The organism is Methylobacterium sp. WL119, from assembly GCF_008039875.1.
Classification (GTDB): Bacteria; Pseudomonadota; Alphaproteobacteria; order Rhizobiales; family Beijerinckiaceae; genus Methylobacterium.
This window is the reverse complement of the sequence record NZ_VRUU01000025.1, coordinates 1-52,881: the sequence shown is the minus strand read 5'-3', so window position 1 is coordinate 52,881 and position 52,881 is coordinate 1. Positions and strand designations below refer to the sequence as shown.

40 protein-coding genes, 1 other RNA gene and 1 pseudogene are annotated in these 52,881 nt (G+C 71.7%); 11 read left to right on the top strand and 31 right to left on the bottom strand.

All coding sequences use genetic code 11. From position 1 onward, the window contains the following. The 9 genes from ftsZ to FV227_RS11810 all read right to left on the bottom strand — a co-directional run. Positions 1-1,262, bottom strand: a 1,262-nt coding sequence (gene ftsZ / locus FV227_RS11850) for a cell division protein FtsZ (protein ID WP_147858991.1), incomplete at its 3' end; no start/stop codon positions are given. A 103-nt stretch (positions 1,263-1,365) separates the two neighbouring features. Then, positions 1,366-2,688, bottom strand: a complete 1,323-nt coding sequence (gene ftsA / locus FV227_RS11845; RefSeq protein ID WP_147729212.1) for a cell division protein FtsA — start codon at positions 2,686-2,688, stop codon at positions 1,366-1,368. A 58-nt stretch (positions 2,689-2,746) separates the two neighbouring features. Further along, positions 2,747-3,703, bottom strand: coding sequence for a cell division protein FtsQ/DivIB (locus FV227_RS11840; RefSeq protein ID WP_147858990.1), 957 nt, complete (start codon positions 3,701-3,703; stop codon positions 2,747-2,749). Beyond that, positions 3,670-4,593, bottom strand: a complete 924-nt coding sequence (locus tag FV227_RS11835) for a D-alanine--D-alanine ligase (protein WP_147843728.1) — start codon at positions 4,591-4,593, stop codon at positions 3,670-3,672. Before FV227_RS11835 ends, FV227_RS11840 begins: the two co-directional genes overlap by 34 nt. A 104-nt stretch (positions 4,594-4,697) precedes the next feature. Then, on the bottom strand, positions 4,698-5,711 hold the full coding sequence (gene murB, locus FV227_RS11830; RefSeq protein ID WP_246686439.1) for a UDP-N-acetylmuramate dehydrogenase: 1,014 nt from the start codon (positions 5,709-5,711) through the stop codon (positions 4,698-4,700). Continuing rightward, on the bottom strand, positions 5,708-6,247 hold the full coding sequence (locus FV227_RS11825; RefSeq protein WP_147727667.1) for an endonuclease domain-containing protein: 540 nt from the start codon (positions 6,245-6,247) through the stop codon (positions 5,708-5,710). The genes murB and FV227_RS11825 overlap by 4 nt, the downstream gene beginning before the upstream one ends. A 6-nt stretch (positions 6,248-6,253) precedes the next feature. Further along, positions 6,254-7,660, bottom strand: a complete 1,407-nt coding sequence (gene murC, locus FV227_RS11820; RefSeq protein WP_147727666.1) for a UDP-N-acetylmuramate--L-alanine ligase — start codon at positions 7,658-7,660, stop codon at positions 6,254-6,256. 52 nt (positions 7,661-7,712) lie between these two features. Then, complete coding sequence (murG, locus tag FV227_RS11815; protein ID WP_147727665.1) at positions 7,713-8,822, bottom strand: undecaprenyldiphospho-muramoylpentapeptide beta-N-acetylglucosaminyltransferase; 1,110 nt, start codon at positions 8,820-8,822, stop codon at positions 7,713-7,715. Continuing rightward, positions 8,819-9,985, bottom strand: a complete 1,167-nt coding sequence (locus FV227_RS11810; protein ID WP_147727664.1) for a putative peptidoglycan glycosyltransferase FtsW — start codon at positions 9,983-9,985, stop codon at positions 8,819-8,821. Before FV227_RS11810 ends, murG begins: the two co-directional genes overlap by 4 nt. A 254-nt stretch (positions 9,986-10,239) precedes the next feature. Between FV227_RS11810 and FV227_RS11805 the strand changes: the two genes are divergently transcribed. Beyond that, positions 10,240-11,715, top strand: a complete 1,476-nt coding sequence (locus FV227_RS11805; protein ID WP_147858989.1) for a PAS domain-containing methyl-accepting chemotaxis protein — start codon at positions 10,240-10,242, stop codon at positions 11,713-11,715. Between the two features lie 48 nt (positions 11,716-11,763). On the opposite strand, the gene murD is transcribed toward FV227_RS11805, so the two are convergent. From murD to FV227_RS11745, 11 genes are all read right to left on the bottom strand, one after another. Continuing rightward, positions 11,764-13,140 carry a UDP-N-acetylmuramoyl-L-alanine--D-glutamate ligase gene (murD, locus tag FV227_RS11800; RefSeq protein ID WP_147858988.1) on the bottom strand — a complete coding sequence of 459 codons (1,377 nt, stop codon included), beginning with the start codon at positions 13,138-13,140 and terminating at the stop codon, positions 11,764-11,766. 204 nt (positions 13,141-13,344) lie between these two features. Then, positions 13,345-14,430 carry a phospho-N-acetylmuramoyl-pentapeptide-transferase gene (mraY, locus tag FV227_RS11795; RefSeq protein WP_147729392.1) on the bottom strand — a complete coding sequence of 362 codons (1,086 nt, stop codon included), beginning with the start codon at positions 14,428-14,430 and terminating at the stop codon, positions 13,345-13,347. Positions 14,431-14,519: 89 nt separating this feature from the next. Continuing rightward, entirely contained in the window at positions 14,520-15,986 is a 1,467-nt protein-coding gene (locus tag FV227_RS11790; protein ID WP_147858987.1) for a UDP-N-acetylmuramoylalanyl-D-glutamyl-2,6-diaminopimelate--D-alanyl-D-alanine ligase, read from the bottom strand. 208 nt (positions 15,987-16,194) lie between these two features. Further along, positions 16,195-17,658 carry a UDP-N-acetylmuramoyl-L-alanyl-D-glutamate--2,6-diaminopimelate ligase gene (locus FV227_RS11780; RefSeq protein WP_147858986.1) on the bottom strand — a complete coding sequence of 488 codons (1,464 nt, stop codon included), beginning with the start codon at positions 17,656-17,658 and terminating at the stop codon, positions 16,195-16,197. Beyond that, positions 17,655-19,418 carry a penicillin-binding protein 2 gene (locus FV227_RS11775; RefSeq protein WP_243933420.1) on the bottom strand — a complete coding sequence of 588 codons (1,764 nt, stop codon included), beginning with the start codon at positions 19,416-19,418 and terminating at the stop codon, positions 17,655-17,657. Before FV227_RS11775 ends, FV227_RS11780 begins: the two co-directional genes overlap by 4 nt. A 158-nt stretch (positions 19,419-19,576) precedes the next feature. Then, complete coding sequence (locus tag FV227_RS11770) at positions 19,577-19,993, bottom strand: hypothetical protein (RefSeq protein WP_147727345.1); 417 nt, start codon at positions 19,991-19,993, stop codon at positions 19,577-19,579. After that, a complete protein-coding gene (rsmH, locus tag FV227_RS11765; RefSeq protein ID WP_147727344.1) occupies positions 19,990-21,036 on the bottom strand; it encodes a 16S rRNA (cytosine(1402)-N(4))-methyltransferase RsmH in 1,047 nt (348 codons plus the stop codon). Before rsmH ends, FV227_RS11770 begins: the two co-directional genes overlap by 4 nt. A gap of 522 nt (positions 21,037-21,558) precedes the next feature. Further along, positions 21,559-21,967: RNase P RNA component class A (gene rnpB / locus FV227_RS11760), an RNA gene on the bottom strand. Positions 21,968-22,011: 44 nt separating this feature from the next. Further along, positions 22,012-22,452, bottom strand: a complete 441-nt coding sequence (locus tag FV227_RS11755; RefSeq protein WP_147727343.1) for a VOC family protein — start codon at positions 22,450-22,452, stop codon at positions 22,012-22,014. A gap of 352 nt (positions 22,453-22,804) precedes the next feature. Further along, positions 22,805-23,254, bottom strand: coding sequence for a YeeE/YedE family protein (locus FV227_RS11750; protein WP_147727348.1), 450 nt, complete (start codon positions 23,252-23,254; stop codon positions 22,805-22,807). Further along, complete coding sequence (locus FV227_RS11745; RefSeq protein WP_147727342.1) at positions 23,254-23,679, bottom strand: YeeE/YedE thiosulfate transporter family protein; 426 nt, start codon at positions 23,677-23,679, stop codon at positions 23,254-23,256. The genes FV227_RS11750 and FV227_RS11745 overlap by 1 nt, the downstream gene beginning before the upstream one ends. 257 nt (positions 23,680-23,936) lie before the next feature. Between FV227_RS11745 and FV227_RS11740 the strand changes: the two genes are divergently transcribed. From FV227_RS11740 to FV227_RS11715, 6 genes and pseudogenes are all read left to right on the top strand, one after another. Then, positions 23,937-24,134 carry a hypothetical protein gene (locus FV227_RS11740; RefSeq protein ID WP_147727347.1) on the top strand — a complete coding sequence of 66 codons (198 nt, stop codon included), beginning with the start codon at positions 23,937-23,939 and terminating at the stop codon, positions 24,132-24,134. Between the two features lie 28 nt (positions 24,135-24,162). Beyond that, positions 24,163-25,023: a serine O-acetyltransferase gene (gene cysE, locus FV227_RS11735; protein ID WP_187274774.1), complete on the top strand. Its 861-nt coding sequence runs from the start codon at positions 24,163-24,165 to the stop codon at positions 25,021-25,023. Positions 25,024-25,497: 474 nt separating this feature from the next. Continuing rightward, complete coding sequence (locus FV227_RS30315) at positions 25,498-26,889, top strand: family 2B encapsulin nanocompartment shell protein (RefSeq protein WP_147727341.1); 1,392 nt, start codon at positions 25,498-25,500, stop codon at positions 26,887-26,889. Further along, a pseudogene (locus tag FV227_RS11725) lies at positions 26,876-28,967 on the top strand (family 2A encapsulin nanocompartment cargo protein cysteine desulfurase). Before FV227_RS30315 ends, FV227_RS11725 begins: the two are co-directional and overlap by 14 nt. Before the next feature lie 160 nt (positions 28,968-29,127). After that, positions 29,128-31,743 carry an aminopeptidase N gene (pepN, locus tag FV227_RS11720; RefSeq protein WP_147858985.1) on the top strand — a complete coding sequence of 872 codons (2,616 nt, stop codon included), beginning with the start codon at positions 29,128-29,130 and terminating at the stop codon, positions 31,741-31,743. A 172-nt stretch (positions 31,744-31,915) separates the two neighbouring features. Next, positions 31,916-34,288, top strand: coding sequence for a PAS domain-containing sensor histidine kinase (locus FV227_RS11715; RefSeq protein WP_147858984.1), 2,373 nt, complete (start codon positions 31,916-31,918; stop codon positions 34,286-34,288). Between the two features lie 53 nt (positions 34,289-34,341). Here FV227_RS11715 and FV227_RS11710 read toward each other — a convergent pair whose 3' ends face one another. The 3 genes from FV227_RS11710 to FV227_RS11700 all read right to left on the bottom strand — a co-directional run bounded on the left by FV227_RS11710 (position 34,342) and on the right by FV227_RS11700 (position 36,140). Continuing rightward, positions 34,342-35,127, bottom strand: coding sequence for a creatininase family protein (locus FV227_RS11710; protein WP_147858983.1), 786 nt, complete (start codon positions 35,125-35,127; stop codon positions 34,342-34,344). Positions 35,128-35,193: 66 nt separating this feature from the next. Then, complete coding sequence (locus FV227_RS11705; protein ID WP_243933132.1) at positions 35,194-35,718, bottom strand: protein phosphatase CheZ; 525 nt, start codon at positions 35,716-35,718, stop codon at positions 35,194-35,196. Positions 35,719-35,756: 38 nt separating this feature from the next. Next, entirely contained in the window at positions 35,757-36,140 is a 384-nt protein-coding gene (locus tag FV227_RS11700; protein ID WP_147729619.1) for a response regulator, read from the bottom strand. Positions 36,141-36,437: 297 nt separating this feature from the next. Between FV227_RS11700 and FV227_RS11695 the strand changes: the two genes are divergently transcribed. Continuing rightward, complete coding sequence (locus tag FV227_RS11695; RefSeq protein WP_147858982.1) at positions 36,438-37,376, top strand: hydroxyacid dehydrogenase; 939 nt, start codon at positions 36,438-36,440, stop codon at positions 37,374-37,376. Between the two features lie 171 nt (positions 37,377-37,547). Further along, positions 37,548-38,288: a transcriptional repressor LexA gene (gene lexA, locus FV227_RS11690; protein ID WP_147858981.1), complete on the top strand. Its 741-nt coding sequence runs from the start codon at positions 37,548-37,550 to the stop codon at positions 38,286-38,288. Here the strand turns inward: lexA and FV227_RS11685 are convergent. Next, on the bottom strand, positions 38,282-40,627 hold the full coding sequence (locus FV227_RS11685) for a ComEC/Rec2 family competence protein (RefSeq protein ID WP_147858980.1): 2,346 nt from the start codon (positions 40,625-40,627) through the stop codon (positions 38,282-38,284). The genes lexA and FV227_RS11685 overlap by 7 nt on opposite strands. A gap of 249 nt (positions 40,628-40,876) precedes the next feature. Here FV227_RS11685 and gltX point away from each other — a divergent pair, with 249 nt between their 5' ends. Together gltX and gltA are read left to right on the top strand one after the other, a co-directional pair. Further along, positions 40,877-42,304, top strand: coding sequence for a glutamate--tRNA ligase (gene gltX / locus FV227_RS11680; protein WP_147858979.1), 1,428 nt, complete (start codon positions 40,877-40,879; stop codon positions 42,302-42,304). Positions 42,305-42,512: 208 nt separating this feature from the next. Further along, complete coding sequence (gltA, locus tag FV227_RS11675) at positions 42,513-43,802, top strand: citrate synthase (protein WP_147728523.1); 1,290 nt, start codon at positions 42,513-42,515, stop codon at positions 43,800-43,802. Between the two features lie 214 nt (positions 43,803-44,016). Here the strand turns inward: gltA and lpxB are convergent, their stop codons facing one another. The 7 genes from lpxB to FV227_RS11640 all read right to left on the bottom strand — a co-directional run bounded on the left by lpxB (position 44,017) and on the right by FV227_RS11640 (position 52,721). Beyond that, complete coding sequence (gene lpxB / locus FV227_RS11670; RefSeq protein ID WP_147728522.1) at positions 44,017-45,165, bottom strand: lipid-A-disaccharide synthase; 1,149 nt, start codon at positions 45,163-45,165, stop codon at positions 44,017-44,019. Beyond that, positions 45,162-46,043, bottom strand: coding sequence for a UDP-2,3-diacylglucosamine diphosphatase LpxI (lpxI, locus tag FV227_RS11665; protein WP_147858978.1), 882 nt, complete (start codon positions 46,041-46,043; stop codon positions 45,162-45,164). The genes lpxB and lpxI overlap by 4 nt, the downstream gene beginning before the upstream one ends. 8 nt (positions 46,044-46,051) lie before the next feature. Beyond that, entirely contained in the window at positions 46,052-46,870 is an 819-nt protein-coding gene (lpxA, locus tag FV227_RS11660) for an acyl-ACP--UDP-N-acetylglucosamine O-acyltransferase (RefSeq protein WP_147858977.1), read from the bottom strand. Beyond that, on the bottom strand, positions 46,867-47,331 hold the full coding sequence (fabZ, locus tag FV227_RS11655; RefSeq protein ID WP_147728017.1) for a 3-hydroxyacyl-ACP dehydratase FabZ: 465 nt from the start codon (positions 47,329-47,331) through the stop codon (positions 46,867-46,869). Before fabZ ends, lpxA begins: the two co-directional genes overlap by 4 nt. 134 nt (positions 47,332-47,465) lie before the next feature. Further along, positions 47,466-48,524, bottom strand: a complete 1,059-nt coding sequence (gene lpxD, locus FV227_RS11650; protein WP_147728016.1) for a UDP-3-O-(3-hydroxymyristoyl)glucosamine N-acyltransferase — start codon at positions 48,522-48,524, stop codon at positions 47,466-47,468. A 57-nt stretch (positions 48,525-48,581) separates the two neighbouring features. Next, positions 48,582-51,143 carry an outer membrane protein assembly factor BamA gene (bamA, locus tag FV227_RS11645; RefSeq protein WP_147728015.1) on the bottom strand — a complete coding sequence of 854 codons (2,562 nt, stop codon included), beginning with the start codon at positions 51,141-51,143 and terminating at the stop codon, positions 48,582-48,584. Positions 51,144-51,566: 423 nt separating this feature from the next. Then, positions 51,567-52,721 (bottom strand): RIP metalloprotease, encoded by a 1,155-nt coding sequence (locus tag FV227_RS11640; RefSeq protein WP_147858976.1) that lies wholly within the window; start codon positions 52,719-52,721, stop codon positions 51,567-51,569. Positions 52,722-52,881: the final 160 nt, after the last annotated feature.

Below are 52,881 nucleotides of genomic sequence, written 5' to 3'. Positions count from 1 at the left end.
GGCACGAACGGGGCGGCGGCGCGGGGCTGGGACTGGGTCAGCATGATATCGTCGCGCATCACCGGAGCCGCCTCGATGCGGGGCTCGGCGTGCTGCACCGGCTCGGGGGCCGGGCGCGCGGGCTGGACGGGGGCCGGCTGAGCCTGCGTCACGGCCGGCTCGGCCGCGGCGCGAAAGCTCGGGGCGTTCTGGGCGGCGCGCGAGCGGGCCTCGGAGCGCAGGCGCTCGGCGACCTCGGCGATGCGCTGCTCGGTCTCGGCGATCTCCTTGTTGTTCGGCGAGTTGGCCGAGATCAGCGCCGGCTCGATCCCGGTGGCGACGACCGAGACGCGGATGATGCCGTCGAGGCTCTCGTCGAAGGTCGCGCCGAGGATGATGTTGGCTTCCTGGTCGACCTCCTCGCGGATGCGGGTGGCGGCCTCGTCGAGCTCGTACAGCGTCAGGTCGGCGCCGCCGGTGATCGAGATCAGCAGGCCGCGGGCGCCCTTCATCGAGACGTCGTCGAGGAGCGGGTTGGCGATCGCGGCCTCGGCCGCGCGGCTGGCGCGCTTCTCGCCGGACGCCTCGCCGGTGCCCATCATCGCCTTACCCATGCCGCGCATGATCGCGCGCACGTCGGCGAAGTCGAGGTTGATCAGGCCTTCCTTGACCATCAGGTCGGTAATGCAGGCGACGCCCGAGTAGAGCACCTGGTCGGCCATCGCGAAGGCGTCGGCGAAGGTGGTCTTCTCGTTGGCGACCCGGAACAGGTTCTGGTTCGGGATCACGATCAGCGTGTCGACGGCCGCCTGCAGCTCCTGGATGCCGGCTTCCGCCGTGCGCATGCGGCGCAGGCCCTCGAACTGGAACGGCTTCGTCACGACGCCGACGGTGAGGATGCCCATGTCGCGGGCGGCGCGGGCGATGACGGGGGCCGCGCCGGTGCCGGTGCCGCCGCCCATGCCGGCGGTGATGAAGCACATGTGCGCGCCCGAGAGCTGGTCGCGGATCTCGTCGATCACCTCGTCGGCGGCGGCCGAGCCGACCTCGGGGTGGGAGCCGGCGCCGAGGCCCTGCGTCACGCCCAGCCCCATCTGGATCACGCGCTCGGCCTTCGACGAGGTCAGCGCCTGGGCGTCGGTGTTGGCCACGACGAACTCGCAGCCGAGCAGACCCGACTCGATCATGTTGTTGACGGCGTTGCCGCCGGCGCCGCCGACACCGAACACGGTGATGCGGGGCTTGAGTTCGCGGATGTCAGGCGCCTGGAGAGAGATGGCCATGGTGTCGAGCCCTTCGTGACCTTTAACGCGTTGTCCGGAGCGCCTCCGTGGAGGAAGCGCCGATTCGTCGAGGCCGGGCGCGAGAGGGCGCCCGGGAAAACGCCTAGAAACCCTGCTTCAGCCACTCGTAGACGCGGCCGATGTAACCGTCGGTCCCGGTGCCGGCGAAGGCGCGCTGCCCCCGCGGCTCGAAGTGCTCGGCATGCGCCACCTGCGGGTAGACCAGCAGGCCGACCGCGGCCGAGAAGGCCGGACCCTTGGCCGCCTCGGGCAGGCCGCGGATGCCGAGCGGGCGCCCGATCCGGACCTGGCCCTGCATCACCCGGCGGGTGACCTCGGGCAGGCCGACGAGCTGGCTCGCGCCGCCTGTGAGCACGACCCGGCGCCCCGCCTGGGCGGCGAAGCCGGCCGCGCGAAGGCGGTCGCGGACGAGCTCGACCACCTCCTCGACGCGCGGCTTGATGATCCGCACCAGCTGCGAGCGCGGAACGTGGTTCGGGGTCTCGCCCTCGTCCTCGCCGACGCCGTGGACGGCGATCATGTCGCGCTCGTCCGACGGGGTGGCGATGGCCGAGCCGTAGAGCGTCTTCAGCCGCTCGGCCGCCGCGACCCGGGTCGAGAGCCCGCGGGCGATGTCCATGGTGACGTGGTGGCCGCCGACCGCGATCGCGTCGGTGTGGACGAGATGCCCCCCGGAGAACACGCCGAAGCTCGTGGTGCCGCCGCCCATGTCGACGACGCAGACGCCCATCTCGGCCTCGTCGTCGACCAGCGCCGAGAGGCCGGCGGCGTAGGGGGTGGCGATCACCGCCTCGACGCCGAGATGGCAGTGCTCGATCGCGAGCATGACGTTGCGGGCGGCCGCGGCTTCCGCCGTGACGACGTGGAGGTCGACCCCGAGCGCCTCGCCGATCATCCCCGAGGGGTCGATCACCGCGCCCTGGCCGTCGAGGGCGTAGCCGGTCGGCAGCGCGTGCAGCACGGCGCGGCCGGGGCTGACGCCGTGGGCGCTCGCGGTCTCCAGCACGCGCTCCACGTCGGCGCCGGTGACGGTGCCGGTGCGGACGTTGACCCGCGCCTGGAAGTGCTGCGAGGCGAGGCGCCCGCCGCTCATGTTGACGATGACCGACTGGACCTCGACCTTGGCCATCCGCTCGGCGGCGTGCACCGCCTGGCGGATCGCGCCCTCGGCGGCCTCGAGGTCGACGATCGCGCCGCCCTTCAGCCCGTGCGAGCGCTGGTGGCCGATGCCGATGATGCGGGCGAGGTGCGTCCGGCCCTTCAGCGTGGTGAGGGCTTCGGCCGGCTGCAGCTCGGCGATGAGGCAGACGACCTTGCTGGTGCCGATGTCGAGCACCGACAGCGTGGTGCTGCGGCGCGCCGAGAGCGGCTTCAGGCGGGGCGTCAGGCCGTGTTGGGAATGCATCAGCGCTTACCGACGAAGGACGGGGAACGGGCGGGGCGGCGGGTGGACCGGACTGCGCTCACGTCGCGGTCCCCTTCTTCGTCTTCTTCTGCGCCTCGGCCCGGGCGGCCGCGGCCTCCTCGGTGAGGCGGACCACGACCCGGTCGGGCATCCGCAGATCGACCGCGATGATGTCCTTCTCCAGCAGGCGGTTGGCGCGCTCGAGCTCGACCAGCCGGGCCAGCGCGGCTCCGGGCTCGATTTCCGGCAGGCGGATGTCGACGCCGTCGAGCTTCAGGGTCCAGCGCCGGCCGGAGACGTAGGTGCCGGCGCGGATGCGGTCGGCGAGCGGGCCGGCCGCGGCGACCAGGGCGAGGTACTCGCCGAGCTTGGTGTTGGCGTCGTCGCCGACGACCAGCGGCAGGCTCGCGTAGCGGTCGTCGCGCATCGTATCGATGATCGTGCCGTCGGCGGCGATGACGCTGATCTCGCCGTTCATCTGCCACAGGGCGGCGGGCTCGCGCTCGACCTGGTTGATGACGATCTCGCGGGGATAGATCTTGCGCACCGAGACGGAGGCGATCAGCGGCACCCGGAGCAGGCGGGCACGCACCTCGGCGACGTCGAGGAAGGGCACGGACGAGCGCCAGTCGATGCCGGCGGCGGCGAGCACCTCGCGCTCGTACATCCGCGAGATGCCCGAGATGGTGACGCGCTCGACGCCGAAGCCGGCGACGCGGGCGAGGATGTCGAGGGGGCGGCCGTTCTCGATGACGAAGGCGTCGTAGCGGCCGCTGGCGACGAAGCCGGCGAGCGCCAGCGCCCCGAAGGCCGTGCTGAGGCCGAGGGCGCCGATGCCGCGCGGCAGGCGCTCGGCCATCGACGGCCCGGGCCGGCCGCGGCGCATCGAGTCGGACCGGCGCAGGAAGCGCGGAAGCCGGGCGAGGACGCCGCCGACGAGGCGCGCGGCTGGACCGGTCGCGCCGGGAAACCCAGCGGGGCTCAGCGGCCCAGAGACGCGTCCTCCACCATCCATCGCACGAACTCACCGAAACGATACCCAGCATGGGCGGCCATGTCCGGCACAAGGCTGGTCTGGGTCATGCCGGGTTGCGTGTTGACCTCCAGGACGACGAGGGCACCGGTTCCACCCGGTGTGTCGTCGTAGCGAAGGTCGGCACGGCTGACGCCCCGGCAGCCCAGTGCTTGATGCGCCGTTAACGACAACTCTTGGACACGCTGGTAAACATTTGGTTTAAGTTCGGCCGGCAGGACGTGGATCGAGCCTCCCGGCGCGTACTTCGCGTCGTAGTCGTACCACCCCCCCGAGGCGGCCTTGATCTCGATCACGCCGAGGGCCCGGTCGCCCATCACCGCGCAGGTGAGCTCGCGGCCCGCAACGTAAGTCTCCACAAGGACTTCCTCCCCGAACGCCCATTCGTCCGAGGCCAGGATCTGCGGCGGATGCGAGCGCCCGTCGCGGACGATGATCACGCCCATCGAGGAGCCTTCGGAGACCGGCTTGACGACGTAGGGCGGGGCGATCGGGTGTGACTTCGCGGCATCATGCCGGTTAACGACCAGCCCTTCCGGGACGCTGACGCCGGCCGCCCGCATCACCACCTTGGCCCGCTCCTTGTGCATGGCGAGCGCGGAAGCGAGCACGCCCGAATGCGTGTAGGGAATGCGCAGGATCTCGAGCAGGCCCTGGATCGTGCCGTCCTCGCCCGCCGGCCCGTGCAGCGCGTTGAAGGCTGCATCGGGCCGAAGCTCGGTCAGCACCGATGCGATGTCGGCCCCGACGTCGACGCGGGTGACGCGATAGCCCTCTCCCTCCAGCGCGTCGGCGCAGGCGGTACCCGAATTCAGCGAGACCTCGCGCTCGGAGGAGGTGCCGCCCATCAGGACGGCGACGTGCTTGGACATGGAGGGCTCCGGGGCGCGTGTCGAAGGGGGACGAACGGGCGGCCGGCGCCCGTGTTCAGATAGCCTCTGCCCAGCCCACGCTGTTTGCGAACGCGGACGAGGGGTCAGAGGTCACGATAGGCCTTCCCGTCTTCGGGACCTGCCCACTCGGAAAAGGTGCCGAACGGATCGCCGGTCAGCGTAGGCGTCGATCTGTCGACGGAGATTCCGATCCGCTTGATCTCCCAGTGCAGCTCGACCCCGCTGGTCTCGCGCACCCGCCGGCGCACCTCCTCGCCAAGCTCCTCGATGTCGGCGGCCGTGGCGCCGTCGCGATTGATCAGGAAGTTGCAGTGCATCTCGGAGACCTGCGCGCCGCCCCGCGTCAGGCCGCGGCAGCCGGCGGCGTCGACGAGCTGCCACGCCTTGCCGCCCGGCGGGTTCTTGAAGGTCGAGCCGCCGGTGCGCTCGCGGATCGGCTGCGCGGCTTCCCGCGCCGCGGTCACCCGCGCCATCTCCGCCTCGATCGCCGCGCGCTCGCCGGGGCGGCCGCGGAACAGGGCGCTCGTGAAGATCACGTCGTCGGGCGCCGCCGCATGACGGTAGGTGAAGCCCATCTCGGCATGGCCGAAGCGGCGGAGCGCGCCGCGCCGGTCGACCCCGCGCGCCTCGAGGAGCACGTCGGTGGTCTCGCCGCCATGGGCGCCGGCGTTCATGCGCAGGGCGCCGCCGACCGAGCCCGGGATGCCGCGGAAGAAGGCGAGCCCGTCGAGCGACGCTTCGGCCGCCGCCTTCGCCAGGCGCATGTCGGGCACGGCGGTGCCGGCCTGCAGGCGGTCGCCGTCGACCTCCACCGCTCCGAACGCCTTGCCGCCGAGCCGGATCGTCACGCCGGGAATGCCGCCGTCGCGCACGATCAGGTTCGAGCCGAGCCCGATCACCGTCACCGGGATCTCGGGATCGAGACCGGCCAGGAGGTGGGCGAGATCCTCCTCGTCGGCCGGCGTGAACAGCACCTGCGCCGGGCCGCCGACGCGGAACCAGGTCAGGTCGGACAACGCCGCGTTCACCAGCAGCCGCCCCCGCAGGGCCGGCGCGGCGGCGCGGATCGCCGGCGTGATGTCGGGGAAGGCGGTCATCGGTTCGCTCCCCCCCTCCCCGCACGCGGGGAGAGGGCTTCGTCGACCCCGTCGTCGACGAAGCGAGGCGGCAGCCGAGGGTGAGGGGGCGGGGTCAGGACGGGTGCGTCCGGCGACGTCCCCTCACCATCGCCCTTCGGGCTAGCCACGCCGACGACGAGGTCGTCGCGGCCCTCTCCCCGCGTGCGGGGAGAGGGGGGGAGCGCGCTGAAGATCGTATCGAGAACGACTGACGGGCTGCTCATGATCTCCGCGTTCCAAAACCGCAGGACGCGGTAGCCCAGATCGGCCAGCCATGCATCGCGAGCGCGGTCGTAGGCATTGTCGGCGTGCTGGCTGCCATCGATCTCGATGATCAGCTTCGCCTCACGGCAGCAGAAATCGGCCACGTAGCGGCCGATGCTCTCCTGCCGAACGAACTTGAACACGGCCAGCCGCCGATCGCGCAAGCGATACCACAGCGTCCGTTCGGCCTCGGTCTGCCCCTGCCGAAGGCGCCGCCGAAATGCCGTGCGCTCGCTGTCGGCCGGGCTCATTCGAGCTCACCCCTTGAACGCCGCCAGCTCCGCCGGCAGCGCGTAGGCCCATTGCGTGATGTTGCCGGCGCCGAGGCAGACGACGTAGTCGCCCTCGGTCGCGTGCGCGGCCACGATCCCGGCGAGGTCTTCCGGGCGCTCGAGCGCCTGCGCGTCGCGGTGGCCGCGGGAGCGCAGGCCGGCGACGAGGCCGTCGCGGTCGATGCCCTCGATCGGCGCCTCGCCCGCCGCGTAGACGGGGGCGACGATGACCGTGTCGGCATCGTTGAAGCAGGTGCAGAAATCGTCGAACAGCGAGGCGAGGCGCGAGTAGCGGTGCGGCTGCACGATCGCGATCACCTTCGCGTCGGTGGAGGCGCGGGCGGCCTTGAGCACCGCCTTGATCTCCACCGGATGGTGCCCGTAATCGTCGAAGATCTGGGCGCCGTTCCATTCGCCGGTGCGGGTGAAGCGGCGCTTGACGCCGCCGAACCCGGCCAGCGCCTTGCGGATCGCGTCCGCCGGCACGCCGAGCTCGTGCGCGACGGCCAGCGCCGCGGTGGCATTGAGCGCGTTGTGCTTGCCCGGCATCGGCAGGACGAGGTCCTCCATCTCCATGCGGAAGCCCGGACGCCGGTCGCGGATCATCACGCGGAAGCGGCTCTGACCGCCGCGCAGGTCCACGTCGATGAGGCGCACGTCGGCCTGCGGGTTCTCGCCGTAGGTGATGATGCGGCGGTCCTCGATGTGGCCGACGAGGTCCTGGACGACGGGATGGTCGATGCACATCACCGCGAAGCCGTAGAACGGGATGTTGTCGATGAAGCGCCGGAAGGCGTCCTTGACCGCGTCGAACGAGCCGAAATGGTCGAGATGCTCCGGGTCGATGTTGGTGACGATGGCGACGTCGGCCGGCAGCTTCAGGAAGGTGCCGTCAGATTCGTCGGCCTCCACCACCATCCATTCGCCCTCGCCCATGCGGGCGTTGGTGCCGTACGCGTTGATGATGCCGCCGTTGATCACCGTCGGGTCCATGTTGCCGGCGTCGAGCAGCGTCGCGACGAGGGAGGTCGTCGTGGTCTTGCCGTGGGTGCCGGCGATGGCGACGCAGGACTTGAAGCGCATCAGCTCGGCCAGCATCTCGGCCCGGCGCACCACCGGCAGCCGAGCCTCGCGCGCGGCCATCAACTCGGGGTTGTCGCGCTGGATCGCGGTCGAGACGACCACGAGGCCGGCATTCTCGACGTTGGCGGCGGCATGGCCGACGAAGGTCCTCATGCCCTTGTCGGCCAGCCGCCGCACGTTGGCGTTGTCCGAGGCGTCGGAGCCCTGCACCGTGTAGCCGAGGTTGTGCATCACCTCGGCGATGCCGGACATGCCGATGCCGCCGATGCCGATGAAGTGGATGGGACCGAGCTTGTCGGGCAGCTTCATGGGAGGAACCGTTCGATGACGGGACTGCGCGGAGGCATGCGTCCCGGAAGAATCAGGTGCGGGCGGCCGTGTCGACGACCACCGCGGCGAGCCGCTCGGCGGCGTCGTGGATGCCGGCGCTTTTCGCGGCTTGTGCCGCCGCGGTCAATTTCTCGGGATTCGCGAAGGCGTCGACCAGCTCCGCGGTGAGCCGGTCCGGCGTGAACGCGGTCTGCGCGACGGCCAGGGCCGCGCCGATCTTGGCCAGCGTCGCGGCGTTGGCGGCCTGGTCCTGGTCGAGCGCCCCGGGCAGCGGCACCAGGATCGACGGCCGGCCGATGGCGGCGAGCTCCGAGACCGTCGAGGCGCCCGAGCGGGCGACCACGAGGTGGCTCGCTGCCATCCGCCCCGGCAGGTCCTTGAAGAACGGCGCCGCCTCGATGCCGGCGAGCCCCATGGCGAGGTAGTCGTTCTGCACCGCCGTCAGGTCCTCGGGGCGGACCTGCTGCACGAGGTGGAGGCGGGCCCGCAGGTCGGCCGGAAGCTGCGCCAGGGCTTTTGGCACGACCTCGCCCATCACCCGCGCGCCCTGGCTTCCGCCGAAGACGAGGAGGTGCAGGGCGTCCGCCGGCCCGAGCCGCGGATAGGCGACCTTCGCGGCCTCGAACACCGCCGGGCGCAACGGGTTGCCGGTGTGGACGCGGGGGGCACGCGCCTTGTCGGGGACGCCGCGGACCTCCTTGAAGCCGGTGGCGATGGTGCGGGCGCCGCGCGCCAGGAAGGCGTTGGCCCGCCCCATCACCGCGTTCTGCTCGTGGATGATCGTCGGCACGCGCAGGATCTGGCCGGCGAGCATCGGCGGCACGGTCGGGTAGCCGCCGAAGCCGACGATCGCCGCCGGGTTGATGCGCTTGACCGCCTTGGCCGCCTCCGCGAAGCCGCGGCCCAGCGTCAGCACCGCGCCGGCCCGGCGCAGCATCGAGCGGCCGGACGGGGTCGCCGAGGTGATGGTGACGATCTCGGAGGCCGGGAAGCCGCCGCTGATCGAGTCGACCCGCGCGTCGGTGGCGAGCACCACGCGGATGCCCCGCGCCCGCAGCGCGTGGGCGAGGCTCTCGGCCGGGAACAGGTGGCCGCCGGTGCCGCCGGCGCAGAGCAGGATGGTCGGCGTGAACACCGTCACCGCATGACTCCGGCGACGGTGGCCGGCGCGGTGCCGGGCGGCTTCTGGCTCAGCATCGTGGTGCGCGGGCGCTTGCGGGTGAGCGCCACGAGGAAGCCCATGCCGAGCGCGAGCGAGATCAGCGACGAGCCGCCGTAGGAGACGAACGGCAGCGTCATGCCCTTGGCCGGCATGAGCTGGGTGTTCACCGCCATGTTGATGCAGGCCTGGAGGCCGAAGAGCGTGATCAGACCGGTGATGGCGAGCCTCGAGAAGGTGTCGTCGGTGCGGCGCGCGAGCTTGAGCCCGCGCAGCACGATGTAGGCGAACAAAGCGACGAGGCAGAGGCAGACCAGCACGCCGAACTCCTCGCCGGTCACCGAGAAGATGAAGTCGGTATGGGCGTCGGGCAGGTGGCGCTTGGCGATCCCCTCCCCCGGGCCGGTGCCGAACCAGCCGCCGGAGCGGAACGATTCCTGCGACCAGAAGGTCTGGAAGCTGTCGCCCGAATCCTTGTCGAGGAAGCGGTTGAAGCGCTCGCGGACGTGGTGGAAGAAGGTGTAGGCGGCGAACACCCCGGTCAGGCCGAGCACGCCGAGCACCGCCACCCAGATCAGGTGCAGGCCGGCGACGAAGAACAGCGCGCACCACACCAGCGTGATCAGCATCGTCTGCCCGAAATCGGGCTGCAGCAGCAGCGGCACGATGGTGATCGGCAGGAGCAGGATCGCAAGGAAGCCGCCCGGCATGTCGCGGCGCTGCGCGCCCTCCGAGAACGCCCAGGCGGCGACCACGACGAAGGCGGGCTTGACGAACTCCGAGGGCTGCAGGCCGAACGAGCCGAACTGGATCCAGCGGTGGGCGCCCTTGATCTCCGGCCCGAACTTGCCGGCGAGGAGGCACAGCGCGACGCCCGCGAGCCAGGTGCCGAGCGCCAGCCGGCGGATGCCGCGCAAGCTCAGGAACGAGACCGCGCAGATCAGCAGGATCGTCGGCGCGAGGTACATCGCCTGGCGGTTGAGAAAGTAGAAGGTCGGCAAGCCGATGCGCTCGGCTACCGGCGGCCCGCCGCCCATGAGGAAGACGAGGCCGGCGACCATCAGGGCGGCGAGCGCCGCGAGCAGGCCGCGGTCGACCGTCCACCACCAGTCGGTCAGGGGCGTGCGTTCCGCGCGGGAGATCATGGGCGTGCGACGGCCTTGCGAGCGGTCGCGCAGGGGCACGCGACGGTCGAGAGCGATCCTGTCCGCGAATGGTAAACGCATCCTTGCGAAACCGCGCCGGAGCCGCCGCCCGTCCCGTCAACCCCCGGCGCCTCCTCGCCGATCGGTCGCGCCACGGTCGACCGAATACGAAATCTTAACAGCAAAAACGCAATCTTGGATTGTGTTCACTTCGGCATCGCATTGCGAAGATGCCGCGCCGGGACGATCCGCCCATGTTCGCTGCACGCAAGACTGTCGAAGCCGCCGCCAAGCTTGCCGCCCTCGACCGGGTGCAGGGGGTGATCGAGTTCGACCTCTCGGGCCGCATCCTCCACGCCAACGCGAATTTTCTCGCAGCTGTGGGCTACAGCCTGCCCGAGCTGGTCGGGCAGCCGCATGCGATGCTGGTCGATCCGCAGTACCGGGACTCGGCGGAGTACAAGGCGTTCTGGGATCGTCTCCGCAGCGGCGCGTTCAGCGCGGGCCAGTTCCGGCGGATGGCGAAGGGCGGCCGCGACATCTGGATCGAGGCCTCCTACAACCCGATGATCGGGCGTGACGGCAAGCCCTACAAGGTGGTGAAGTTCGCCACCGACATCACGCAGCAGAAGGCCGAGGATGCCGACCGGGCCGGCCAGATCGCGGCGATCGACAAGGCGCAAGGGGTGATCGCCTTCGATCTGGACGGCACCATCCTCGAGGCCAACGCGAACTTCCTCGCCGTGGTGGGCTACGACCTCTCCGAGGTCCGCGGCCGCCCGCACAGCATGTTTGTCGAGCCGGCCTACGGGCAGAGCGCGGACTACGCGGCGTTCTGGGCGGCGCTGAAGCGCGGCGAGTACCAGGCGGCGCAGTACAAGCGCATCGCGAAGGGCGGCCGCGAGGTCTGGATCCAGGCGACCTACAACCCGATCTTCGACGCCTCGAACCGCCCCTACAAGGTCGTGAAGCTCGCCACCGACATCACCGATCAGGTCATGCTGCTGGCCAACCTCCGCAGGCTGATCGAGCGCAACTTCTCCGAGATCGACCAGGCGATCACCCGCTCGGCGGACGGGTCGGGCGCGGCATTCGCGGCCGCGGAGACGACGTCGGGCAACGTGGCGACGATGGCGGCGGCGGCGGAGGAACTGGCCGCCTCCGTCGCCGAGATCTCCCTGAGCATGGGATATTCGCGCGGGGCGACCGACGCCGCCTTCGAGCGGGTCCAGGCGGCCGGCGGGTTCACCCAGCGCCTCTCGGAGGCTGCCGGGTCGATGAGCGGCATCGTCGGGCTGATCCAGTCGATCGCCGCGCAGATCAACCTGCTCGCGCTCAACGCCACCATCGAGGCGGCGCGTGCCGGAGAAGCCGGACGCGGCTTCGCGGTCGTCGCGAGCGAGGTCAAGAACCTCGCCAACCAAGCCGCCCGTGCGACGGAGCAGATCGGCGCCGAGATCAACGGCCTGCAGGGCCTGTCGAGCGAGGTGGTCGGCGCCCTCGATGCGATCAGCGGCTCGGTCGACATCATGCGCGAGAACGTCGTCGCGACGGCGAGCGCGGTCGAGGAGCAGAGCATCGTCACGCGCGACCTGTCGCAGAGCATGCAGGCCGCGGCCCAGGCCGTCGCGGCGATCACGGCCAACATCAGCACGATCTCGGGCTCGGTGACGGAGGTCTCCGTCGCGGTGGCGACGACGCGCGAAGCGGCTCGCGTGCTCGCCCGGTAGGGCGACGTCCGGCGCGGGGCTCGCCCGCCGGCGGCGGCGTCCGGCCGTTCAGGGCAGCGCGCGCACCAGCTCGCGAAACACGTCGCCGCGCTGCTCGAAGCTGCGGAACTGGTCGTAGGAGGCGCAGGCCGGCGAGAGCAGCACCACCGGCTCGGGCGCGCCCGAGGCCGCCGCGCCCTCTGCCGCCGCCCGGACGGCGACGTCCAGGGTCTCGCAGCGGGTGTAGGGCACGGCGCCTTCCAGCGTCGCGGCGAAGGCGTCGGAGGCGGCGCCGATCAGGTAGGCGTGCGCGATGCGCTCAAAATACGGGACCAGCGGGAAGATGCCGCCGTCCTTCGCCTTGCCGCCGAGGATCCAGTGGATGTCGCGGAAGGCGGTGAGCGCCTTCTCGGTGGAATCGGCGTTGGTCGCCTTGGAATCGTTGACGAACAGCACGCCGCCGTGGACCCGGACCTCCTCCATCCGGTGCGGCAGGCCGGGAAAGCTCGCGAGCCCGGCCTGGATGTCGTCGGGCGGGAGCCCGAGCGCGCGGGCGACCGCGACCGCCACGGCCGCGTTCTGCCAGTTGTGCGCGCCGCGCAGCGACCGGATCGCAGACACGTCGGCGATCGGCGCACCATCACGGTCCGCGATCACCCCGTCACGGACGGTGACGGCGTCGGCGGTGAGCGCCGCGTCGCGGGGCACGTGGATGCGGGTCAGCCGGTCGCCGCCCCGTTCCGCGAACCGGTCCGCGATGGCGCGGCTCGGCCCGTCGTCGACGCCGACGACCGCGCGGTCCGAGCCCTGGATCAGCCGCTCCTTGATCGCGGCGTATTGCGCAAAGGTGCCGTGGCGGTCGAGGTGATCGGGGGTGATGTTGAGGAGCACGCCGACGCTCGGATCGAGCGAGGGCGTCAGGTCGATCTGGAACGAGGACAGCTCGACGACGTGGATGCGATCGGGCGCCGGGGGCGCCAGCGACAGGATCGCGGTGCCGATGTTGCCGCCCATCTGCACGTCGCGCCCGGCCGCGCGCAGGATGTGCGCGATCAGCGCCGTGGTGGTCGACTTGCCGTTGGTGCCGGTGATCGCGACGAACGGCGCGCCCGGCGCGATCGCACGCCGCTCCCGGCAGAACAGCTCGATGTCGCCGACGATCTCGATGCCGGCCGCCTTGGCGAGCGCGACCGTCCAGTGCGGCACCGGATGGGTCAGCGGCACGCCGGGCGAGAGGATCAGCGCCGCGAAGCCCGACCAGTCGGCCGCGCGCAGGTCCGCGGTCTCGATCCCCTGGGCGGCGGCCTTGGCGACGCCCTCGGCGTTGTCGTCCCAGGCGATCACGCGGGCGCCGCCTTCCTTCAGGGCGAGCGCGGTGGCGAGGCCGGAGGCGCCGAGCCCGAACAGGGCGACAGCGCGGCCGGCGTAGGTTGTGGCTGGGGTCATCGGAAACTCGGAACAGGTCGGCAATCGGGGTTGTCCCGCCCCTCCCCCCTCATCCTGGGGTGCCCGCGTCGGCGAGCCTCGAAGGCGACCTCCAGAACACATGGCGGTCGCTGGAGGACTCCTTCGAGGCGCCCGCTTCGCGGGCGCATCTCAGGATGAGGGCGGGGGTGGGACAAGCGTCGGTTGCGCAAAGTCTACCACAGCTCACCGCAGCTTGAGCGTCGCCAGGCCGGCGAGCGCCAGGATGACGGCGATGATCCAGAACCGGATCACGACCTGCGGCTCCTTCCAGCCCTTCTGCTCGAAGTGGTGATGGATCGGCGCCATGCGGAAGACGCGCTTGCCCGTGAGCTTGAACGACGCGACCTGGATGATCACCGACATGATCTCGAGGACGAACAGGCCGCCGACGATCGCCAGGACGATCTCGTGCTTGGTGGCCACCGCGACGACGCCGAGGAGGCCGCCCAGAGCGAGCGAGCCGGTGTCGCCCATGAAGATCTGCGCCGGCGGCGCGTTGAACCACAGGAAGCCGAGCCCCGCCCCGATCACCGCGCCGGCCACCACCGCGAGCTCGCCGGTGTCGCGCACGTAGTTCACCTGGAGGTAGCTCGCGGTGAACGAGTTGCCGACGAGGTAGGCGATGACGCCGAAGGTGCCGCAGGCGATCATCACGGGGACGATGGCGAGCCCGTCGAGGCCGTCGGTCATGTTCACCGCGTTGCCCGCGCCGACGATGACGAAGCCGCCGAACAGCACGTAGAACCAGCCGAGATTCAGCAGCGCGTCCTTGAACACCGGGAAGGCGAGCTGGTTCTGCAGCGTGGACGGCGAGAAGTAAGAGATCGCGTAGCAGGCCGTGATCGCGATCAGGGCCTCGAGCCCGAGGCGGAGCTTGCCCGAGAAGCCCTTGTGCGACTGCTTCGTCACCTTGAGGTAGTCGTCGTAGAAGCCGATCGCGCCGAAGCCCAGCGTCACCGTGAGGGTGATCCAGACGTAGTGGTTGCGCGGGTTGGCCCAGAGCAGGATCGCGACGATGGCGCCGGCCAGGATCATCAGGCCGCCCATGGTCGGGGTGCCGCGCTTGGTCAGCAGGTGGGTCTGCGGCCCGTCCTCGCGGATCGGCTGGCCCTTGCCCTGGCGCAGGCGCAGCAGCGAGATGATCAGCGGCCCGAACCAGAACACGAACAGGCCCGCCGTGAACAGCGCGCCTCCCGTCCGGAAGGTGATGTAGCGGAAGACGTTGAGGGCCGAGAGCGTGCCGCTCAGGTCCGACAGGAGATACAGCATCCGGGGGCTCGGTGGCTTGGCTCACACGAAGAAAGGGCGCCGGCGGGACGCGAACGGTCCCGGGGCCTCGGCGGACGATCAGGTGCCGGTCACGGCCCGGCGGACAGGGCCGACGCGTCGTGGCGCGCCGGGGGGTTCGCGTAGCGGGCTTTGAGCGCCTCGACAATCCGACCCATGCGAATACTGTTCGAGCCCTTGACCATCACGGCGTCGCCCGGCCGCAGGATCGCGGCCAGCGGCTCGACGAGGTCGGCCGAGGCGGCGGCCGCGATGCCCCGGCGCGCGACCGGCAGCGCCTCGAACAGGTGGCCCATCAGGGCGCCGGCGGTGAAGACGAGGTCGACGCCGTGGTCGGCGACGGCGCCGGCGAGGTCGCGGTGGTGCGCGTCCGCGGCCGCCCCGAGCTCCAGCATGTCGCCGAGCACGGCGATGCGGCGCCCGCGCGGACCGGTCTCGATCGCCGCCAGCGTCGACAGCGCGGCGCGCACGGAGGCCGGGTTGGCGTTGTAGCTCTCGTCGACGAGGAAGGCCTCGCCGTCGCGAAGCTGGAGCGCGGTGCGCTCGCCGCGCCCGACCGGCGGCCGCAGGGCCGCGAGCGACAGGGCGGCGCGCGCGAGGTCGGCGCCGAGGCTATGGATGACCGCCATCACGCCGAGCGAGTTCATCGCGGTGTGCCGGCCGGGGGTGCCGAGCTGGTAGGTCACCGGCTGGCCCATCACCACGGCGTCGACCACCGAGAGGTCGGGGCGCAGCACGATCCGGCGCGCCCGCACGTCGGCCTCCTCGTGCTCGCCGAAGGTGACGATGCGCCCGGCCGACGAGGCGAGGGCATGTGCGTGGAGGCGGGCGAAGCTCGGGTTGTCGCGGTTGAGCACCGCGACGCCGCCGGGCGCGAGGCCCGAGAAGATCTCGCCCTTGGCGTCGGCGATCGCCGACAGCGAGGCGAAGTGCTCGATGTGGACCGGCTCGACGGTGGTGACGAGGGCCACCTCCGGGCGGACCTGCGCGACGAGCGGCACGATCTCCCGCGGGTGGTTCATGCCGATCTCGAACACGCCGAAGCGGCTCTCGGCCGGCATCCGCGCCAGCGTCAGCGGCACGCCCCAGTGGTTGTTGTAGGAGGCGACGGAGGCGTGGGTCTGCCCTTGCGCCGACAGCACGTGGCGCAGGGCCTCCTTGGTGCCGGTCTTGCCGACCGAGCCGGTCACGGCCACGACCTGGGCCGCGGTGCGGGCGCGGGCCGCGCGGCCGAGGCGCGTCATCGCGTCGAGGACCGGATCGGGGCCCTCCCCCGGCACGGCCAGGACGGGTCCGTCGAACGACGCGGCGCGGTCGGCGGCGACCACCGCCGCGCCCGCGCCCTTGTCGAGCGCCGCGCGGACGAAGTCGTGCCCGTCGCGAGCCTCGCCCCGGATCGCGAAGAACAGGTCGCCCGGCTGCAGCGTGCGGGTGTCGATCGAGGCGCCGGTGACGGCGCCGCGCTCGCCCTGGAGCGTTCCCCCGGTGGCGGCCTCGAGTTCGGCCGCCGTCCAGAGCGGTTTGGCGTTCGGGCTCATGCGGCCTCCGGTCGAGCGCGACGGTGCAACGCATCTTCCCTCCCCCCTTCGCGGGGGAGGGTGGGCCTCGCGTCAGCGAGGGTCGGGAGAGGGGAGCGCGTTGTCCGGAGATGTCGCTCCCCTCTCCCGACCCGCTTCGCGGGCCACCCTCCCCCGCAGAGGGGGGAGGGAGACGTGCGGCAGTCGTCGTGTTTCACGGGAACGGCGCTCATCGCAGATCCCCATCGATCGCCGCCCGCAGCACTGCGTGGTCCGAGAACGGCAGCACCCGGTCGCCCACGATCTGGCCGGTTTCGTGACCCTTGCCGGCCACCACCAGCACGTCGCCGGGTCCGAGCCCGCGTACGGCCGTGCGGATCGCCTCGGCGCGGTCGCCGATCTCGCCGGCGCCCGGCGCCTCGGCGAGGATGGCGGCGCGGATCGCGGCCGGGTCCTCGGAGCGGGGATTGTCGTCGGTGACGATCACCGTATCGGCCAGCCGCGCGGCGATGGCGCCCATGATCGGGCGCTTGCCGCGGTCGCGGTCGCCGCCGCAGCCGAAGACCACGACGAGGCGCCCGGTGGCGAAGGGGCGCAACGCGACGAGGACGCCCTCCAGGGCTTCCGGCTTGTGGGCGTAGTCGACGAGGCAGAGCGCGCCGTTGACCTCGCCGATGCGCTCCATGCGGCCGGGCACGCCGGTGAGGTGCTCCAGGCTCGCGAACACGCCGTCGGGGTCGGCGGCGCCGGCGGGCGTGGCGAGCGCGAGGCCGGCGGCGACGAGCGCGTTCTCGACCTGGAACCCGCCGACCAGCGGCAGCCGGATCCGGCGTCGGCCGTGGCGGCCGTCGAGGTCGAGCACCTGCGCGAAGCCCTCGGTGCGGGCATCAAGGAGGCGGATGTCGGAGCCGGCGCGGCCGGTGGTGCGGATGGCGTGGCCGGCTTCGGTCGCGGCGGCGATCACCCGGTCCGCATAGGCGCCGTCGGCGTTGACGACGGCGGGCGCGCCCGCCGGCAGCAGGGTCGCGAACAGGCGGAGCTTGGCGGCGAGGTAGTCCTCGACCGTCGCATGGTAGTCGAGGTGGTCGCGCCCGAGATTGGTGAAGCCGGCGGCGGCCAGCCGCACGCCGTCGAGGCGGCGCTGCTCGATGCCGTGCGAGGAGGCCTCCATCGCGAGGTCGGTGATGCCGTCGTCGGCGAGCCGCGCCAGGGTCTGGTGCAGGGTCACCGGATCGGGCGTGGTCAGCGAGCCGTAGGCGGCGCCGCGGTTGGTGACGATGCCGACGGTGCCGAGGCTCGCCGATTCCCGCCCGATCCGCGCCAGGATCTGGCGGACGAAGTCGGCGACCGAGCTCTTGCCGGCGGTGCCGGTCACCGTGACGATGGTCTCGGGCTGGCGGCCCGACAGGCGCGCGGCGGCGAGCGCGAGCGCCCGGCGGGCATCCGCCACGGCGATCCAGGCGCAATCCCGCGGCAGGTCGGCGGGACGGTCGCCCTCCCCGACCACGGCGACGGCGCCGGCCGCCGCGGCCTTGGCCGCGAACAGCCGCCCGTCGGCCCGGGTCCCCGGCACCGCGACGAAGACGCCGCCCGGCACCACGTTGCGGCTGTCGGCGGTCAGCCCGGCCACCGGGCGGCCGGCTTCGCCCGTTCCCGCATCCGGGAACAGGGTGCCCAGGGTCGGCGCGCTCACGGGCCGCCGACCATGCTGGCGTGGTAGGCGTTGAGCTTGACCATCAGCGGGAAGGGCTTGGCCGGCGGCTCGAATTGCGGCGGCAGGCCGAGGATCGGCGCGACGCGCTCGATCACCTTGCCGGTGACGACGCCGGAGTTCCAGGCGGCGGTGGCGTAGCCGCCGCTCTCCGGCAGGCCCTGCGGCTCGTCCATGATGGTCACGAACAGGTATTTCGGCTTGTCCATCGGGGCGGCCGCCATGAAGGTCGTGAACAGGCGGTTCTTGTTGTAGCGCCCGCCGATCACCTTCTCGGCGGTGCCGGTCTTGCCGCCGACGAAGTAGTACGGGATCGCCGCCTTCTTGGCCGAGCCTTCGGTCGCGTTGAGCCGCATGATGAAGCGCATCGCCTCGCTGGTCTGCGGGCTCAGCACCTGCGTCGCCTTCGCCATCGCCTCCTTGACGTCGGTCTTGAGGAAGGTCGGCGTCATCAGGAAGCCGCCGTTGGCGATCGCCGCCACCGCCGCCGTCGCCTGGATCGGCGCCACCGCGAGGCCGTGGCCGAAGGCGATGGTGATGGTGTTGATCTCGGTCCAGCGCGGCGGGATGATCGGCATGGCCGACTCGGGCAGCTCGGTCCGCATCCGGTCGAGCAGGCCCATCTTCTTGAGGAACGCCTTGTGGCCGGGCACGCCGACGCCGAGCGCCATCTTGGCCGAGCCGATGTTGGACGAGTGGGTGAACACCTCGGGCATGGTGATGACGCGGTTGGTGCCGTGATACTCGTGGATCTTCTGGCGGCCCCAGCTCAGCACGCCGCCGCGGGTGTCGAAGGTCGAGTTGACGTTGTACTTGCCCGATTCGAGCGCCATCGCGAGGGTCATCGCCTTGAAGGTCGAGCCCATCTCGTAGACGCCGACGTTCATGCGGTTGATCTTGTCGTCGGACAGGGCGTCGACCGGGTTGTTCGGGTCGAAGTCCGGCATCGAGACCAGCGCGATCACCTCGCCGGTCTGGACGTCGAGGATCATCGAGGCGCCGGCCTTGGCCTTGAAGTGCTCGATGCCCTTGGCCAGCTCGTCGCGCACCGCGAACTGCGCGCGCAGGTCGACCGAGAGCTGGATCGGCTTGAGGTCGGTCTGCTTGGCGACGAAGCCGAACTCGTTCAGGGCCTTGTTGCCCTGGTTGTCGATGTACTTCTCCATCCCGGCGATGCCGATGTTGTCGAGGTTCGTCGCGCCAATGATGTGGGCGGCGGCGACCCCGTTCGGGTAGACGCGCTTGTGGTCGGGCAGGAAGCCGATGCCGGGGATGCCGAGCCGGTGGACCTCGGCCTGCTGCTTCGGCGTCAGCTCGCGCTTCACCCAGACGAAGCCGACGCCCTTCTTGCCCGGCTTCTGGGTGAGCTTGGCGCGCAGCTCCGTGGCGTTCAGCTCGGGCAGGACGGCGGTGAGCAGCTCGACCGCCTCGTCCTTGTCGTAGATGTTGCCGGGCTCGGCGAAGACCGAGACGGTGCGGATGTCGGTGGCGAGGATCTCGCCGTTGCGGTCGATGATGTCGGGCCGGATCGCGGTGGTGGCGGCGGCCGCCACCCGGTGCTCCTGGCTCGGCGGCGCGCCGAAGATCGCGATCGACAGGAGCCGCACGCTGATCGCGCCGAACACCGCCAGGAACGCGAGGCCGACCAGCGCGACGCGGGTGTAGGAGCGCTCGATCGCGAGGCGGAACATCGCCCGGAACAGGCGCATCCCGGGATGGACCCGCGGCTCGGTCTCGAGCACCGGCTCCTCGACGGCGTGGGAACGCGGCGCGGATTCAAGCTCGGGCTCGGCGTGATCGTGCCCGGCCGCGTCGTCGGGCAGCGCGTGCGGGTCGGCGGCCTGCGGATCGCGGGCGGCGTCTTCGGGTGCGGCGTCGTGAGCGTCTTGGGACACGGGGACTACCTCGAGGCCGCGTTCGGCGTGCGGGTCGTGACGACGGTGCGGGTGATCGATCCGGTGGTGCGGGGCTCGGAGGCCGGCCCCTTCTCCTTCGGCGTCGCGGTGGCCGCGAGCAGGCGGCCGATCTCGTCGCCGCGCTCGGGCCGGGCCGGCAGGTCGGCGAGGCGCCCGAGATGGCTGGTGCCGATCGGCTCCAGGGCGAGGTGCTTCTCCACCGCCGCCTGAAGCCGGTCCGGCCGGGTCAGGAGCTGCCACTCGGCGCGCAGCACGGCGATGGCCTGCCGCTCGGCATGCAGGCCGCTCTTCAGCTTCGAGACCTGACCGCCCTGGTAGAGCGTGTCGTACTTGATCGAGTAGGCGTAGATCGCCGAGGCGACGAGGCCGGCGACGGCGAGCAGGTTGAGCAGGCGGATCACCGGCGTGCGCCTCCGCGCGGGGCTTCGGGAAGCGCGGCGAGCGCCTGGATCGCGGCGAGCGGCGCCGGCACGGGTGCATCCGTGCGCTCGGCGGCCCGCAGCTTGGCCGAGCGCGCGCGCGGGTTGCGCGCGGTCTCGGAATCGGAGGGCAGCACCGGTCCCTTGGTCACCGGCTTGAAGCTCTTGGCGGCGGCGGGCTCGCCGCCGGGCAGCGCGCTCGGCATGTGGCGCGAGGCCTGGACCGCGCGGCCGCTGCGGGCGGAGAAGAACTGCTTGACGATGCGGTCCTCGAGCGAGTGGAAGGTCACCACCGCGAGCCGCCCGCCCGGCCCGAGCATCCGCTCGGCCGCGTGCAGCGCCTGGACCAGCTCCCCGAGCTCGTCGTTGACCGCGATGCGCAGGCCCTGGAACGTGCGCGTCGCCGGATGGATGCCGCTGCCGGGCTCGGTGCGGACGACGCCGGCGACGAGGTCGGCGAGCTGCGCCGTGGTCTCGATCCGGCCGCGCCGGCGCGCCTCGATGATGGTGCGGGCCACCGCGCGCGAGCGCCGCTCCTCGCCGTAATGGTAGATGATGTCGGCGAGCTCCGCCTCCTCGGCCTCATTGACGAGGTCGGCGGCGCTGAGGCCGGTGGCGGCCATCCGCATGTCGAGCGGGCCGTCGTTGCGGAACGAGAAGCCGCGCTCGGGCTGGTCGATCTGCATCGACGACACGCCGATATCGAGCACGATCCGATCGGCCTGCGCCTCGCCGAGCTCAGCGAGGTGGGCGTCGAGGGCGCCGAACCGTCCGGGAACCAGGGTGAGCCGCCCGTTCGCGGCGGCGACGAGCCCGGCGCCGCCGGCGATCGCCGACGGGTCGCGGTCGATGCCGATCACGCGCAGGTCGGGATCGGCGGCGAGCATCGCGCGGGTGTAGCCGCCGGCGCCGAAGGTGCCGTCGACCGCAAGCCCGGCCCCGCACAGGTCGAGGGAGGCCAGCACCTCGTCGAGCAGCACCGGAACGTGCGGTCCGCCGGCCGGCTCCAGGGGCTTGCGCGTCATCGGGGCACCCCGCCTGCGGAGGTTCGCCGGGCCGCGCGCGGCCGAGGCAGCCCGCCGTGGACGGGGGGAACGGTTCGGCTCATGGCTGCCTGCACCCGGCCGCTGCGTCGCGGCGCGGTCGGTTTGGGCGGTCCCGGTGATGCGGCGGCCAAAGGCCCGCACACGGGCGATCCCCGCTTGGGCGCGGGGCGCGTCCGTCGATCCGGAAGTCACCGTTGACGAGATGTTGGCGGGTACCATGGGCCTCTGACGATCGTCAACGCAAGCGAAGACCCGCATCGCGGACGTCCGATCTGACCTCGACAAGGTTAACCGACGGTCAATTTTTCGTCGCGTCGGCCGAGGTTCGAGCTGCGATTGACGACTGTAGTGACGACGTGAAAGCGTCAGCCGGCGAAAGCTTCGCACAGCTTCGCCCAGCGCGGGCATATATTCCCCACGATCCCGCAGCCGCCCGAGGATCGGCACGATCCGTCAACGGCTTAGCCGGGGTTCCCGACGACGCGCCGGGCCGGGAACGAGCGGATCAGCCGGCCTGTAAGCCGGGTTCTGTAGGGCCCGGATGCCGCGAGGCACCCGGACGTGGCGGCCATTCCTCTGGGACGATCGTTGCCGACCGCCTCGAGCAACCAACCCGGGCGACTGGCCTGGAGAGCGGGCCTGCCTCTGCCTCTCGCGAGGCGAGGCGCGCCGCCCCTATTCGGTCTTGCTCCCGGTGGGGTTTGCCGTGCCGTCCGCGTTGCCGCGTCCGCGGTGCGCTCTTACCGCACCCTTTCACCCTGACCCCGCGACCTCGCGGCCCGGGGCGGTCTGCTCTCTGTGGCACTGTCCCTGGGGTCGCCCCCGCCGGACGTTATCCGGCACCGTCTCTCCATGGAGCCCGGACTTTCCTCCCCGGGCTGACGCCCGGAGCGGCCGCCCGGCCGACTGATCCGGCGCGGATGTGGGCCGGATCGGTCGCCCGGGTCAAGCGGGCTACCAGCTGCCGGTGTTCTCCATCGAGGCCCACGGCTCCTGCGGCTCCTTCGCGCCGCCCTTCTGCAGGATCTCGATCGAGATGCCGTCCGGCGACTTCACGAAGGCCATGTGGCCGTCGCGCGGCGGCCGGTTGATGGTGACGCCCTTGTCCTTCAGCCGGGCGCAGAAGGCGTAGATGTCGTCGACCTGATAGGCCAGGTGCCCGAAGTTGCGCCCGCCGGAATAGGTCTCCGGGTCCCAGTTGTAGGTCAGCTCCACCAGGGGGGACTTGGTGGTCTCGGCGCGGGCCGCGTCGCCGGGGGCGGCGAGGAAGACCAGCGTGAAGCGGCCCTTCTCGTTGTCGATGCGGCGCACCTCCTGCAATCCGAAGGTGTCGACGTAGAACGCGAGCGCCGTGTCGAGGTCGGCGACGCGCACCATCGTGTGCAGATATTCCATAGGCGGCATCCTGTTGGGCCGGGGCGGCGTCCCGCCTCCCCGGCCGGATCTGCGGGACGCCCGGCGCAGCCGACGAAGGTCGCGGCGCCGGGCGGGTCGCCGCGGTAGCTAGCGCCTGATCGGGCGGCCGGTAGGCCGTACCCGTCGGCGCGGTCGCGAATCGCGACACGCGCCTGGATCGCGTCGGCCGACGCGGCGGCGGCATCCCCGTCGGGCCGCAGGGCTTCGAAGGAAGAGCCCCGACGATCTCCGCCCCGTCGGCGACGTTCTTCGTCCTCGGGGCGGCTTCGCACAGGATCCCGTCCGGGCTTGGCGGCGCGATCGTCCGGCGGGCGGACCGTGCGCCGGGATCTTATCGCGTCGGCCCCGCGGCGGCTCTCGATCCCGGCGCCGTCGCGAAGCGGTGGGCGGCCATCCCGACCAGCATCGCCGCAACGAAGACGGCGACGGGCAGTCTCCCGGTCGAGAGGGCCGCGACCGCCGGCCCGGGGCAGAAGCCGGAGAGCCCCCAGCCGATCCCGAACACGGCCGACCCGCCGACGAGGGCCGCGTCGATCCGGCGGTTCGTCGGGATCTGGAAGGCGTCGGCGAGGACCGGCCGCGGCAGCCGGCGGGACAGGCGATAGCCGAGCGCCGAGACGGCGACCGCGCCGCCGAGCACGAACATCAGGCTCGGGTCCCAGGCTCCCGTGACGTCGAGGAAGCCGCGGACCCGCACCGGGTCGAGCATGCCGGACACGGACAGGCCGACCCCGAAGATCACGCCCGCCGCGAGCCCCGCCAGCAGGCGCCGGAGGCCGATCACCACGCCCCCCCGAAGGCGCGCGCCGCCGCTACCGTCGCCATCCCGGCCGACAGGAAGGTGAGCACCGCCACGAGCGAGCGCGGCGACAGACGGGCGAGGCCGGCGACGCCGTGGCCGCTGGTGCAGCCCGAGCCGAGCCGCGTGCCGAACCCGACGAGCAGGCCCGCGACGACGAGCACCGGCAGCGAGGCGACGATCCGCATCTCCGGCCACGCGCCGGAGAGCCAGGCGAAGGCCGGCGGCCCGATCAGCAAGCCGGCGACGAAGGCGGCATCCACCCGCCGGCGCTCGCCCCGGTCGGTGCCGAGGCCGGCGACGAGGCCGCTGATGCCGGCGATGCGGCCGTTCAGCAGCAGCAGCAGCGCCACCGAGAGGCCGATCAGCGCTCCGCCGGCGAGTGCGGACAGATCGATGCTGGTCATGCGGGCGGTCCTCCTTCGCGTGCGGCGGCCGGCGTATCGCGCGGGGTCGCCGGAAACAAGGCTTGCAACCCCCCGCAGGATCACCAATTATTCAATTAAGTCAACAACTTAACGGAAGAATCATGCTGCTGGACAGAGCTTCCGCGACGCAAAGCATCTCCGAATTCGGCCCCTGGGAGGACAACGACGTCCTCGCGCCGCCGACCCCGGTTCGTTCGCCGCGGGCGGGGGCGCATCGCACCGGCGCGGCCGCCGCGATCGCCGAGGGCGATCAGGTCGTGTTCGCTCGGCTCGACGTCGCCGAAGCGCTCGGCATCTGGCGCCACGCCCTCGGTCGCGTGGTCGAGACGCACGACGAGGCGCAGGCGGCCCGGGTCACCCTCGACGTCAAGTTCGACGGCCACGAGACCCTGCATCGCTACCTGCCGGATCTCTTCGAGAAGCGGACGGCGTGAGGATGCCGATCCGTTCGCGGGTCGCCGCATGAGCCTCGGAGCCATCCTCGAGGCGCGCTCCTCCCTGCCGCAGGCGCCGCTGCGGACGACGAGCCGCAGCACGAGCGTCGACGCGGTCTGGGCGGAGGTCCGCGCCGAGGCCGAGGCGGCGCTGGTGGAGGAGCCGCTCTATGCCGGCATCATCCAGGCGACCGTCCTCGACCAGCGCAGCATCGCGCAGGCCTTCGCCTACCGGCTCGCGCACCGTCTCGGCGACGGCGACCTGTCGCGGCTGGCGATGCGCGACCTCTGCCTCGCCGCCTTCGAGGCCGACCCGCATGCCGGCGCCCACGCGGTGCGCGACCTCGTCGCCATCCGCGAGCGCGACCCGACCTGCCGGCGCTATCTCGACCCGTTCCTGTTCTACAAGGGCCTGGCGGCGCTGGAGGGCTACCGGGTGGCGCACTGGCTCTGGCACCAGGGCCGGGCGACGCTGGCGCTGCACGTGCAGAGCCGGATCTCGGAAGTGTTCGGCGCCGACATCCACCCGGCGGCGCGCATCGGCTCCGGCGTGTTCATCGATCACGCCACCGGGGTGGTGATCGGCGAGACCACGGTGATCGCCGACGACGTCTCGATCCTGCAATCCGTGACGCTCGGCGGCAACGGCAAGGAGAGCGGCGACCGCCATCCCAAGATCGAGCGCGGGGTGCTGCTGAGCGTCGGCGCCAAGGTGCTCGGCAACATCCGCGTCGGCGAGGGCGCCCGCGTCGCGGCGGCCGCGGTCGTGCTGCACGACGTGCCGGCCCACACCACGGTCGCCGGGGTGCCGGCGCGCGTGGTGTCGAAGCTGCCGCGCAGCGAGGAGCCGGCCCAGAGCATGGACCAGTTCTTCGGGGACGGGATCTGACACGGGCCGATGCGAAGGCGGCCGGCTCGCGGCCACGATCGGAGGCGCCGGCGGCTGCGCCGTCTCGCTCGTCTCGGCGACGGGAACGGTCGCTCGTCCCGCGCGGGCGTCGGAACGGTTGAGCGGACGGTGGGACGAGCTAAGCCTTCATCGCGCCGGACGAGGCTTTTGGAGAAGTGCATTCTCCAGAAACACGACTGCACGGCACCGTAATTCATCATACCAGCATTCGATAGCCGGCATTTCTGCAATACATCGCAACTTGAGAAAATCGTTCTATTGACCGCGCATCGCGGCCGAGGCTAGACCACGAACGTTCCAAGACGCGACGCAGGTCGTCGTGGGTGGACGTCAAGCATTCGATGCTTCATCCGAACGCGCCATCCCTTCATGCGGGATGGCTGCGGCCGATACATCATGCCGGCACAGCAACGTGCCCGGGCTCGAACGACAATCAAGCGGGGACGACGAACGATGAGCGGACAAGGGCAGAGCGTGGGCGCATCGGCAGCACGCAATCTATCGACCGCGACCGTCACGTCGGTCCAGAACCTCGCCAACACCCCCCGCTGGCTCCTGCGGCTGCTGCCCTTCGTCGACGTCGACGGCGGCGTCTACCGCGTGAACCGTCGCGCCGTGGTGCTGGCCAAGCCCGGCCGCATCGACCTCGCCTCGGACGGCAAGGGCCGCGCGATCAGCCCCGCCTCGCTGCGCGCGGTGCCGCCGTTCAGCCGCCTCGGCGATGCCGAGCTGGCCGCGCTGGGGGACCGGTTCACCGAGAGCCGGCACAATGCCGGCGAGACGATCTCGGAGGGCGGCGCGGGCGACCGCAGCCTGACGATCGTCGCCGACGGCACCGTCGAGCTCTCGCTGTCCGGCCCCTACAAGAACCGGCTGCGCTCGGGTCTCGCCACCCGCGGCGACTTCTTCGGCGACGAGACCCTGGTCGGCGGCAGCCAGCCCGCGCCCGCCGTCAAGGCGCTCTCGGCGGTGACCCTGCTCACCCTCGACCGCGCGGCCCTCGACGACGACGCGGTCAAGAACCGCATCGCGCAGTACGTCGAGGAGCGCGACCGCCTGAAGGGGCACACCAACAGCCACGGCGAGCAGGGCATCGAGCTGCTGGCCGTCCACACCGGCGCCCCGCGCCTGCCGACGACCTTCGTCGACTACGAGATCGATCCGCGCGAGTATCACCTCTCGACGATCCAGACGATCCTCAACACCCACACCCGCATCACCGATCTCTACTCGAACGAGATCGATCAGCTCCGCGAGCAGATCCGCCTGACGGTGGATGCCGTGAAGGAGCGCGAGGAGTGGGAGCTGCTCAACAACTCTGAGTTCGGCCTGCTCAACGAGGTCGGCGGCCGCCAGCGCATCCCGACGCGCTCCGGCCCGCCGACGCCCGACGATCTCGACGAGCTTCTGACCCTGGTCTGGAAGAAGCCCGCCTTCTTCGTGGCGCATCCCCGCGCCATCGCCGCCTTCGGCCGCGAGGCCACCCGCCGCGGCGTGCCGCCGGTCGTGGTGCACCTGTTCGGCGCGCCCTTCCTGACCTGGCGCGGCGTGCCGCTGGTGCCGAGCGACAAGCTGCCGATCGACACCGACCCGGCGACCGGCGCCCAGACCACCTCAATCCTGCTCTTGCGCGTCGGCGAGGGCGAGCAGGGCGTCGTCGGCCTGCAGAAGTCGGGCGTCACCGGCGAGATCGAGCCGGGCCTGTCGGTGCGCTACATGGGCACCAACGACCACTCGATCGCCTCGCACCTCGTCACCCGCTACTTCTCGGCCGCGGTGCTGGTCGAGGACGCGATCGCCCGCCTCGATAACGTGCTGCTCGGCAACTACCATGACTACGCCTGAGGCCGGCGTCTTGGGCATCTCCGCCATCGGCATCCCCACGGGCGCGACGGGCGACTCCGCCGCCTCCCTCACCCATGCCGATCTCGTCGGGCGCCTCGCCCGCGAGATCTACGGCCAGGGCAACGCGGCGTCCGCCCCGCTCGCCCCCGCCGTGCCGGCGTCGCCGCAGCGTCCCCAAGGCCTGGAGACCCTTCCCCAGGCCCCCGGGCAGCCGTCGCTCCCGGGTGCCGCGATCGGCACCCCCTCGGTGCCGTCGGGCACCTCGTCGGGCGTCCAGCCCGACGCCGCCGCCTTCGGCGCGCGCAACGTCGGCGGCCCGAGCGTCGGGCTTCCCGGCCTGACCGGGCCGTCGGCCGCCAACCCGTTCGGCGGGACGCCCGCGCCGACGAGCGCCGGCCTCCTCGACGTCACGACGATCCCCTCGGTCCACCCGCTCGCCAACCCGCGCGCGGCGCAGCGCGGCGTTCCGTCCACGCGGCACGGCCTGCCGGAATTCTTCGTGCCGAGCGTGGCCGACGTCGCCGCCTTCCTCCCCGGCGGCGGTGACCTGCACCGGACCGTCGCGAAGGATCATCCGCGGGCCAACGCCTTCGCCCACGCGATCGCGCCGTCCCTCGTTCCGGCGGACCCGTCGAAGCGCGGCGTCGACGTCGCCCAGGAGAACTTCCGGCGCACCGGCCGGCTCTCGGGCGATCCCGTGCGCACGGTCGAGCCCGCCCCCGACGAGCCGTTCTCGTCGGGCGACTACTACTTCCTGACCGGGGGCTCGCGCGCGTCGAGGCCGCACGCCACGCCCCGCGTCGAGCCCGCGCGCCACGACGGGCCGGCCCCGCGCGCGACCTCGATCCCGGTCGAGCCCGGCGGGCGCGCCCTTCGACGTCGAGCACATCCGGAAGGACTTCCCGGCCTTGCACCAGAGCGTGAACGGGCACCCCCTGGTCTGGCTCGACAACGCGGCGACCACGCACAAGCCGCAATCGGTCATCGACGCGACCTCCGAGTTCTACGCCCGCCACAACTCGAACATCCACCGGGCCGCGCACGCGCTGGCCGCGCGCTCCACCGACCTGTTCGAGGGCGGCCGCGAGAAGGTGCGCCGCTTCCTCAACGCGCCCTCGAAGGACGACATCGTCTTCCTGCGCGGCACGACGGAGGCGATCAACCTCGTCGCGAACTCGTACGGCCGGGCCAACATCGGCCCGGGCGACGAGATCATCGTCTCGACGATCGAGCACCACGCCAACATCGTGCCCTGGCAGCTGCTCAGCCAGGCCACCGGCGCGACCCTGCGGGTGATCCCGGTCGACGATCGCGGCGAGATCATCTTCGAGCAGTACGCCGCCCTGCTGTCGGGCCGGACCAAGATCGTCTCGGTGACCCATGTCGCCAACGCGCTCGGCACGGTGAACCCGGTCCGCGAGATCATCGCCCTCGCCCACGCCTACGGCGTGCCGGTGCTGGTCGACGCGGCCCAGTCGACCCCGCACATCCCGATCGACGTGCAGTCGCTCGACGCCGACTTCGTGGTTTTCTCGGGCCACAAGGTCTTCGGGCCGACCGGCATCGGCGCGCTCTACGGCAAGACGCACCTCCTCGCGGCGATGCCGCCGTGGCAGGGCGGCGGCCACATGATCGAGGACGTCACCTTCACGAAAACCGTCTACAAGGGCGCGCCGGAAAAGTTCGAGGCGGGCACGCCGGACATCGCCGGCGCCGTGGGCCTCGGCGCGGCGCTCGACTATCTCGAGAGCGTCGGCCTGCCGGCGATCGCGGCCTACGAGCACGACCTGCTGGACTATGCGCAGGCCGGCCTCGCCGACATCAGGGGCCTGCGCCTGATCGGCACCGCCCGCGAGAAGGCGAGCGTGATGTCCTTCGTGATCGAGGGACAGACGAACGAGGCGGTGGCCCACCACCTCGACCGCCACGGCGTCGCCGTGCGCTCCGGGCACCATTGCGCCCTGCCGGCCCTGCGCCGCTTCGGCGTCGACCAGTCGATCCGCGCCTCGCTCGCCTTCTACAACACCCGTGCGGACATGGACGTGTTCCTCAAGGCCCTGCACCGCCTGCCGCGGTAGCGGCGTTCGGCAGGATCGCCGGCACGAACGAAGGCCCGATGCCGTCGCCGCGGCATCGGGCCTTCCCGTTTGTCGATCGGCCGGCGGGCATCGCCGTTGCACCGCGGCGGCGGCGGGACCAGAACGGTCCCGACTTCCGGCCAGCCGAGCGAGGCCCCGCATGCGAACCGATACGCCCGTCCAGATCCGGCTTCAGGACTACCGACCGAGCGACTTCCTGATCGACCGCGTCGACCTCGACGTGCGGCTGGCGCCGCACGACACGCGGATCACGGCGAGGCTCGCGCTGCGCCTGAACCCGGCCGGCCGCACCGGCGTCCCCCTGGTGCTCGACGGCGACGACCTCGTCCTGGAGGGGCTGGAGCTCGACGGCGTGCCGCTCGCCGCCGACGCCTACGCGGCGAGCCCGGCCGGGCTGACGCTGCACGCGCCGCCGCAAGGGCCGTTCGAGCTGACGATCGCGACGCGGGTGGACCCGACCGCCAACACCAAGCTGATGGGGCTCTACCGCTCGAACGGCGTCTACTGCACCCAGTGCGAGGCCGACGGCTTCCGCCGGATCACCTACTTCCTCGACCGGCCCGACGTGATGGCGGTCTACACCACCCGGATCGAGGCCGAGCGCGCGGAGGCCCCGGTGCTGCTCGGCAACGGCAACCCGGTGGAGGCCGGCGACGTGCCCGGCACCGGTCGGCACTTTTCCGTGTGGCACGACCCGCACCCGAAGCCCGCCTACCTGTTCGCCCTCGTCGGGGGCGCCCTCGACCGGGTCGCGCAGGACTTCACCACGATGGAGGGCCGGGCCGTCGCGGTCGCGGTCTACGTCGAGCCCGGCAAGGCGCCGCGCGCCGCCTACGCCCTCGACGCGGTGATCCGCTCGATGGCCTGGGACGAGGCGACCTTCGGGCGCGCCTACGACCTCGACGTGTTCAACGTCGTCGCCGTGTCGGACTTCAACATGGGCGCGATGGAGAACAAGGGCCTCAATCTGTTCAACGACAAGTACGTCCTGGCCTCGCCCGAGACCGCGACCGACGGCGACTACGCCGCGATCGAGCGCATCATCGCGCACGAGTACTTCCACAACTGGTCGGGCAACCGCGTCACCTGCCGCGATTGGTTCCAGCTCTGCCTGAAGGAGGGCCTGACGGTCTTCCGCGACCAGGAATTCTGCGCGGACATGCGCTCGCGCGCCGTCCACCGCATCGGCGAGGTCCGCAACCTGCGCGCGCGGCAGTTCCCCGAGGATGCCGGCCCGCTCCGGCACCCGGTCCGGCCGGGGGCCTATGCCGAGATCAACAACTTCTACACGGCGACCGTCTACGACAAGGGCGCCGAGATCGTGCGGATGCTGCGCACGCTGATCGGGGCCGACGCCTTCCGGGCCGGCATGGACCGGTACTTCGCCGACAACGACGGCACGGCGGCCACCGTCGAGGACTTCCTGGAGGCCTTCGCCGCGGTGACGGGACGCGACCTCACGGCCTTCGCGCGCTGGTACGAGCGCCCCGGCACGCCGACGCTCGCCGTGACCCGCGCCTACGACGCGGCGTCCCGGCGCTGCACGCTCGGTTTCCGCCAGAGCCTGGAGGCGGCCGGGCCGCCGCTGGTGATCCCGGTGGCGCTCGGCCTCGTCGGCACGGCCGGCCCGCTCGCCGGGGCGACGTCGGCCGCGGTCGCCGGCGGCGTCTTCGTCCTCGACGCCGAGACCGCGACGGTGGCGTTCGAGAACGTCGCCGAGCCGCCCGTCCCCTCGCTGCTGCGCGGCTTCTCGGCCCCGGTGCGGCTCGACCTCGACCTGACCGACGCCGAGCGCCTCACCCTGCTCCGCCACGACACCGACCCGTTCAACCGCTGGCAGGCGGCGCAGGGCATCGCGATGCGCCTGATCCTCGGACCGGCGGCGCCGGGGGCGGCCGAGGCCTTCGCCGACGCGCTCGGGGCCTTCCTCGACGGCGAGGCCCTGGCCGACCCGGCCTTCGCCGCCCTGGTCCTGGCGCTTCCCGGCGAGGGCGAGGCCGCCAGCGAGATCGCCGCCGACATCGACCCGGATGCGATCCACGCCGCCCGCACCGCCCTTCGGGCGGTCCTCGGAACGCGGCTGCGCCCGCGCCTCGACGGGCTGATGTCGGCGCTGCGGCCGTCGCACGAGACCGCCTACAGCCCGGATGCGGCCTCGGCCGGCCGCCGGTCTCTCGCCAACGCCTGCCTCGACCTGATCGCGGCAGCCGATCCCGCGGCGGGGACCGAGGGCGCCCTCGCCCAGCTGCGCGAGGCCCGCAACATGACCGACCGCCTCGCCGCCCTCGGCGTGATCGCGGCGATCCCGGGGGACGCCCGCGAGGCGGCGCTCGCCGCCTTCGGCAGCACCTATGCCGACGAGCCGCTCGTCCTCGACAAGTGGTTCGCGATCCAGGCGATGATCCCCGAGGACGGCACGCGGGCGCGGATCGCCGGGCTCGCCGAGCACCCGGCCTTCGCCATGACCAACCCGAATCGGGTGCGGGCGCTGATCGCCAGCTTCGCGCTCGGAAACCCGACCCAGTTCGCGCGGGCCGACGGAACCGGGTTCGCCCTGGTGGCCGAGCGCATCGAAGCGCTCGACCGGATCAATCCGCAGCTCGCCGCGCGCCTCCTCACCGCCTTTTCCCCGTGGCGCCGATGGGAAATTTCGCGGCGGGAAAAGGCCGCCGAAATCCTCAACCGGATCAAGGCGATCCCCGCGCTTTCGCGGGACGTGGCCGACATCGCCGCCCGCACCCTCGAAGCCGGTTAACCATCGCTTAACATTGACGATTCTCCGCCGAATCCGAGTCGGTAGATGCGGCCGGGAGTCAAGCTCGGCCGGAAAAAAGCCGTGGACAAATCACCCGGGAAAGTGATGAACTGAATTCAGATTCGAGGCCGGCGCAGCACGGCCCGGACGCTTTCATGTCACGAGGTCGACCATGCCGGAGGCGGATTCCGCTTCCTTCTCCGCGCGTGCGGATACGATTCTCGGCATCCACTGGCCGACGCGGGCTCCGGCCGCGCGTTTCGTCCAGGCCGAGGCGTGGCTGCGCTACGCGGTGCCGGCCCTGCTGGCGACCTTCCTCGCCTGCCTGGCGGGGCTGACCGCGCTCCACCTCCAGAACCAGCGCGACGAGCTGCTCGCCGCCGCGAGCGCCGACCTCGAGACCTTCACCCGCCTCTCGGCGGGGGCGCTGGCCGGCCGCGTCGGCAGCGACGAGGCGGCCCAGGCGAGCCTGGCCGACCTGTTCCCCGCCGGCGCGCTCCCGGTCGGGCGCCGGGTGCTGATCGTGGCGCGCGGCGAGCGCATCGTCGCGGCCCGCCCGCCGCTGCCCGCGGGCGCCGAGACGCTCCAGACCGTGCTCGGCGAGGCGGAGGCGCTCTCGACGCTGGGCGAGCGCGCCGGCGTGATGCGCCTGGCGCTGGCCGGCGGCGACACGGTGTTCGCGGCGATGCGGCGCCTGCCCGACGGCCAGGACCGGATCGCGGTGATGCAGTCGGTCGAGGCGCTGACCGCGACCTGGACGGGCCGCGCCCGGCACCAGGCCATCCTCGTCGCGGCGGCCGCCCTCGTCATCGTCGGGGTCGGCCTCGCCTACGGGCTCCAGAGCCGCCGGGCGAAGGCGATCGACAAGGTCTGCGAGCAGATCCGCCAGCGCCTCGACACCGCCCTCGGCCGCGGCGCCTGCGGCCTGTGGGACTGGGACATCCCGCGCGGGCAGATCTACTGGTCGGATTCGATGTACGCGCTGCTCGGCTACCGCCGCGAGCGCGAGTTCCTGTCGTTCGGCGACGTCAACGCCCTGGTCCACCCGGACGACGGCGACCTCTACAGCCTCGCCCGCGGGCTCGCCGCGAGCCAGACCGCGGTGGACCACGCGTTCCGCATGCGCGGCGCGAACGGCGCCTACATCTGGCTGCGCACCCGCGCCGAGGTGGTGCCGGACGTGACCGACGGCGGCCGCCACCTCGTCGGCATCGCCGTCGACGTCACCGAGCAGCAGCACCTCGCCGAGGCCAGCGCCACCAACGACATGCGCCTGCGCGACGCCGTCGAGGCGATCTCCGAGGCGTTCGTGATCTGGGACACGAGCAACCGCCTCGTCCTGTGCAATTCGAAGTTCCGCCACCTGCATGCGCTGAGCCCCGAGGACGCGCAGGTCGGCCGCCGCTACGACGAGGTGATGGGCCGCGGCGTGCTTCCGCAGATCCGGCGCGAGATGCCCGAGACCGACACCGCGAGCGCGACCGCCCGCACCTTCGAGGCGGAGCTCACCGACGGCCGCTGGCTGCAGATCAGCGAGCGGCGGACCAAGGACGGCGGCTACGTCTCGGTCGGCACCGACATCACCAACCTGAAGCGGCACCAGGAGCAGCTCGTCGCCTCGGAACGCGAGCTGATCGAGACGGTCAAGGATCTCAAGCGCTCGCGCCGCACGCTGGAGCTGCAGACGCAGCAGCTCGCCGACCTCGCCGAGCGCTACCTCGACCAGAAGGCGGCGGCGGAATCGGCCAACCAGGCGAAATCCGAGTTCCTGGCCAACATGAGCCACGAGCTGCGCACGCCGCTCAACGCGATCATCGGCTTCGCGGAGCTAATGGCGAGCGAGCTCTACGGCCCCCTCGGCTCGGCGCGCTACGGCGAGTATTGCGCCGACATCCGCGCCAGCGGCGACTACCTGCTCTCGATGATCGACGACATCCTCCACATGTCGCGGATCGAGTCGCACCGCGTCCGGCTCGCGCGCCGCGAGATCGCCGTCGCGGCGGCGGTCTCCAACGCGCTCAAGCTCGTGTCCGAGCCGGCCCGGCAGAAGAACCTCCACGTCGCCGTCGACCTGTATCCCGGCCTCGCGCTGCTCGCCGACGAGCGCGCCCTGCAGCAGATCCTGGTCAACCTGCTGCAGAACGCCGTGAAGTTCACGCCTGCCAACGGCCGGATCGCGGTGCGCGCCCGCCCAGCCGGCGACCACGCCCACCTGTTCATCGAGGATACCGGGATCGGCATCCCGAAGGCGGCGCTCGCCAGGCTCGGCGCGCCGTTCTCGCAGGTCGAGACCAACCTCACCCGCAGCCACAAGGGCTCCGGCCTTGGCCTCGCCATCGCCCGCTCCATGGCCGAGCTGCACGGCGGCTCCCTGCGCATCCGCTCGGAGGAGACCGTCGGCACCATCGTCCTGGTGCGCCTGCCCCGTCCGACCAGCGAGCACCTCGCGACGGTGGCCGCGGAGGATGCCGGGCAGCAGACCGTCGCGGCGCTCCGCGAGGCGTCCGGGGCGAGCGCGCGGCAGCCGCAGCCGGCCGGCGCCTGACAGGGAGCCGGGGCGAAGCCCGGCTCCGCTCCCGAATCGATGCGACGTCGAGGCTACCCGCCCGAAAGGTCGAAGCGCGCCACGTCGTGCAGGAGCGCCACGAACGCCCGCGCGCCGTGGTCGAGGGCGGCCTCGCCCGCCTCGGCGGTGCCGAGCCGGGCATCGCCGATCGCGCCCGACGGATGGAGGTCGCCGGCCTTCCAGGCGAAGGCGGCGGGACGCCCGGCGCACAGGTGCGTGAAGGCGCCCGCCATCGCGCGGGTGCGCGAGGGAAAGTCGGCGATCGCCTCGCGCCGAACCAGGTCGGGCCGAAGCGCCAGCATCAGCGCCGTCTCGATCCCGCCGGCATGGATGCCGTGGACGATCTCGTCGTCGGGAAAGCATCCCTCCGGATAGCCGAACCGCGCCCAGGCGGTCGTCACCGCGACCATGCCGAAGCGGGCGCGCAGATCGCCGGCCACGAGGTCGATCAGCGCGCTGTTGCCGCCGTGCGAGGTGACGATCACCAGCCGGTTGCAGCCGGCCCGGTGCACGCCCGCGCCGATCTCGGTCCAGGCGGCGAGCGCGGTCGCGGTGGTGAGCGAGAGGGTACCGGGAAAGGCGTCGTGCTCGTCGGACTTGCCGATCGACTGCACCGGCAGCACCAGCACGTCGAGATCGGCGGGCACCAGGGCGCGGGCGCGCGCGAGGTAGCCCTCCATGATCGCCACGTCGGTGCAGAGCGGCAGGTGCGGGCCGTGCTGCTCGATCGCGGCCACCGGCAGCACCGCGACCGTGCGGCCCATGCCGCGCCCGGAGACCTCGCGCGTGGTCAGGTCGGACCAGAGCCGTGCCGCCATGCTGTTCCCCGATGCCCCGACGTCAGGCGCAACGCTGTAGCGGAGCCGGCCCCTTCCCGTCGAGGTTCAGGCGAACAGGGCGTCGATGTCGTCCTGCGCCGTCGCCGGCCCGTTCGGCTGCGGGCCGTTGAGGAGCAGGCGCTGGGCGCGCTCGTTGCGCTCGGCCTCGGCCGGGTCCTGTCCGGCGGCGTCCCGCGCCCGCACCGCGCTGGCGAAGCGCGCGAGCCGCAGCTCGAACTGCTGCAGGGCGGCGACCACCTTGCCGATGCGCTGGCCGGTGATGTCCTGGAAGGCGCAGGCCTCGAAGATCGTGCCGATGCCGCTCTCGACCGCGGCGCGGTATTCCGGCCCGTCCGGCAGGGCCAGCATCGACTCGGCCGCCTCCATGATGGTGTTGGTGGCGCCGGCGGTCGCGGCGAGGACGTTGCCGAGCTCCTCGTGCGCCATCGGGATGCGGTCGTGCGTCAGCTCGTTGGCGCGCAGGGCCGCGATCTCGTCGCGCACGTGGGCGATGTAGTCCGCGATCTCGATCAACTCGGACACCATGGTCGCCGGGTTGATCGTCGCGCCGAGCGGTCTTTGCAAACCCATCGTCAGCATTCCTCCGCGTGTCGGCCCCGTAAGGTCGGTCAGGCGCCGCAGACCGCCTCGATCTTGCTCTTCAGGGTCGCGGCGTTGAACGGCTTGACGATGTAGTTGTTCACGCCAGCCTTCTTGGCGGCGATGACGTTCTCGGTCTTCGACTCGGCGGTGACCATGATGAACGGCGTGGTGCGCAGGCCCTCGTCGGCGCGGACGTGGCGAAGCAGCTCGTAGCCGGTCATCGGCTCCATGTTCCAGTCGGAGATCACGAGGCCGTACTTGCGGCCCTTGAGGCGCGCCAGCGCGGCCGTGCCGTCGGAGGCGTCGTCGACCTCCTCGAAGCCGAGCTGCTTGAGCAGGTTGCGGATGATGCGAACCATCGTCTGGTAGTCGTCGACGACCAGGATCGGCATGCTGAGATCGAGGGCCATGGTCAAACTGCTCCGGTGTCTCCGAATCGCCGGCTCGGCCGTCGGCGTCGGTCACGCAATGTCGGGAGGCGCCGTCGCTGGTCGCACCTCATGCCCGGGACGTTACGCCGGGCGGCATTGCGAAGCGGTTAATCGCGCTGCGATCGGCGCACCCTCTCGGATAGGCGGCGCGGCCGCCTTTACCGACGCGCTCGGCTGCGTGATGACGATGCCCCCAGCCGCGACGTCGCCCGGACGCCGCGGCAGAGCGGGCAGCCCGCCGGCACCGGCCCGGCCGCGGAGAAGGATCGCCGCCCCATGCGCAAGGTCGTCATCAGCGAGTTCATGGACGAGGCTGCGATCGCGGCGGAGCTCGCGGGGTTCGAGACGCTCTACGATCCGACCCTGGTCGACCGGCCGGACGCCCTGCGCGCGGCGCTCGCGGGCGCGTCCGGGCTGATCGTCCGCAACCGCACGCAGGTGCGCGCGGGCCTGCTCGCGGCGGCACCCGACCTCAGGGTGGTGGGCCGCCTCGGCGTCGGGCTCGACAACATCGATCTGGCCGCCTGCGCCGCCCGCGGGATCGCGGTCCATCCCGCGACCGGCGCCAACGACGGCGCGGTGGCCGAGTACGTGATCGGCACCGCGTTGCTGCTGCTGCGCGGCGCCTACGGCGCGAGCGCGCAGGTCGCCGCGGGCGCGTGGCCGCGCAACGCGCTGATGGGACGCGAGATCGCCGGCAAGCGCCTCGGCCTCGTCGGCTTCGGCGCGATCGCCCGCGAGACCGCCCGCCGTGCGGCGGCCCTCGACATGACCGTCGCCGCCTTCGACCCGCACCTCGCGCCCGACGACGCCGCGTGGCGCCCGGCCCACGGCGCGGTGGCGAGCCTGACCCTCGACGCGCTGGTCGCAACGAGCGACGTGCTCTCGCTGCACGTGCCGCTGACCGAGGCGACGCGCGACATGATCGGGCCGGTGGCGATCGCCCGGATGCGGCCGGGCGCGATCCTGATCAACGCCGCCCGCGGGGGCGTCGTGGACGAGGTCGCGATCGCCGCGGCGCTTCGGTCCGGGCACCTCGGCGGGGCGGCGCTCGACGTGTTCGCCCAGGAGCCCGTGGACGCCGCGGGCGGCGCGGCGCTGATCGACGTGCCGAACCTCATCCTGACCCCGCACATCGCCGGCGTGACGCGGGAATCGAACGTGCGCGTCTCGGCGGTCACCGCCCGCGCCGTGCGCCGCAGCCTCGAGGGCTGAGCCCCGCAGCGCAGCGATCGAAAAGGGGCTCGGCGCGCGACGAAATTCGACGCACCGGTCGGATCGGCCGATGAGAACCCTTGCGGAACACTTGACGAACGTTTAACATGTTCGTGTTTTGTTTCTGCGGCTCCACCTTCGTGTGGCCGCGCATTCCTGCGAGCCGCGCCGATGCTGACCCGTAAACAGCTGGATCTCCTGCGATTCATCGACGAGCGGATGCGCGAGGACGGTGTTCCGCCGTCGTTCGACGAGATGAAGGACGCCCTCGATCTCAAGTCGAAATCGGGCATCCACCGGCTGATCACCGCCCTGGAGGAGCGCGGCTTCCTGCGCCGGCTTCCGAATCGGGCTCGGGCGATCGAGGTGCTGCGCATGCCCGACGGCGCCGGCCGCTCCAGCGCGCCCGCCCCGGTGCCGGCAGCTCCCGCCGCGCCGCGCCGGTTCACCCCGAGCGTGGTCGAGGGCGGCCGCTCGAAGGCCGTGCCGCTGCGGCCTTCCACGACGCAGATGGTCGACGACAGCGGGCGCGCGGTGTCGATCCCGGTGATGGGCCGGATCGCGGCCGGCACGCCGATCTCGGCGATCCAGAACCAGAGCCACGCGATCACCATGTCGCCGGACTTCCTGGCCGGCGGCGAGCACTACGCCCTGGAGGTCCGCGGCGACTCGATGGTCGAGGCGGGCATCCTCGACGGCGACCTCGTGGTCATCCGCAAGCAGGACACCGCCAACACCGGCGACATCATCGTGGCGCTGATCGACGACGAGGAGGCGACGCTGAAGCGGCTGCGCCGTCGCGGCTCCTCGATCGCGCTCGAAGCCGCAAACCCGGCCTACGAGACCCGCGTGCTCGGGCCGGATCGGGTGCAGATCCAGGGCCGCCTGGTCAGCCTCGTGCGCCGTTACTGAAGGGTCTCGCCCGGCATCTCCGGGTTCGGGCCGTCCGCGGCCGGATCGTCGGGTGCCGGGTCGGCGTCCTCCGCCCGGGGGGGCGGTACGGCCATGCCCTGGAACGGGACGTCCTTCGGCTTGGGCTCGGCCGCGGGCGACGATCCGCCCGCTACCGCGTCATCCGTTCCCTGGGGCGGGGGACGGACCATCGCGGGGCGCCACGGCAGCGTCCGTCCCGGCTCATGCGTGTCGGCCAGGATGAAGCCATTCGGCTCGACGCGGATCGCCACGGCGCCGTGGCTGGCGAGGTAGGCGCGATCGATGACGAGGGCGGCGGCGCAGCCCGGCGGTGCGGCGAGCGCCGTGATCAGCACCGAGGCCTTGGCGCAATCCTGCGCGAAGCCGCGGCGATCCTTCAGAAGCGCCACCGCGCGCCCGTCGGCCAACCGAAGCATGCATCCGATCCGGTCGCAGGCGGGACCGCCCGTCGCCTGCGCGCCCGGCCTGCCGTCGCCGTCGGCCTTCAGCCACTGCTCCAGCACGAAGTTCGACGGCCGCCCGAGGGCGACGAGGCTGCCGTCGGCGCGGCGAACCGCCGCCCCGCTGCCCTGGCGGTCGACGTAGATGTCGTAGCGGGCCGGCATCGTCGCCAGGCCGAGCCCGAGCAGCGCCGGCGGCAGGGCGAGCCAGCGCAGGCGCGAGACCGGGAGCGTCGCGAGCAGCAGCCCCGCGGCGAGGCACCCGAGCGCGGCGGTGCCGAAGGCCGGGACCACGACGTTGGCGCGCCCAAGCCCCTGGATCCAGGCGGAGATGGTCAGCATGCCGCGCACCGCCAGTCCCATCAGCCACCAGACCGGCTGGTCGAGGGCGAACGGGTAGGCGACGATGCCCAGAACCGCCGCCGGCATCACCGCGAGCGAGACCAGCGGCAGGGTGAGCGCGTTGCCGATCAGCCCGAAGGGTTGGACGGTCTGGAAGTGGTAGGTGGCGAAGGGCGCGGTCGCGACCTGCGCCACGAGCGTCGTGCCGAGGGTGCCGACCACCGTCGTCAGCGACAGCGCGATCAGCCGGCCGATCCGCCCGGCCCCGTCGCGGCGGAACATCCCTCCATCGATCAGGCGGGCGCAGGCGATGAGGCCGGCCACCGCCCCGAACGACATCTGGAAGCTCGGGCCGAGCAAGCCTTCCGGCTCGTGCGAGAGCGCGATGAGCGCGGCGAGAGCGAGGTTGCGCATGCTGAGCGCCGGGCGATCGACCAGGATCGCCCCGAGCATGATCAGGGTCATCACGAGGGAACGCTCGGCCGCGATGTCCCAGCCGGAGAAGACGCAGTAGGCGGTGACGCCGACCATCGCCAGCGCCGCGGCGATCTTCTTGATCGGCCAGGCCAGCGCCAGGAACGGCACCAGGGCGAGGCCGGCGCGGACGAGCCAGAACACGACCCCGGCGGCCAGCACCATGTGGAGCCCCGAGATCGAGACCACGTGGTAGATCCCCGCCGCCCGCAGCGTGTCGTTGGTGGCCGGCGCGATCAGCCCGCGCTTGCCGGTCACCAGGGCGGCGGCGACGGCGCCCGCCTGGCCGCCGTTGGCGTCGGTGATCCTGCGGGTCAGCGCGTTGCGGGCGTCGTCCACGGCGGCCGCGAGCCGGAGCGACCACGGCACCGGCTCGGGCGGCGGCTTCACCGCGATCTTGCCGAGGAGCGAGCCGACCGCGCCGATCCCGCGGAAGTAGGCGTCGCGGGCGAAATCGTAGCCGCCGGGGCGCGCCGCTTCGGGGGGCGGGAGCAGGCGGGCGGTGGCGGCAATGAAGTCGCCCGGCCGCAGCGGCGGCGCCTTCTTGAACGAGACGCGCACCCGGACCGGCCGCTCGGCCGCGGCCATCGTGCCGAGGCTCGCGACCCGCACCACAAGGCGGGCGCCCTCCTCACGCTCCTCCAGCGATTCGATCAGGCCTTCGAGCGGCGCGATGATGGTGCGGGTCAGCACCGGCGCCGCCACCTGCGCGACCCGCAGGGCGCTCGCCGCGAAGCCGAGGAGCGCCGCCATCAGCCCGAGGGCGACGGCCAGCGCCGCGGGCCGGGCACCGAGGAACGGCAGGGTCGCGGCGCAGGCGGCGGCCGCGACGAGGGGCGCCCAGAGCGAGGGCATGCCGTCGGTGGCGGTGAAGAACGCGAGGATGCCGGCGCCGAAGGCGACCGCGAGCCAGGGAAACAGCCGCCGCTGCTCGGCCTCGATCGCGAGCCCGCCGACGACCCAGCCGCGCACGGCCGGCCCGAGCACGGCGGGCGACAGGGAGCGGCCTGATGCCGACGTGGCGACGGCCCGTCCCGTCGATCGTGCGATGTCCCGCGCCATGATCGGCACACCGGTCGGCGCGAAACGGCTGCGCCGACCCGATTCTTAACGCATCCGCGAGGGCGTGCTAGAGCCGTCCGGGCCGGGTCCGGGCGCAGGTCCCCAGCTTCCGTGCGTCGTCGGGGACGACGAACCGCCTTTCCCTCCGTCGCAGAGCGATCTAGACGCGCGCAACCGGATCGGCCGATCCGTGCCGCGGCCGCGTTCAGGGTGCTCCTTCAGCCCCGTCACCAGAAGATCCATCGTCCGATGTCGTCACCCGTCGTCACGCGCTTCGCGCCCTCGCCCACGGGCTACCTCCATATCGGCGGTGCCCGCACGGCGCTGTTCAACTGGCTCTACGCCCGCCGGATGGGCGGCCGGATGCTGCTGCGCATCGAGGACACCGACCGCGAGCGCTCGACGCAAGGGGCGATCGACGCGATCCTCGACGGGATGAGCTGGCTCGGGCTCGATTGGGACGGCGACGTGGTGTTCCAGTACGCCCGCGCCGAGCGCCATCGCGAGGTCGCCGAGAGCCTGCTCGCCTCGGGCAACGCCTATCGCTGCTACGCCACGCCGGAGGAGCTGACGCAGATGCGCGAGCAGGCCCGGGCGGCGGGCAAGCCGCTGCGCTACGACGGGCGCTGGCGCGACCGCGACCCGTCCGAGGCACCGGCCGGGGTGAAGCCGGTGATCCGGCTGCGCGCCCCGAGCGAGGGCGAAACGATCGTCGACGACGCGGTGCAGGGCCGCGTCACCTGGGCCAACCGCGATCTCGACGACCTCGTGCTGCTGCGCTCGGACGGCAACCCGACCTACATGCTCGCCGTCGTCGTCGACGACCACGACATGGGCGTCACCCAGGTGATCCGCGGCGACGACCACCTCACCAACGCCGCGCGCCAGAGCCAGATCTTCTCGGCGCTCGGATGGGAGGTGCCGAAGATGGCGCACATCCCGCTGATCCACGGGGCGGACGGGGCCAAGCTGTCCAAGCGCCACGGCGCGCTCGGCGTCGACGCCTACCGCGACCTCGGCTACCTGCCGGCCGCGCTCCGCAACTACCTCGTCCGCCTCGGCTGGAGCCACGGCGACCAGGAGGTGTTCTCGACCGAGGAGATGGTGGCGGCCTTCGACCTGAAGGCGATCGGCCGCTCGCCGGCGCGGTTCGACTTCGCCAAGCTCGAGAACCTCAACGGCCTCTACATCCGCGGCGCGGCGGACGCCGACCTCGTCGACGCGATCGAGCGCATCCTGCCGAACGTCGGCCCGGAGCGCGGCCTCTCGGCACCGCTCGCGCCGGCCCTTCGCGAAAAGCTCATCGCGGCGATGCCGGGGCTGAAGGAGCGGGCCAAGACCCTGATCGAGCTGCTCGACAGCGCCTACTATCTCACCGCCGCGCGGCCGCTGGTGCCGGACGAGAAGGCTTCCGCCCTCCTCACCGACGAGGCGCGCGGGCGGCTCGCCGCGATCCTGCCGGCGCTGGAAGCCCTGCCCGACTGGAACGCCGCCGCGACGGAAGCGGCCGTGCGGCACTTCGCGGAGACCGCCGGCCTGAAGCTCGGGCAGGTCGCCCAGCCGCTGCGCGCGGCGCTGACCGGGCGCACGACCTCGCCGCCGCTGTTCGACGTGATGGCGGTGCTGGGACGCGCGGAGAGCCTCGCCCGTCTCGGCGACGGCATCACGAAGGGTTGAGACCGCCGCCGCAGCGCACGCGCGGCCCGGTTTTCGCTTGGCGTCTCGACGTGGTTGTCATCCGCCCCGTTGCTGGCGCTCGGCCGATCCGCTAACCCGATGGGCTTGTGAGCACCTGCAGCAAAATGCCGGTGACTTCGGGTCCCGGGCGGCGCGGAGCGCAGCCTGGGCCGGCTTCGATTCGTTGCCAGGAAAGGGTCCACGTTCCATGAGCGCAGCCAGCACCATCACCGTGGACGGCAAGCAGATCTCTCTGCCCGTCAAGAGCGGCACGATCGGCCCCGACGTTGTCGACATCGGCAAGCTCTACGCCCAGACCGGCGCCTTCACCTTCGATCCGGGCTTCACCTCGACCGCCTCGTGCGAATCGAGGATCACCTACATCGACGGCGACGAGGGCGTTCTGCTCTATCGCGGCTACCCGATCGAGCAGCTCGCCGAGCAGGGCGACTTCCTCGAGACCTGCTACCTGATGCTGTTCGGCGAGCTGCCGACGCCGGGCCAGAAGGCCGACTTCGACTACCGCGTCACGCGCCACACCATGGTGCACGACCAGATGAACCGGTTCTTCACCGGCTTCCGCCGCGACGCCCACCCGATGGCGGTGATGGTGGCCTCCGTCGGCGCGCTCTCGGCCTTCTACCACGACTCGACCGACATCACGGACGAGAGCCAGCGCATGATCGCGTCGATGCGCATGATCGCCAAGATGCCGACGCTGGCGGCGATGGCCTACAAGTACTCGATCGGCCAGCCGTTCGTGTACCCGAAGAACGACCTCGACTACACCTCGAACTTCCTGCGGATGTGCTATGCCGTCCCGTGCGAGGAGTATCAGATCAACCCGATCTTCGCCAAGGCGCTGGACAAGATCTTCATCCTGCACGCCGACCACGAGCAGAACGCCTCGACCTCGACGGTGCGGCTCGCCGGCTCCTCCGGCGCGAACCCGTTCGCCTGCATCGCGGCCGGCGTCGCCTGCCTGTGGGGCCCGGCGCATGGCGGCGCCAACGAGGCGGCGCTGAAGATGCTGATGGAGATCGGCACGCCGGACCGCGTCGACCAGTACGTCGCCAAGGCCAAGGACAAGAACGATCCCTTCCGCCTGATGGGCTTCGGCCACCGGGTCTACAAGAACTACGATCCGCGCGCGCGGATCATGCAGAAGACCACCCACGAGGTGCTGAAGGAGCTCGGCAAGCACGACGACCCGCTGCTCGAGGTCGCGATGAAGCTCGAGGAGATCGCGCTCAAGGACGAGTACTTCATCGAGAAAAAGCTCTACCCGAACATCGATTTCTACTCGGGCATCACCCTCAAGGCGATGGGCTTCCCGACCGACATGTTCACGGTGCTGTTCGCGGTGGCACGCACCGTCGGCTGGATCGCGCAGTGGGCCGAGATGATCGAGGACCCCTCGCAGAAGATCGGTCGCCCGCGCCAGCTCTACGTCGGCCCGACCAAGCGCGACTACGTCGGCATCAACGACCGCGGCTGAGGCGCCTTTTGAGCGCCGTCGGCCGATGACGGATCTGTCGGCGGCGCGATGGGCCTCTCGGTCGCCAAAAACCCGCGCCCGTCATTCCGGGGCTGCGAGGCAGAGCCCGGGATCCTGAACCGCAGGCCGCCCTTCGGCAGGCATCGCCGGCGGCTCTGGATTCTGGCCTCGCCTGCGGCGCCCCGGAATGACGGCAGCCCGACGATCCGAAGCCTCAGGTTCTAATCGCAGCCAGCACCACCCGCGCCGCGCTGCGGCTCGGGGCCTCGTCGCCCGGCAGCCGCATCAGGCCGTCGATGCGCTGCAGCGCCGCGAGCTGGCGGTCCCGCGCGGCGCCGCCGGTGACCAGGGGGGCGAGCGCCGTGGCGAGGCGGTCCTCGGTGCACTCGGCCTGCACGAATTCCGGCATCGCGTTCTCGCCGAGGATCAGGTTCGGCAGCACGATCGTCGGCACCTGGATCAGGCGCCGGGCCACCGCCTCCTCGACCCGCGAGACCTTGTAGGCCACCACCATCGGCACGCCGGCGAGCGCCAGCTCCAGCGTCACGGTGCCGGAGGCGGCGAGCGCGGCCCGCGCCTGGCGGAAGGCGGCGTACTTCTCGGCCTCGCCCGCGACGATGCGCACGGGGGCGCTCCAGGCCTTGGCCATGCGCTCGATCAAGGCGCGATGACGGGTGACCGCCGGCAGCACCGCCTCGATCGGCCCGACGTCCCGCGCCATGCGCGCCAAGGTGCGGCCGAAGACCGGCATCAGCCGCTCGATCTCGGATCGGCGCGAGCCCGGCAGCACCACCACGCGCCACGGCACGGCCTCCCGCGACGCCGCGTCGGCGGCGTCCGGCCGCAGCTCGGAGAACCGCTCGATCAGCGGATGCCCGACATAGGTGCAGGGCGGCCCGTTGAGCCGCAGGTGCGCCTCAGGCTCGAACGGCAGCAGCGCGAGCACGTGGTCGACGAAGCCCCGCATCGAGGCCGCCCGCCACGGCCGCCACGCCCACACGCTCGGCGAGACGTAGTCGACGATCGGGATCTCGGGCGCACGCTTGCGCACCCGCGAGGCGACCGCGTGGGTGAAGCCGGGGCTGTCGATGATCACGAGCACGTCCGGGCGGTTGGCGACCACGTCGTCCACCGTCTGGCGGATGCGGCGCAGGAGCGTGCGCAGCCGCGCCAGCACCGGCAGGTAGCCCATCACCGCCACGTCATCGAGGGGGAAGAGCGAGGTCAGGCCGCGCGCCGTCATCGCCTCCCCACCGACGCCGCCGAAGGTCACCGGGCGGCCCGCGGCCTCGTGCAGCGACGCCATCAGCTTGGCGCCGAGCTGGTCGCCGGAATCCTCGCCCGCGACGAGCCAGATCTTCATGCGCCGACCCCTATGCCGATCAGGAAGAGGCCGAGCCGGTCGGCCTCGGCGATCGTCTCCGCCCGGTCGATCAGCAGCGTCCGCCCAGCCTCGACCGCGAGCCCGACGCAGCCGGCGGCCGACGCGTTGCGGACCGTCCGCGGGCCGATCGCCGGCAGGTCGATGCGGAGATCCTGGTCGTCCTTGGCGCACTTCACCAGCACGGTCGCGGGCAGCGCCCGCTCGCGGCCCCAGAGCCTGAGGTCCCACGGCTTGCGGCCGACGGTGCGGGCGCGGGCGAGCATGCGGTCGGTGCCCTCGGGGCCCTCGACGGCGAGCACGCGGGCGGCCGCGACCACCACCGCCTGGCCGACATCGAAGGCCGAGAGCGCGGCCAGCAGCGCGCGGCCGGTGGCGATCGAGGCTGCGCCGGCCGCGTCCGGCGCGTGGCGGCCGATCGGGCCGGCGGGGCTGAGCAGGTCCGGGGCGACCTCGTGGACGCCGCACACGGTGTGGCCGTTCTCCTCGAGCAGCGCGAGGGCACCGCGGAGCAGCCGGTCGTCGCCGCCATCGGCGAGATTGCGCAGGGCGACCCGGTTGCGGAACGCGGCCGCCGCGTTGAGGATCGCGGCCGGGCTCGGCCGGGCGACGCCGCCGGCCGGCACGATGGTCGCCGGCCCCCAGCCCGCGAGGATGCGCAGGGTCTCGCCGATGTCGAGGAGGTCGACGGTGGCGTCGGCCCGCGCGCGCAAGGGGCGGTCGGTGAACCCGCGCAGCGCCAGCACCTTGAAGGCGCGGCCGGCACGGTCGAGGGAGTGGGCGACCTGCTCGGGCAGGCGCCCGGCGCCCGCGACCAGCACCAGCCTCGCGTCCGGCCGTGCGGGCCGAGGAGCCGACATCGGCGGCCTCAGGCGCCGCCGCCGGAAGCCGCCGTCTCGCGCGGCGTGCAGATCGAGCGCTTGCCGCCGGCGCGGATGAAATCGAGGATCTCGCGCACCGCCGGGTGGCTCTCGAATTCCGAGGCCACGTCCTCGACCCGCTCCATCAGCGTCCCCTCGGGGGCGAAGAGCAGGCGGTAGGCGCGGCGCAGCGCATGGATGTCCTCGCGCGCGAAGCCCCGGCGCTGCAGGCCGACGATGTTGAGGCCGGCGAGGTAGGCGCGGTTGCCGAGCACCATGCCGTAGGGGATGCAGTCGTTCTCCAGCCCCGACAGGCCGCCGACGAAGGCGTGCGCGCCGACGCGGGCGAACTGGATCACCGCCGCGCCGCCGCCGAGAATGGCGTAGTCGCCGACGCTGCAATGGCCGGCCAGCATGACGTTGTTGGAGAAGATCACCCCGCTGCCGACGTGGCAATCATGCACGACATGGGCGTTGGCGAGGAAGGCGCACTTGTCGCCGACCACCGTCTCCAGGCCGCCGCCCGCGGTGCCGGGGTTCATGGTGACGCCCTCGCGGATCAGGCAGTCGGCGCCGATCCGCAGCGTCGAGGGCTCGCCCTTGTATTTCAGGTCCTGCGGCGGGTGGCCGATCGAGGCGAAGGGATAGATCCGGGTGCGGGCGCCGATGCGGGTGTCGCCCGCGACGACCGCGTGGCTGACGAGCTCGCAATCGACGCCGAGCACCACCTGCGGGCCGACATGGCAGAACGGGCCGATGCGGCAGCCGTCGCCGATCTCGGCGCCGTCCTCGACGATCGCGCTCGGATGGATCGCGGGCGCGCTCACGCCGTCACCAGCATGGCCCCGATCTCGGCCTCCGCCACGAGGGCGCCGTCGACGCGCGCCTCTCCGCGGAACCACCACATCGTCTTGCGGTGGTTGGTCTTCGTCATGTGGAAGCGGACCTGGTCGCCCGGCACCACCGGCTTGCGGAACTTGCACTTGTCGATCGTCATGAAGAACACCTGCTTGGTCTGCACGTTGCTCTGCATGATGTGCCGGCAGCAGATCGCGCCCGCCGTCTGGGCCATGCCCTCGATCAGCAGCACGCCGGGAAACACCGGCATGTTCGGGAAATGCCCGGTGAATTGCGGCTCGTTGACGGTGACGTTCTTGATCCCGATGCAGCTCTCGTCGCCGTCGATCTCGATGATCCGGTCGATCATCAGGAACGGGTAGCGGTGCGGCAGCAGCTCGAGCACCTTCTGGATGTCGGCCGAGCCGAGTTCACGCGCCGTCTCACTCATCGATCTCTTCGATCCTCGCCTCGACGCCGCGCATCCGCGCACGCCCGTCGTCACCGATCCCCGTCCTTTCGACCCAAACGGCGCCCCGACGCAAGCGCGGCGGGCGCACGGGCCGGATCGATCGGCCCTTTCGATCAGCCCTTGTCCGCCGGCTCGTCCCGGCCCGAGCGCTCGGCCAGGCGGGCGAGCGTCGTCAGCTCGCGGAACCAGGCGCGGACCGGCTTGGCCGGCGTGCCGCCCCAGCGGCTGCCGGGCGGCACGTCGCGGTTGACGTTGGAGGAGCCGGCGATCTGCGAGCCGCGGCCGATGCGCAGATGGCCGACGACGCCGACCTGCCCGCCGAGCACGACGTAGTCCTCGAGCGTCGTCGAGCCGGAGATGCCGACGCCCGAGACGATCACGCAGTGGCGGCCGATCACCACGTTGTGGGCGATCTGCACGAGGTTGTCGATCTTGGTGCCCTCGCCGATCACCGTGTCGCGCGAGGCGCCGCGGTCCACCGTGGTGTTGGCGCCGATCTCGACGTCGTCCTGCACGATGACGCGGCCGACCTGCGGCACCTTGAGGTGGGTCGCCCCCATGTGGAAGCCGAACCCGTCCTGGCCGATCCGGGCGCCGGGATGGACGATGACGCGGTTGCCGACGAGCGCATGGCTCAGGGTGGCGCCGGCGCCGATCGCGCAGTCCCGCCCGATCCGCACGTTGGGTCCGATGCCGGCGCCGGGGCCGATCACCGTGCCCGCGCCGATCTCGGCGCCGGGGCCGACGACGGCGCCGGGATCGACCGTGACGCCGTCCTCGAGGCGCGCATCGGGGTGGACGTGGGCGCCGGGCGCGATGCCGCGGGCGCCGAACTGCGAGCCCGGGCGAAGAGCATCCGGGTGCAGCCGGCCGAGCAGCACCGCGTAGACGCGGTAGGGATCGCGCAGGACGAGGCTCGCGGTGCCGGCGGGCACGCGCGCTGAAAAGCGCGGGGCGACGAGGCAGATGCCGGCCCGGGTCGCGGCGAGCGCGTCGCCGTAGCGGGCGTTGTCCATGTAGGCGAGGTCGCGCGGCCCCGCGGTCTCGAGCGGCGCGGCGCCGTCGATCCGGTGCGCCGGATCGAAGCCCTCGGGCACGGGCAGGCCGGCCGCCTCGGCGACGAGGCCGAGGGTGAGACCGGGCTGCGGGATGAAGAAGACGGGATCAGGCATGCACGACAACGCGCCGCCCCGGGAAACCCGAGGCGGCGCGCGACCTTTTTTCTCGGATCAGAACCGCGAGCCGCCGGAGAAGCGGAACGCCTGCGTCTGGTCCGCGCCGATGTGGCCGTACTTGCCGAGCGTCGGGACGAACACCTTCAGACCCTCGTCCTTGCTCAGGGCGTAGGCGTAGTCGAAGCGGATCGGGCCGAGCGGCGAGTTCCACAGGATCGAGGCGCCGACCGACGATCGGATGACGGCCTTGTCGCGGACGTTCACACATTCCGGCTCGACGCCGATGTTGAAGGCGTTGAAGTTGCACGCGCCGCCGGGCGCGGTGCCGTTGATGAAGTTGTCGCCGTTCACGTCGAACGTGGTGCGGCCGTGATAGCCGAACAGCGTGCCGGCGTCGGCGAAGACCGCGCCCTTAAGGCCGAGATCGCGCGGCACGTAGGGGAGCGGGAACTGGATCTCGAGGGTGCCGCCGACGTAGGTCGAGCCGCCGATGGCGTTGGAGCGGGCGTCGGTGGTGCCGACGTCGCGCGGGCCGATGCCGTTGGGAGCGAAGCCGCGGACCAGCGACGGCCCGAGGAAGAACTGGTCGGTGATGCGCAGCGGGTTGCTGTCCAGCGCCTCGATGTGGCCGCCCTGGAGGCGGACGAAGCCGACGACGTCCTCGTAGAGTTCCTTGTAGTACCGGGCGTCGCCGGTGACGCGGAAGAACTTCGAGTCGCCGCCGAGGCCCGCGACGTCGGGCTTCAGCTCGGCGTAGAGGCCGTTGCGGGGCGCGCCGATGACGTCCAGCGTCGAGTAGGCGAGCGTCAGGCCGGCGAGCGAGGTGAGCGTGTTGCCCTGGGAGCCCTTGATCGCGATCGAGGCCTCGCCGTTGTAGGCACAGGCCGGGTACTGGGCCAGCCCGCTGACGTCGCGGCCGTTGAGCTGCGCGCCGTTCGGGTAGACGCTGGTGATGCCCGGGATCGGGTTCGAGCAGTCGTTGTAGGGCTGCTTGATCGAGTTCGGGACCTTCAGCTCGGTGTTGTAGAGCGAGTAGCGCAGGGTCACGCCGAAGGCTTCGGTCACCGGCAGGCCGATACGGAGCTGGCCGCCGTAGACGGTGGTCTCGTAGCGCGAGTACCGGGTCAGGTCGCTGTACTTGTAGAACGCGTCGAAGCCGGCCGCGAGGCGGTAGCCGAGGAAGTACGGCTCGGTGAACGAGAAGTCGACGCCGCGCGAGTACTGGCCGCCGGTCCCGGCGACGCGGACGTACTGGCCGCGACCGAGGAAGTTCGACTCGGAGACCGAGACCTCGCCGATGATGCCGTCCTGGGTGGAGTAGCCGCCCGCCACCGAGAACGAGCCCGTGGGCTGATCCTCGACGTCGATGTTGATCACGACGCGGTCGGGCGAGGAGCCGGGCTCGTTCGAGAAGCGGACCTTCTTGAAGAAGCCGAGGCCGTTCAGGCGGCGCTCGGCGCGGTCGGTCAGCACGCGGTTGTAGGCGTCGCCCTCGGCGATATCGAGCTCGCGGCGGATGACGTAGTCGCGGGTGCGGGTGTTGCCGCGGATGTTGATGCGCTCGACGTAGACGCGCGGGCCGTCCTCGACGACGAAGCCGAGGGAGACCTGATGGGTCGCGCGGTCGCGCTGGCCGGTCGGGCGGACCTGGGCGAAGGGATAGCCGGCCCGGGCGACGTCGTTGGTCAGGCCCGACAGGGTCTTCTCGACGTCCTCGGCGTTGTAGACGTCGCCGACCGTGGTGCGGATCTCGCCGTCGAGGTTCTTCGTGTCGAGGCCCGGCAGGCGGGAATCCACCGCCACGGCGCCGACCGTGTACTGCTCGCCCTCCTCGACCGTGACCGTGATCACCCAGCCGTTGGCGTCCGGGCCCTCGACGTAGCGGGCGTCGGCGTTGACGATGCGGAAGTCGGCGTAGCCCTTGCGCAGGTAGTAGCGGCGGACGAGGTCGAGATCGTTGGCGATGCGATCGGGATCGTAGACGTCGGAGGTCTTGATGAACGACAGGAAGTTCATCTCGGACGAGGAGACCAGCCCCTTCAGCGTCCGCTCGCTCACGGCGTTGTTGCCGACGAAGGTGATCGACACGATGCCGGTCTTATCGCCCTCGTCGATCTGGTAGATCACGTCGATCGAGCCGTTGGGCAGGTCGACGGTGCGGTAGGTGACCTTGGCGGTCCCGCGGCCGGCGCGGCGGTAGACTTCCTTGATCCGCGCCATGTCGGACTTGATCACGGCCTCGTTGAAGGCGCCGCGGGCCTTGGCCTCGACCTGCCCTTCGAGCGTGGCCTTCTCGATCTTCTTGTTGCCCTCGAACACGACCCGGTTGATCAGGTTGTTCTCGCGGACCGTCACGACGGTGCGGCCGCCGCTGGCGGCGACCTTCACGTCCGCGAACATGCCGCTGGCGAGCAGGTTGCGGCGGGCTTCCTCGGCGGAGCCCGATGCGGTGCCGGTGACGTAGGAACGGATGGTGTCGGCATCGACGCGGCGGTTGCCCTGAACGACGATCTGCTGGGCCTGCGCGACCCCGGTCAGCGCAATGCCCGCCGCGGCGGCTAGGACGATGGTCCGCTTCACCGACTTGCGCCGGTGCTTCCCCGTCATCGACATCATCTATTCGCCCGTCTGTCTTATCATCGGATCGGGTTCGCACCCGCCACGAGCGACCGTTGACCGGCCGTCCCGTAATACCTGGTCCAAGCGTAGCTCTTAGCGGGATTCCCCTGCCAAGCAAACGGCGCGGGGGGTCCTACGACCGGGATTTTGGGGGCCGTGGCCTTCAGGCCACTTAACGCACCCGCAAAGTTCCCATCCATTTCGTCGCAGGGTAAACAAACGGTAAATCCCTGTCCCGAAACGGAAATCCCGAGCCGTGCCGGATCTGGGAAACGTCTTCGCAACCCTTCCACGGCCTCCCGTCAGGGGACTCGCCGGGGGCCGGTCAGGCGCCGCCGGAGGCCGCCGCGCGCGCAATCGCGGCGGGATTGCGGCGACCGCCTCGTGGGCGGCGCGCGGGGACCGAGCGCGGTGCCGCGCTCAGGTCGCGCGCCAGGAGGCGCCGAGGTTCAGGATGTCGTTCCAGGCCGCGAAGATCATCAGCACCAGCACGAGGGCGAGCCCGACGCGGAAGCCGATCTCCTGGGCGCGCTCGCTCAAGGGGCGGCCGCGCACCACCTCGAAGGCGTAGAACAGCAGGTGGCCGCCATCGAGCAGCGGCACCGGGAACAGGTTGAGCAGACCGATCGAGACCGAGAGCAGCGCGATCAGCCCGATCAGCGCACCGATGCCGCCGACCTTGGCGACCTCGCCGGAGACGCGGGCGATGCCGATCGGCCCGGAGAGCTGGTCGGCGGATTCGCGGCCGGTCACCAGCTTGCCGAGGTAGGAGAAGGTGCGCTCGACCACGAACACCGTCTCGTGCACGCCGAGGCCGAAGGAGGCGACCGGGCCGTAGGTGACCAGCTTCGCCTCGGAGGCGGCCGGCGAGCGGATGCCGAGGCGCCCGATGCGGTGGCGGCCGAACTTGGTGCTCTCCTCGTAAACCGACGGCGTCGCGACGATCGGCACGTCGGCCCCGGCCCGCTCGACGACGAAGTTCAGCGGCGTTCCGGCGCTGCCGGTGACGATGCGGTACATCGTGTTGAAATCGGGGATCGGCTCGCCGTCGATGCTCTTCACGAGGTCGCCGGTCTGGAAGCCGGCCTGCGCCGCCGCGCTGCTGGGATCGATCGCCGAGACCCGGGCCGGCAGCTCGAGACGGCCGCCGAGCCAGATCGCGCCGGCGAACAGCAGGATCGCGAGGATGAAGTTCGCCACCGGGCCGGCGACGACGATCGCCGCGCGCTTGGCCACCGGCTGGGTCGGGAAGCTGATCGCCCGCTCTTGGGGCGTCATCCGCGCGATGGTGTCGGCATCCGGAATGCTGGCGCCGTTGGCGTCGCCGTGGAACTTGACGTACCCGCCGAGCGGGATCGCGCAGAGCTTCCAGCGGGTGCCGTGGCGGTCGTTGAAGCCGACGAGCTCCGGCCCGAAGCCGATCGAGAACGCGTGGACGCCGACGCCGCACCAGCGGCCGACGAGGAAGTGCCCCATCTCGTGGACGAAGACCACGACGGTCAGCACGAACAGGAACGGGATCACCGCACCGAAGAAGCCGGTGGCCGTGCCGCCCATCGCGGTCAGGAAATCCATGCGTCGATCCTCGGGCCGCGATCGGGCCTTGCACTCCGCTCTAGCAGATCGGGGCGGTGGTGATCCAACGCAAACCTGCGCCGACGAAACGCCAGCGTGGCACGAGCGCGCGGCGGCGGCGATGCGGGCGCGGCGCGAACCCGCCTTTTCCCCGCTATCC

Bases quoted from the DNA above. Each gene is read 5' to 3' on its own strand.
- ftsA (WP_147729212.1), bottom strand. From the start codon at position 2,688: ATGCATTCCCAACACGGCCTGACGCCCCGCCTGAAGCCGCTCTCGGCG.
- FV227_RS11840 (WP_147858990.1), bottom strand. From the start codon at position 3,703: ATGGATGGTGGAGGACGCGTCTCTGGGCCGCTGAGCCCCGCTGGGTTT.
- FV227_RS11835 (WP_147843728.1), bottom strand. From the start codon at position 4,593: ATGTCCAAGCACGTCGCCGTCCTGATGGGCGGCACCTCCTCCGAGCGC.
- murB (WP_246686439.1), bottom strand. From the start codon at position 5,711: ATGACCGCCTTCCCCGACATCACGCCGGCGATCCGCGCCGCCGCGCCG.
- FV227_RS11825 (WP_147727667.1), bottom strand. From the start codon at position 6,247: ATGAGCCCGGCCGACAGCGAGCGCACGGCATTTCGGCGGCGCCTTCGG.
- murC (WP_147727666.1), bottom strand. From the start codon at position 7,660: ATGAAGCTGCCCGACAAGCTCGGTCCCATCCACTTCATCGGCATCGGC.
- FV227_RS11810 (WP_147727664.1), bottom strand. From the start codon at position 9,985: ATGATCTCCCGCGCGGAACGCACGCCCCTGACCGACTGGTGGTGGACG.
- FV227_RS11805 (WP_147858989.1), top strand. From the start codon at position 10,240: ATGTTCGCTGCACGCAAGACTGTCGAAGCCGCCGCCAAGCTTGCCGCC.
- murD (WP_147858988.1), bottom strand. From the start codon at position 13,140: ATGACCCCAGCCACAACCTACGCCGGCCGCGCTGTCGCCCTGTTCGGG.
- mraY (WP_147729392.1), bottom strand. From the start codon at position 14,430: ATGCTGTATCTCCTGTCGGACCTGAGCGGCACGCTCTCGGCCCTCAAC.
- FV227_RS11790 (WP_147858987.1), bottom strand. From the start codon at position 15,986: ATGAGCCCGAACGCCAAACCGCTCTGGACGGCGGCCGAACTCGAGGCC.
- rsmH (WP_147727344.1), bottom strand. From the start codon at position 21,036: ATGACGCGCAAGCCCCTGGAGCCGGCCGGCGGACCGCACGTTCCGGTG.
- FV227_RS11755 (WP_147727343.1), bottom strand. From the start codon at position 22,452: ATGGAATATCTGCACACGATGGTGCGCGTCGCCGACCTCGACACGGCG.
- FV227_RS11745 (WP_147727342.1), bottom strand. From the start codon at position 23,679: ATGACCAGCATCGATCTGTCCGCACTCGCCGGCGGAGCGCTGATCGGC.
- cysE (WP_187274774.1), top strand. From the start codon at position 24,163: ATGAGCCTCGGAGCCATCCTCGAGGCGCGCTCCTCCCTGCCGCAGGCG.
- FV227_RS30315 (WP_147727341.1), top strand. From the start codon at position 25,498: ATGAGCGGACAAGGGCAGAGCGTGGGCGCATCGGCAGCACGCAATCTA.
- pepN (WP_147858985.1), top strand. From the start codon at position 29,128: ATGCGAACCGATACGCCCGTCCAGATCCGGCTTCAGGACTACCGACCG.
- FV227_RS11715 (WP_147858984.1), top strand. From the start codon at position 31,916: ATGCCGGAGGCGGATTCCGCTTCCTTCTCCGCGCGTGCGGATACGATT.
- FV227_RS11710 (WP_147858983.1), bottom strand. From the start codon at position 35,127: ATGGCGGCACGGCTCTGGTCCGACCTGACCACGCGCGAGGTCTCCGGG.
- FV227_RS11705 (WP_243933132.1), bottom strand. From the start codon at position 35,718: ATGGGTTTGCAAAGACCGCTCGGCGCGACGATCAACCCGGCGACCATG.
- FV227_RS11700 (WP_147729619.1), bottom strand. From the start codon at position 36,140: ATGGCCCTCGATCTCAGCATGCCGATCCTGGTCGTCGACGACTACCAG.
- FV227_RS11695 (WP_147858982.1), top strand. From the start codon at position 36,438: ATGCGCAAGGTCGTCATCAGCGAGTTCATGGACGAGGCTGCGATCGCG.
- lexA (WP_147858981.1), top strand. From the start codon at position 37,548: ATGCTGACCCGTAAACAGCTGGATCTCCTGCGATTCATCGACGAGCGG.
- FV227_RS11685 (WP_147858980.1), bottom strand. From the start codon at position 40,627: ATGGCGCGGGACATCGCACGATCGACGGGACGGGCCGTCGCCACGTCG.
- gltX (WP_147858979.1), top strand. From the start codon at position 40,877: ATGTCGTCACCCGTCGTCACGCGCTTCGCGCCCTCGCCCACGGGCTAC.
- gltA (WP_147728523.1), top strand. From the start codon at position 42,513: ATGAGCGCAGCCAGCACCATCACCGTGGACGGCAAGCAGATCTCTCTG.
- lpxB (WP_147728522.1), bottom strand. From the start codon at position 45,165: ATGAAGATCTGGCTCGTCGCGGGCGAGGATTCCGGCGACCAGCTCGGC.
- lpxI (WP_147858978.1), bottom strand. From the start codon at position 46,043: ATGTCGGCTCCTCGGCCCGCACGGCCGGACGCGAGGCTGGTGCTGGTC.
- fabZ (WP_147728017.1), bottom strand. From the start codon at position 47,331: ATGAGTGAGACGGCGCGTGAACTCGGCTCGGCCGACATCCAGAAGGTG.
- lpxD (WP_147728016.1), bottom strand. From the start codon at position 48,524: ATGCCTGATCCCGTCTTCTTCATCCCGCAGCCCGGTCTCACCCTCGGC.
- bamA (WP_147728015.1), bottom strand. From the start codon at position 51,143: ATGATGTCGATGACGGGGAAGCACCGGCGCAAGTCGGTGAAGCGGACC.
- FV227_RS11640 (WP_147858976.1), bottom strand. From the start codon at position 52,721: ATGGATTTCCTGACCGCGATGGGCGGCACGGCCACCGGCTTCTTCGGT.